General features: G+C 45.7%; 47 protein-coding genes (1 of these 47 only partly in view). 13 read left to right on the top strand and 34 right to left on the bottom strand.

Translation table 11 applies throughout. The features are described from left to right. Positions 1-118: 118 nt before the first annotated feature. Entirely contained in the window at positions 119-733 is a 615-nt protein-coding gene (locus EGI32_RS18475) for an L-threonylcarbamoyladenylate synthase (protein WP_255157009.1), read from the bottom strand. 201 nt (positions 734-934) lie between these two features. On the opposite strand from EGI32_RS18475, the gene EGI32_RS18470 reads away from it, so the two are divergent. From EGI32_RS18470 to EGI32_RS18450, 5 genes are all read left to right on the top strand, one after another. Then, positions 935-1,858 (top strand): PfkB family carbohydrate kinase, encoded by a 924-nt coding sequence (locus EGI32_RS18470; protein ID WP_255157007.1) that lies wholly within the window; start codon positions 935-937, stop codon positions 1,856-1,858. An 8-nt stretch (positions 1,859-1,866) separates the two neighbouring features. Next, entirely contained in the window at positions 1,867-2,136 is a 270-nt protein-coding gene (locus EGI32_RS18465) for a hypothetical protein (RefSeq protein ID WP_255157005.1), read from the top strand. A 142-nt stretch (positions 2,137-2,278) separates the two neighbouring features. Then, positions 2,279-4,684, top strand: coding sequence for a hypothetical protein (locus EGI32_RS18460; protein WP_255157003.1), 2,406 nt, complete (start codon positions 2,279-2,281; stop codon positions 4,682-4,684). Between the two features lie 117 nt (positions 4,685-4,801). Next, positions 4,802-6,376, top strand: coding sequence for a membrane dipeptidase (locus EGI32_RS18455; protein WP_255157001.1), 1,575 nt, complete (start codon positions 4,802-4,804; stop codon positions 6,374-6,376). 11 nt (positions 6,377-6,387) lie between these two features. Then, positions 6,388-7,878, top strand: coding sequence for a patatin-like phospholipase family protein (locus EGI32_RS18450; RefSeq protein ID WP_255156999.1), 1,491 nt, complete (start codon positions 6,388-6,390; stop codon positions 7,876-7,878). 144 nt (positions 7,879-8,022) lie between these two features. Here EGI32_RS18450 and EGI32_RS18445 read toward each other — a convergent pair whose 3' ends face one another. Beyond that, positions 8,023-9,594, bottom strand: a complete 1,572-nt coding sequence (locus EGI32_RS18445) for a M1 family metallopeptidase (protein ID WP_255156997.1) — start codon at positions 9,592-9,594, stop codon at positions 8,023-8,025. Between the two features lie 92 nt (positions 9,595-9,686). After that, positions 9,687-12,305, bottom strand: coding sequence for a lamin tail domain-containing protein (locus tag EGI32_RS18440; RefSeq protein ID WP_255156995.1), 2,619 nt, complete (start codon positions 12,303-12,305; stop codon positions 9,687-9,689). Positions 12,306-12,694: 389 nt separating this feature from the next. On the opposite strand from EGI32_RS18440, the gene EGI32_RS18435 reads away from it, so the two are divergent. Next, entirely contained in the window at positions 12,695-13,678 is a 984-nt protein-coding gene (locus tag EGI32_RS18435) for an aspartate-semialdehyde dehydrogenase (protein ID WP_255156993.1), read from the top strand. 132 nt (positions 13,679-13,810) lie between these two features. Here the strand turns inward: EGI32_RS18435 and EGI32_RS18430 are convergent, their stop codons facing one another. From EGI32_RS18430 to EGI32_RS18410, 5 genes are all read right to left on the bottom strand, one after another. Then, the gene (locus tag EGI32_RS18430; protein ID WP_255156983.1) at positions 13,811-14,845 is read right to left on the bottom strand and encodes a 2-oxoacid:ferredoxin oxidoreductase subunit beta; all 1,035 of its coding nucleotides are present in this window, start codon (positions 14,843-14,845) and stop codon (positions 13,811-13,813) included. A gap of 223 nt (positions 14,846-15,068) precedes the next feature. Continuing rightward, positions 15,069-15,416 carry a carboxymuconolactone decarboxylase family protein gene (locus EGI32_RS18425; RefSeq protein WP_255156981.1) on the bottom strand — a complete coding sequence of 116 codons (348 nt, stop codon included), beginning with the start codon at positions 15,414-15,416 and terminating at the stop codon, positions 15,069-15,071. 92 nt (positions 15,417-15,508) lie between these two features. Next, complete coding sequence (locus tag EGI32_RS18420) at positions 15,509-16,846, bottom strand: 7TM diverse intracellular signaling domain-containing protein (protein ID WP_255156979.1); 1,338 nt, start codon at positions 16,844-16,846, stop codon at positions 15,509-15,511. A gap of 85 nt (positions 16,847-16,931) precedes the next feature. After that, the gene (locus tag EGI32_RS18415; protein ID WP_255156977.1) at positions 16,932-17,561 is read right to left on the bottom strand and encodes a response regulator transcription factor; all 630 of its coding nucleotides are present in this window, start codon (positions 17,559-17,561) and stop codon (positions 16,932-16,934) included. Between the two features lie 208 nt (positions 17,562-17,769). Continuing rightward, the gene (locus tag EGI32_RS18410) at positions 17,770-19,509 is read right to left on the bottom strand and encodes an N-acetylmuramoyl-L-alanine amidase (protein WP_255156975.1); all 1,740 of its coding nucleotides are present in this window, start codon (positions 19,507-19,509) and stop codon (positions 17,770-17,772) included. Positions 19,510-19,656: 147 nt separating this feature from the next. Between EGI32_RS18410 and EGI32_RS18405 the strand changes: the two genes are divergently transcribed. Together EGI32_RS18405 and EGI32_RS18400 are read left to right on the top strand one after the other, a co-directional pair. Then, positions 19,657-19,971, top strand: coding sequence for a hypothetical protein (locus EGI32_RS18405; RefSeq protein WP_255156973.1), 315 nt, complete (start codon positions 19,657-19,659; stop codon positions 19,969-19,971). A gap of 155 nt (positions 19,972-20,126) precedes the next feature. Further along, entirely contained in the window at positions 20,127-22,352 is a 2,226-nt protein-coding gene (locus tag EGI32_RS18400) for a cation:proton antiporter (RefSeq protein ID WP_255156971.1), read from the top strand. A 39-nt stretch (positions 22,353-22,391) separates the two neighbouring features. Here the strand turns inward: EGI32_RS18400 and EGI32_RS18395 are convergent, their stop codons facing one another. The 16 genes from EGI32_RS18395 to EGI32_RS18320 all read right to left on the bottom strand — a co-directional run bounded on the left by EGI32_RS18395 (position 22,392) and on the right by EGI32_RS18320 (position 40,890). Then, entirely contained in the window at positions 22,392-23,063 is a 672-nt protein-coding gene (locus tag EGI32_RS18395; RefSeq protein ID WP_255156969.1) for a porin family protein, read from the bottom strand. 305 nt (positions 23,064-23,368) lie between these two features. After that, positions 23,369-23,815, bottom strand: coding sequence for a peptidylprolyl isomerase (locus tag EGI32_RS18390; protein WP_255156967.1), 447 nt, complete (start codon positions 23,813-23,815; stop codon positions 23,369-23,371). A 97-nt stretch (positions 23,816-23,912) separates the two neighbouring features. Next, positions 23,913-24,488 carry a hypothetical protein gene (locus tag EGI32_RS18385; protein ID WP_255156960.1) on the bottom strand — a complete coding sequence of 192 codons (576 nt, stop codon included), beginning with the start codon at positions 24,486-24,488 and terminating at the stop codon, positions 23,913-23,915. 251 nt (positions 24,489-24,739) lie between these two features. Then, on the bottom strand, positions 24,740-26,902 hold the full coding sequence (locus EGI32_RS18380) for an AAA family ATPase (RefSeq protein WP_255156958.1): 2,163 nt from the start codon (positions 26,900-26,902) through the stop codon (positions 24,740-24,742). Between the two features lie 6 nt (positions 26,903-26,908). Beyond that, the gene (locus EGI32_RS18375; RefSeq protein WP_255156957.1) at positions 26,909-28,684 is read right to left on the bottom strand and encodes an amidohydrolase family protein; all 1,776 of its coding nucleotides are present in this window, start codon (positions 28,682-28,684) and stop codon (positions 26,909-26,911) included. 35 nt (positions 28,685-28,719) lie between these two features. Continuing rightward, complete coding sequence (locus EGI32_RS18370) at positions 28,720-30,384, bottom strand: phospholipase D-like domain-containing protein (RefSeq protein ID WP_255156955.1); 1,665 nt, start codon at positions 30,382-30,384, stop codon at positions 28,720-28,722. A 94-nt stretch (positions 30,385-30,478) separates the two neighbouring features. Further along, positions 30,479-31,162, bottom strand: coding sequence for a sulfite exporter TauE/SafE family protein (locus EGI32_RS18365; RefSeq protein WP_255156953.1), 684 nt, complete (start codon positions 31,160-31,162; stop codon positions 30,479-30,481). Beyond that, positions 31,163-31,606 (bottom strand): FixH family protein, encoded by a 444-nt coding sequence (locus tag EGI32_RS18360; protein WP_255156952.1) that lies wholly within the window; start codon positions 31,604-31,606, stop codon positions 31,163-31,165. A gap of 2 nt (positions 31,607-31,608) precedes the next feature. Beyond that, on the bottom strand, positions 31,609-32,988 hold the full coding sequence (gene ccoG / locus EGI32_RS18355) for a cytochrome c oxidase accessory protein CcoG (RefSeq protein ID WP_255156950.1): 1,380 nt from the start codon (positions 32,986-32,988) through the stop codon (positions 31,609-31,611). A 1-nt stretch (position 32,989) separates the two neighbouring features. Further along, complete coding sequence (locus EGI32_RS18350; protein WP_255156948.1) at positions 32,990-34,078, bottom strand: cbb3-type cytochrome c oxidase N-terminal domain-containing protein; 1,089 nt, start codon at positions 34,076-34,078, stop codon at positions 32,990-32,992. A 59-nt stretch (positions 34,079-34,137) separates the two neighbouring features. Then, on the bottom strand, positions 34,138-34,296 hold the full coding sequence (locus tag EGI32_RS18345) for a CcoQ/FixQ family Cbb3-type cytochrome c oxidase assembly chaperone (RefSeq protein WP_255156947.1): 159 nt from the start codon (positions 34,294-34,296) through the stop codon (positions 34,138-34,140). After that, positions 34,283-36,415: a cytochrome-c oxidase, cbb3-type subunit I gene (ccoN, locus tag EGI32_RS18340; protein WP_255156945.1), complete on the bottom strand. Its 2,133-nt coding sequence runs from the start codon at positions 36,413-36,415 to the stop codon at positions 34,283-34,285. The genes EGI32_RS18345 and ccoN overlap by 14 nt, the downstream gene beginning before the upstream one ends. Positions 36,416-36,420: 5 nt before the next feature. Then, positions 36,421-36,576: a cbb3-type cytochrome oxidase assembly protein CcoS gene (gene ccoS / locus EGI32_RS18335; protein ID WP_255156943.1), complete on the bottom strand. Its 156-nt coding sequence runs from the start codon at positions 36,574-36,576 to the stop codon at positions 36,421-36,423. Between the two features lie 61 nt (positions 36,577-36,637). Further along, a complete protein-coding gene (locus tag EGI32_RS18330) occupies positions 36,638-39,046 on the bottom strand; it encodes a heavy metal translocating P-type ATPase metal-binding domain-containing protein (protein ID WP_255156942.1) in 2,409 nt (802 codons plus the stop codon). Then, complete coding sequence (locus EGI32_RS18325; RefSeq protein ID WP_255156940.1) at positions 39,043-39,555, bottom strand: hypothetical protein; 513 nt, start codon at positions 39,553-39,555, stop codon at positions 39,043-39,045. Before EGI32_RS18325 ends, EGI32_RS18330 begins: the two co-directional genes overlap by 4 nt. 621 nt (positions 39,556-40,176) lie before the next feature. Continuing rightward, positions 40,177-40,890 carry a Crp/Fnr family transcriptional regulator gene (locus EGI32_RS18320; protein WP_255156938.1) on the bottom strand — a complete coding sequence of 238 codons (714 nt, stop codon included), beginning with the start codon at positions 40,888-40,890 and terminating at the stop codon, positions 40,177-40,179. Positions 40,891-41,174: 284 nt separating this feature from the next. Between EGI32_RS18320 and EGI32_RS18315 the strand changes: the two genes are divergently transcribed. Continuing rightward, on the top strand, positions 41,175-41,900 hold the full coding sequence (locus tag EGI32_RS18315) for a DUF421 domain-containing protein (protein WP_255156936.1): 726 nt from the start codon (positions 41,175-41,177) through the stop codon (positions 41,898-41,900). 71 nt (positions 41,901-41,971) lie between these two features. Here EGI32_RS18315 and uvrA read toward each other — a convergent pair whose 3' ends face one another. After that, positions 41,972-44,488, bottom strand: a complete 2,517-nt coding sequence (uvrA, locus tag EGI32_RS18310; protein WP_255156934.1) for an excinuclease ABC subunit UvrA — start codon at positions 44,486-44,488, stop codon at positions 41,972-41,974. A gap of 632 nt (positions 44,489-45,120) precedes the next feature. Between uvrA and EGI32_RS18305 the strand changes: the two genes are divergently transcribed. From EGI32_RS18305 to EGI32_RS18295, 3 genes are all read left to right on the top strand, one after another. Beyond that, entirely contained in the window at positions 45,121-47,013 is a 1,893-nt protein-coding gene (locus EGI32_RS18305) for a gliding motility-associated C-terminal domain-containing protein (protein WP_255156932.1), read from the top strand. 275 nt (positions 47,014-47,288) lie between these two features. Then, entirely contained in the window at positions 47,289-48,908 is a 1,620-nt protein-coding gene (locus EGI32_RS18300) for a DUF1800 family protein (protein ID WP_255156930.1), read from the top strand. 114 nt (positions 48,909-49,022) lie between these two features. Then, positions 49,023-50,621, top strand: a complete 1,599-nt coding sequence (locus tag EGI32_RS18295) for a DUF1501 domain-containing protein (RefSeq protein ID WP_255156928.1) — start codon at positions 49,023-49,025, stop codon at positions 50,619-50,621. Between the two features lie 152 nt (positions 50,622-50,773). Here the strand turns inward: EGI32_RS18295 and EGI32_RS18290 are convergent, their stop codons facing one another. The 6 genes from EGI32_RS18290 to EGI32_RS18265 all read right to left on the bottom strand — a co-directional run bounded on the left by EGI32_RS18290 (position 50,774) and on the right by EGI32_RS18265 (position 55,025). Next, complete coding sequence (locus EGI32_RS18290) at positions 50,774-51,172, bottom strand: hypothetical protein (RefSeq protein WP_255156926.1); 399 nt, start codon at positions 51,170-51,172, stop codon at positions 50,774-50,776. 158 nt (positions 51,173-51,330) lie between these two features. Then, positions 51,331-52,176, bottom strand: a complete 846-nt coding sequence (locus EGI32_RS18285) for a hypothetical protein (protein WP_255156924.1) — start codon at positions 52,174-52,176, stop codon at positions 51,331-51,333. Between the two features lie 74 nt (positions 52,177-52,250). After that, the gene (locus tag EGI32_RS18280) at positions 52,251-52,769 is read right to left on the bottom strand and encodes a VanZ family protein (protein ID WP_255156923.1); all 519 of its coding nucleotides are present in this window, start codon (positions 52,767-52,769) and stop codon (positions 52,251-52,253) included. Positions 52,770-52,964: 195 nt separating this feature from the next. Continuing rightward, positions 52,965-53,612: a hypothetical protein gene (locus tag EGI32_RS18275; protein WP_255156921.1), complete on the bottom strand. Its 648-nt coding sequence runs from the start codon at positions 53,610-53,612 to the stop codon at positions 52,965-52,967. Positions 53,613-53,871: 259 nt separating this feature from the next. Then, a complete protein-coding gene (locus EGI32_RS18270; protein WP_255156919.1) occupies positions 53,872-54,291 on the bottom strand; it encodes a Fur family transcriptional regulator in 420 nt (139 codons plus the stop codon). Positions 54,292-54,308: 17 nt separating this feature from the next. Continuing rightward, positions 54,309-55,025: an SCO family protein gene (locus EGI32_RS18265; RefSeq protein WP_255156917.1), complete on the bottom strand. Its 717-nt coding sequence runs from the start codon at positions 55,023-55,025 to the stop codon at positions 54,309-54,311. A 114-nt stretch (positions 55,026-55,139) separates the two neighbouring features. Between EGI32_RS18265 and EGI32_RS18260 the strand changes: the two genes are divergently transcribed. Beyond that, the gene (locus EGI32_RS18260) at positions 55,140-55,529 is read left to right on the top strand and encodes a MerC domain-containing protein (protein ID WP_255156915.1); all 390 of its coding nucleotides are present in this window, start codon (positions 55,140-55,142) and stop codon (positions 55,527-55,529) included. A 70-nt stretch (positions 55,530-55,599) separates the two neighbouring features. Here EGI32_RS18260 and EGI32_RS18255 read toward each other — a convergent pair whose 3' ends face one another. The 3 genes from EGI32_RS18255 to EGI32_RS18245 all read right to left on the bottom strand — a co-directional run. Continuing rightward, a complete protein-coding gene (locus EGI32_RS18255; protein ID WP_255156913.1) occupies positions 55,600-55,818 on the bottom strand; it encodes a hypothetical protein in 219 nt (72 codons plus the stop codon). 27 nt (positions 55,819-55,845) lie between these two features. Next, positions 55,846-56,613, bottom strand: a complete 768-nt coding sequence (locus EGI32_RS18250; protein WP_255156911.1) for a glycoside hydrolase family 25 protein — start codon at positions 56,611-56,613, stop codon at positions 55,846-55,848. A gap of 448 nt (positions 56,614-57,061) precedes the next feature. Beyond that, positions 57,062-57,671, bottom strand: the final stretch of a protein-coding gene (locus EGI32_RS18245; RefSeq protein ID WP_255156909.1) for a M1 family aminopeptidase. The gene runs 1,343 nt beyond the window's last position; only the last 610 of its 1,953 coding nucleotides appear in the window; its start codon lies beyond the right edge, outside the window; its stop codon occupies positions 57,062-57,064.

The raw sequence follows: 57,671 nt of genomic DNA, 5'->3' as shown, positions 1-57,671 counted from the left end.
TGCAGTGTATAAATTCTGATAACTCTTACTGAGTTTGAAATTTATACACTGCATTTTATTTTTGCGGAGCAAAACAATCTGTGCAATCTTCCTCATCCCTTTGAAATCTGCGATCATCCTACTCCGTTTCTTCAAATTCACCCAATCCCTGCCTGATCACCGTCCACTGATCGGTGGTACAATCCACCACGGTAGAGGGCACCATCCCGCCGATACCCCCGTCCACCACAAAATCCACTTTGTCGCCAAATCTTTCGTACATCACTTCGGGGTCGGTATATTCCTCTACCATATCGCCGGGGAGCGAAGCGCTCAGCAACGGGTGTTCGAGCAATTCCAATATGTGACGGCAGATCTCGTTGTCCGGCACCCTCAACCCGATGGTAGATTTTTTACTCTGCAAAATTTTCGGCACCTGTTTGCTGGCAGGAAGGATGAACGTGTACGGGCCCGGAAGATGATTTTTGAGCATCCTGTAAAGCGGGGTATCGATGCTTTTGGTATAATCGCTGAGGTTGCTCAGGTCGCGGCAGATAAAGGAAAGTTGCGCTTTTTGAGGGTCTACATTCTTGATCTTAGCCACCCGTTCTATCGCTTTATGCTGAAAAATATCGCAGCCGATGCCATAAATAGTATCTGTCGGGTAAATGATCACTCCCCCGTCGAGCAGGCATTCTGCCAACTGTTTTATCAGCCGCGGCTGTGGATTTTCGGGATGTATCTGTAAAAGCATAGGAAATAAGGAATAAGAAATGAATAATACAAATAAGGAAGCCGGTTCTTTATTTCGGAGCTATATTCCAATAATTGAACCTAAAAGTATAAAAGAACCCCCACTTTCTCATCCCTTATTTCTTATTCCTCATTTCTTTCCTTATTTTACTTTACTTTTGCAGCGTTTTTTACATCATTTTACACCAAACCAAACAACATTATGTCTTTAATCAGTGTTGGTACAATGGCTTTCGACGCTATTGAAACACCTTTCGGCAAAGTAGACAAGATCATTGGTGGCTCGGCGACTTATGTAGCGTATGCGGCCAGCAATTTCATCAAACCTGTACAGCAGATCTCCATCGTGGGCAATGATTTTCCGCAGGAAGAAATGGATCAGCTCACCAGCCGTGGTGTGGAACTGGATGGTGTGGAAATCGTTCCTGACAAAAAATCTTTCTTCTGGAGTGGTAAATATCACATTGATATGAATACCCGCGATACATTGGTGACCGACCTGAACGTACTGGCGGATTTCAACCCGATCGTTCCTGAAAGCTACCAGGGCGCTGAGTTCCTGATGCTGGGCAACCTGATGCCAAGCCTGCAGCTGAGCGTTATTAAACAACTGAGAACAAGGCCCAAGCTCATCGTAATGGACACCATGAATTTCTGGATGGACCTCGCGATGGACGACCTGAAAGCCGTATTGAAAGAAGTAGATGTATTACTGGTAAATGATGGCGAAGCAAGGCAATTGAGCGAGGAAGTTTCACTGGTAAAAGCTGCCCGCAAAATACTGGCCATGGGGCCTAAGTTCCTCATCATCAAAAAAGGGGAGCACGGAGCTTTGTTATTCCACGAAAACCACGTGTTCTTTGCTCCTGCATTGCCACTGGAAGAAGTGTTTGACCCTACCGGTGCAGGCGATACTTTCGCCGGCGGGTTCATCGGCCACCTGGCAAAAACAAAGGATATCAGTTTTGAAAATATGAAAACGGCTATCATCGTAGGAAGCGCCATGGCAAGCTTCTGCGTAGAGAAATTTGGTCCGCAAAGGATGCAGGAAATTACCAAGGCAGATATCGACGAACGCATCGCCGAATTTGTGCAACTGGTGAATTTCGATATTGATTTAGTATAAGCGAAAGCATGATTGATCTGATCTTATTATTTTTTCTTGCCCGGCATATCGGCAGGATCGCTGTTGCAAAAGGATTGAAACGTGGCACGTGGATCATCTTTACTGTAGTAGCCTGGATGCTTGCAGAGTTTTTTGGAATGGCTTTCGCCATCAATATGTTTGGCACCAAAAACCTGATAGCGATCAACCTTTTCGCCGTATTCTGCGGACTGGGCGGTTACTTGCTGGTGCATGCAACCCTCCAGAAAACACCCGCCCGGACGGATGATGAATATTAAGCTCATTTAACAAGATACCCTGACCGAAGCCCTGGCTTCGGTTTTTTTATGCTTTATGGCGTAACTTGTAAGCGGATAAGTATTAGCATTCCTTTAGTATTTTTTAAGGCTAAATTTGAACCTCCAAAACCAACCTATATCAATGATACGCAGGATCTCCTCTTTTCTTTTAAGCATACTATTTCTTGTAACCGCACAAACCACCCGTGCCCAGAGGATCGATTCCATGTCGATTGCGGTAGACAGTAAATTTCCGCAGGAAAAATTATACCTGCAATACGACCGTCCCTATTACAACCCCGGCGAAACCATCTGGTTCAAAGCCTATCTCACTGCCTCCAACCAGCCTTCTCCACTCAGCAAAACCGTTTATGCCGAGCTGATCAATGACAAGGGCACGATATTGCAACGCAAAGTGATGCCTGTGATCGAATACGGGGCAGCCTCCTCGTTTGACCTGCCGGATACGTTGAAAGCCACACAACTTTATATAAAAGCTTATACCGCCTGGATGCTCAACTTCGATTCGGCCCTGATATACCTCAAGCCGATACGCATCATCAATACCGCCGCAAAACCTGTTGCTGCAAAGCCGGTGTATTCAGTCACATTTTTTCCTGAAGGCGGCGATCTTGTAGCAGGTGTTGCAACTAATGTAGCTTTTAAAGCCACCGACCAGGATGCCGTTCCATTTAATATTTCTGGCACGATAACCGACAGCAAAGGTGCAAAGCAAGCCAGCTTCAGCTCCACACATGATGGTATGGGTTATTTTTCTTTTACCCCTTCAGGAAATGAAACCTATAAAGCTGCCTGGAAAGATAAAAAAGGAGTAGCGCATGAAACGCCGCTTCCGAAGGTAAAAACCCAGGGTGCAGTTTTGAATGTGATCAACCAGAATAACCAGGTCAGGTTTACTGTGGAGCGCCCTGCCGAGGCAGGAGAGGAACTGCGCTTTTTTTACATCATCGCCGAAATGCAGCAGCAACTGGTGTACAGCGCCAAACTCAACCTGAGCAGTAAAAATAAAGTATCGGCCCCCATTCCGGCGGATAGCCTGGCCGATGGAATAATGAAGATCACTTTGTTCAATGCCGTTGAAGTTCCGGTGGCAGAAAGGATCGTATTCATCAACCATAATAATTATTCTTTCATTACCGATCTGCATACGCTGGAGCTCAACATGGACAAACGTAAGAAGAATAGCCTCCAGATAGATGTGGGCGGAGATATCACCAGCAATCTTTCCATTTCGGTTACAGATGAAAGCCTTACAACACCTCCGCTGAACAAAGAAAGCATCTTTTCGCATTTGTTGCTTTCCAGCGACCTGAAAGGGAATGTATATAATGCTGCGCAATATTTTTCTTCCGACGATGACTCCGTTAAGGCACAGCTCGATCTGGTAATGATGACCAACGGCTGGAGAAGGTTTAAATGGGAAGACATCCTTGCCGACAAATTGCCCCCGATCACTTACCTGCCGGAAAACAACCTTTCTATCAGCGGGACTGTTTTTGGTCCGGCAAAAAATGTATTGAAAGGCAAGCAGCTCAGCGCCATCATGCGCTCGAAAAATGGCGGTGCGGATATTTTCACCATTCCTGTTGAGCAGGATGGCCGGTTCAGGATTGAGCCGGTGATCTTTTTCGACACTGTCAAACTATATTATCAATTCAATAACGACAAGGATAAAAAACTCACCGATATTTCTTCCTTCACTTTCAATCCGAGTTATAGCAAATCCCCAAAACCTACTACAAATTTATTCGCATCGCTTTCGCCTGCAGCGGCCCCCGACAGCATTACCATAAAAAAGAATAAAACGATCAACAGGCTTGCGCTCGAACAATTCATAGAAGGCAATAAGGTAAAGGATCTTGCCGTGGTGACAGTGAAAGCGAAAGTGAAGACCCCGGAAGAAAAAATGAATGAAGAATATACATCCGGTTTCTTCACGGGTTCGGATGGTTATACATTCATTACAGAAAATGACCCGTTTGCAAAGAGCGCCATGACAATATTGGATTACCTCGTTTCCAAAGCGGCCGGGATGCAGGTCTCTACCTCCGGCGAAGGTTCCATTACCTGGCGTGGAAGTGCAACGGCGGTGTTTCTCAATGAGTCTCCTTCCGATGTGAGCATGATCAAATCGATCTCTATGAATGATGTGGCGATGATCAAAGTCTTTCGTCCACCCTTCTTTGGCGCGGGCGGAAGTGGCGCAGGTGGGGCCGTGGCGGTATACCTGAAAAAGGGAGGCGCTTCCAACGATAATGTAAAGGGTCTCGACTTTACCAGCATCGCGGGCTACTCGGCGATAAAAGAGTTTTACAGCCCCGATTACGACAAGCCGCTTGATTTCAACAACCCCGATGATTTCCGCATCACACTTTACTGGAACCCGTTCCTGATCTTTGATAAAAATACCCGCCGCATCAAAATCCCTTTTTTCAATACAGATAATTGTAAAAAAATAAGAGTGGTCATTGAAGGTATGAACAGGCTGGGGCAGTTGACGAGGGAAGAGAAAACCTTCGGAAATTAAGAATTACAAATTACGAATGCTGCGGATTACTGATTCTTTCGATATGGATTAGTAACTTCGGGTGGAAAGAATTCGTAATTCGTAATTCGTAATTCGTAATTTTTAATTCTTAGTCCCATGCCTTTCTTCGACTTCCACTGCCACCCCTCTCTCAAACAAATGTTATCCGCCCCCGGCGAAAACCTGACTCCCTGGCACGACCTGAAGGTTAAACTCAAGATCGGGAAACTTTTCGGCCGGGAAACTTCTATCGGCATCAACAGTCTTTTTAATGGCGTATTCAATTCGCAAAGTAATCTGAAGCAGATGCAAAGGGCCGGGGTGCAACTTGCCGGAGTCGTCATTTACAGTATTGAAAATAAAATCGCACAAGGCATCCTCGAAAGAAAGATCGCCAGTTCCGGAAAGATCAACCTGATGGACCCGGCTAAAATGCGGGAACTTCAGAGCGGCAATAACTACTACGAATGGACGAAGCGGACCATGGACGCATTGGTGAACAATCCATCTCCTCCTGCAGGCATTGCACCCAAATCGGCCAGGTTTAAATTCATCAATAAAATCGAAGAATTCGATCGCAACGACACCAATACCGTACACGGCATCCTGATACTGGAAGGACTTCATGATTTTTGCAACGATCCGTTCAGCGCTGATGCGGAAGCGGAGTTTGATGCCAACTTCGCCGATTTTCAGCAGCGGTACAATACCAGGATATTCGCGGTCAACATTCCGCATATGCAGGACTTTCCGGCAGCCAATCATGCATTCGGCATGCAGATCATCAAAGAAGAATTGTTTTATCCGAATGGCAGCGGACTAACGGAGTGGGGTAAACGCCTGGTGAAAAAATTGTACGACAATAAAATACTCATCGATTTCAAGCACATGAGTTTTTATACCCGTACTCAATTGATCGCCCAACGAAGCCTGCAGGGTTTCGAAGATATACCCTTGATCTGCACGCATGCGGGTTTGACCGGTTGCCATAGCGACAACCGTTATAAATATTTAAACACACGTCCTAAGTTGCAGAACGGTGTATGGCGTATCCGTCACCACAAACTGAAAGGCAGTGTGCAGGACAGCGCTTTTAATCTTAGCAGCATTAATCTTTATGATGATGAGATCATACGCATCATCCGCTCCAAAGGGCTTATTGGAATTTCACTGGATCAACGCATCCTAGGTTTTCCCACAGACAGTGTGGCTTACCAGCTCAATGATTATCCGTACGACCAGGAATTTGTAGCACATTCGGAAGATGAAATATTTTTTCGTGGATATGATGATCCTGCAGACATCCCGTTTTATATTCCCGGAGATGATGTGCTTACCGGCGACGAAGCGCTGGTGCATGGGGAAAATAGTTTTGAATACCACTATTATTATTTTCTCAACCAGGTATTTCACATTTTACAGGTGGCAAAAAAAGCCGGCATTCCTATCAGCGAAGCTGCCAGGTGTATTTGCATCGGTTCCGATTTTGATGGCCTTATCAACACACTCGATTGCTGCCGCACTGTAGAAGAGCTCGGTGGTTTCAAAACATACCTGCGGCAGATACTTACGCGACGCCCTTCTTTCTGGCAACCACTTTCTATCCGGCGTGAGCAGGTAGATGCAGATGATTTACTCGAAGGGATATTTTTCAACAATGCCCTTGATTTTCTCAAAGTGAATTTTAAGTAAAAAATTTATTCATGGCAAAAGAGAAAGAAATAAATGTAGAAGCGTTCATACAGTCCTCCGGCGCTGCAGACATTTTAAAGGGTTTACAGGAAAAGGTTGAAGCGAACAAAGCCGCCGGCAAACCATTCATCATTTCCGATGTATACGATTCCGCAGGCAACCAATATGTGGATCTTGTGCAGGAAGGAGGCGGGGTATGGGGCGTGGCTTTGCTGGGTTATACTTATATCCTTGAAAAGATGGGCATCCGTTTTTTCAGCCTTGCCGGAACCAGTGCCGGCGCTATCAACACTATGCTGATGGCCGCTATCCATAACAAAGAGGAAACAAAAGCGGAAAAAATAATCGATGTGCTGCTGAGGCTCGACATGTTCAGTTTTGTGGATGGCAAAAAAGGCAACTGGAATGCGACCAAATGGGTGAAACGAAATATCCAGAAATTCATTCTCAAAAAAAATTACCTGAAGCGGATCAAACTGACTTTTTTCATCCTGTCCGTTTCGCTGGTCGCATTATCCGTAGGTTCTTTCATCGCCTCCATAAGCATAACCGCCCCCTGGGTGAAATGGGTCGCGTTAGCGGCTTTGTCGGTTTGGGCAGCCGTCGGGATCATTTTCGCTTTTCTCTTTCATCGTATAAAAATAATTGCACGTTCGGGTTATGGATTAAATGAAGGCCGTGCTTTTTACAACTGGATGACCGGGGCGCTACATGATAACGGCATCATGGATCTTGCCGATCTCAAAACTCATTTTTGCAAAACACCGCCTGATCTATGGGTGCGCCGCGATGAAAAACGTGATGCCACCACCATCAATATTGAACCGCCAGCCAACCCCATGCTCATCATTGTTGCCAGCGATATCAGTACCGGCAGCAAGATCGAGTTCCCCCGCATGTGGAAAATGTACTGGAAAGATCTGCACGATATAAATCCTGCCGTATTTGTGAGGGCAAGCATGTCGATACCGGTCTTTTTTGAAACATATAAAATTCCGGTAAGCCCTGAAATATCCGATGCGGCAGAAACCTGGAAAGATCTTATCAACTGGAACGGGGATATCCCCAAAGTGGTGGAAATGGTGGATGGAGGCGTGTTATCCAACTTTCCGATCAATGTTTTTTACAATGCAAAATATATCATTCCCCGTATGCCTACTTTCGGCATCAGGCTGGGAGGAAGCGGCATCAGGGAAGCTTATGAGATCAACTCCGTAGGTTCTTATTTATCATCGCTGATCTCTACGTTGCGCACCAATACTGATAAGGATTTCATCAATAAAAATAAAGCATTCGAACTCGGCGTAAAAGAAGTGGACCTCTCCGGCTTTTCGTGGCTTAATTTTTTCATGAATGACGAAGACAAAAAAGCAATCTTTAAAAAAGGGGCACAAGCTGCCGCAGATTTTTTACTCGGCTTCAACTGGGAAGATTACAAACAGCAACGCTTCAACAACAGCGAAGTGTTGGAAATGCAACGGAAAAACCCCAATAACTGGTAAGCGGGCGAGCACAGACGACAGACCACAGACGACCGTACGGTCATTCTATTCGGCCTACGTTCGTTTCAGGAATTATATCCGGTCGGTATTGGGTGGTTCATTATCAATGGTCAGTGTACACTTGTCCGTCGTCTGTCGTCCTTATTAAAACTTCCCCACCTTATCCAACAGCTGAAAATATTTCCCCAGCGAAGCTCCCAACGATTTTTCAAATGATGCCTGCAGGTCTTCGGGCTGTGGATGTTTGCCATGCCATTCGTTGAAATAAGTTTGAAAAGCCTTGTTCATCTTCTCCTGGCCAACTTCTGCTTCCAGCAGGTACAACCACAACGCCGTTTTTACATACGATATCAATCCATAATCATCAGAAGACTTGAACTGGTCAGCGGGAGTTTCTATGGCCGTTTCCATAGGGATGCCGCTGAGTGCACCATACACGGCATCTAAAAATTTATCGGCCGGTAACGCTTTTACTTCTTTCGGTATCTGCGCTCCGAAGATAGAATTGGTGCGGTATTTTTCTGCTTCATACCTGAATTGAAAATAGGTATTGAGCCCTTCATCCTGCCAGGTGTGCATGCGCTCATTGCTGCCCAGCATACTCATGAACCAGTTGTGGCCCACTTCATGCGCTATCACCGCATCCAGCGACTCAGGTTTTGCATCCGGGCTCGTGATCAGCGTGATGGTAGGATATTCCATGCCGCCACTGGAATTATTCTTTGGCCCCTCCACCGCCTGTACTAACGGGTACTCATACTCGCCGATCCATCCGCTATATCTTTTTACCGCATCTTTTACATAATCGATGCTGTTGTTCCAAAGCGTTTCTTTTTTATCATGATAAAACGTGAACGCGTCTACCACTTTACCGGCCGGCAATTTCACCGTATCGTATTGTATCACAAAACCCTTGTCGGCAAACCAGGCAAAATCAGGAACGTTGTCTGCCACATACGTCAGCGTTTTTGCAGACGAAGTGCTTGCTGGTTTATACAACTGCGGTTTTTTGTTTCGTTTCGCCACATTTTCCGCACCTATCTTTTTGTATTGCTGTAATTCAGCGGCATTCTGTAATACACCTGTAGCGCCCACTACATAACCTGAAGGCAATGTGATGTTTACTCTGAAAGATGCATAATCACTGTAGTATTCTCCCATATCGAGGTAAGGAAATTCATGCCACCCGTCTTTATCATACACGGCAGGCTTGGGGTACCACTGGCATATCATGAATTCACCATCTTCGTAACCGGAACGGGAAAAATACGGCGGAAGCTTTACATCGAAGCCGGTGCTGATGCTTACAGAATCGCCACTTTTCAGCGGCTTTGGCAATTTCACTTTGATGATATCGATGTAGTTTGGATTGGAATGTGGCTCGGTAACAGCTGCCACACCATCTACTTTAAAATTCAATCCGCTGATGCTGCCGTATGCATTGGGCATCAGTTTTTTGGATGAATCCCTGCGCAAGTGCTGGTAAAGCGCTGTAGAATCATTCTTGTAAGCATTCGGCCAGATGTGGAACCAGATGAAATCCAGCGATTCCGGGGAATTGTTCCTGTACACGATCGTTTCCGAACCTTTCAGTGTTTTGTCCTTATCATTCAAAGCGACATCTATATTATAACTTACACTTTGCTGCCAGTAAGATTTTTGAGCGATAGCGCTTACAGCAGAAAAAAAACAAATAAATAAAAGGGGCTTTTTCATCGGTTTCATTTTTGGAAAGATAATCCATTTCTCAAAAAAATCCCCGCAGTGGAATGCGGGGACCTGTTATTTAAGAAATGATTCCGTTAAAATTAATGCCTTCTTGCCAACACGATCGTATTCTTGAAACGTTTCGTTTTCCCGTTCAGGTTAAATACTTCTGTGTAAATGACATAGATTCCGGCGTTTAGCCTTTGTTGTTTTTCACCCAACCCATCCCAGCGATAATACCCGTTTAACCCATTGAGCGCATTGCGCTGCAGGTAGCGCACAGGGCGACCCACCGCGTCGAAGATAGTGATGCTGGCCACATAACCCGGTTCGGGGAAGGTGTAATTGATAGTGGCGAAATCATCGATCCCATCGTTATCAGGGCTAACAATTTCCGGTGTAACCGTGATCGTACCCTGCACACCTGCGTCTATGCGGAACTGTGAGTTCTTATAAGTTGGTGTGCCGTAATTAACGCTTGATGCAGCTGAATGCCAGTTCTTTTGCTGAACAGCCTGCACCAACGATGTGTCATTATAATTGATCCTTTCGAGCGCAACGCCTTCATCATTGCTGATGAGTGAAAAATGCCAGTCATCCAGGTAAGCGATCTCGTCAATGATCGTTCCCTGCTCATTCAGTATGATCACATTTCCTTTATCATCATTATAAGATGGTGTGGAAATTTCGATAAACGCATTGGGGTTTTCGGTAATGAAATCCCTCTTGATGGCCGCAACATCACTGGTTGCTACCATGAAGTCTCCCGGGAAAAATGCATAATCTTCCGCACTCAGCTGGGTGATGCTTCCGATGGTGCCCGTAGTTCCACGATTGGCGAGGTATACATTTTTCAGATTAAGGATCTTGTTGCTGCGATTGTACAATTCCACATAATCCGCCGACGTAGGGGTAGGGTTGAATAATATTTCATTCACCACGATATCAAAACGATTCAGCTGTGCGGAAAGCCCCACCCTTGCTGTATTTGCGTTGGTGCTTAATATATTACCACTGCAATCCGTAACGGTTGTTGCAGTAACAGTATATACTTTATTGAGCTGAAGAGGCGATGAAAGCGTGAGGCTCACCCTGCTGTACAATGGCCCCACAGGAGCCGCATTTACCGCAACACCTATTCCATCGCTTATGGTGTAACCTGCTGCCACAGCAGCTTTGATGCTATCCAATGATTCATCAAAAATGAGTACAACGTTGGTTGGACTAGTTGCGTACGCACGTAATAAACGGGGGGCTGTCTGATCAGCGTTTACCGCATCCACGGAATTTTTCCTGCCCGGAGTTCCGCCTTTGGGATCTGTACTCGCTTTCCAGTTGCTGAGACCCGAGCATGGATTTTTTGTATCCACCATTTCCAATGACCAGCCGCCATCTTTTTTTAATTCATTCTGGTACCAGCTATCGCTGTAATTCACCGCATGAATGATAAGCCCGGTGGATGACCTGAGATAGATCACATCACCTGCATTATCCAGCGAAGGAAAGCTGGTGACCGATATCGCCGGGCCGTATGCCGACATGGCGGCCAAAGCACTGCTGGTGCAGATCACCACAAAACTATCTGCTTTGAGTACATAAGAAGCTATCGCACCCGATTGCCCGGTAGCATCACCGATCGTCCAGCCCTGCAGGTTGATATCAAATGCGGTGGTATTTCTCAATTCGATCCATTCATTGTTGGGCAACTGCACCTGCGGGGTAGGATCCGGCATCAGTTCATCAATCACCACATCATAAGGCACTGCGGTAAATAAGCTGAAATTAGCCGTGCCGTTTGTTTGTGTATTTCCCGCAAGGTCTTTTACATTGTTAACGGTAAGTGTTAGATTGGTACGGTTAGGAAAAGCGGTTCCGAATGTAAGGTGCACAAGTGATGCATTGGTACCATCCTGCAAAGCGGTCACGGGTGAGCCGATACCGTTATTCACCACATAATTAGCAGCAACCTGGCTGCTGGCAACTTCTAAAGGCTCGTTGAATAATACATCAAGAACAGTACTGGTAACCGGTGTTGCCGAAACCAGCACAGGTGCCGTAACATCCGGAGTATAATCCTGCACGATTATATCGTCGATAAAATGGCGTTGAAAAAAACTCGCCGTGCTTTGTTTTACATATACCCCAAAAAATGCAGAAGTAGTGATGGTCGCGTCTGTCACAGTTCCCTCATTAACGGAAGCCCCGCCATTCAGCACCCTGGAAAGGCTCCAGAGGTTGGCTGAATTTCTTACTACCGTAATTTTTAAGACATTATTGCTTGTATTCAAAACGCCGTTGGCCCCATCTATTATTTTGGTGACTGTACCGCTTGCATCTCTCCTGAAAAGACAGACTTCATCATCGGTTCCACCTATGCGCACAAAATAACCGGCGGTAGTAGTCAATGACAGGTCGCTTGCCGAAGCTGTGAGAAATACATCCACATAGTTGGCACTGGAAGGATTGAACGTGATCGTGCAGGAAAAATCCCATTGAGTTGTAGTTGCTTTTGTATTTACCGTGCTCAGGTAAAAGGCGGCATTGGCCACCAGGTTATTGCTTTGCAACTGGAAGCCCGGGTTTACGATCCAGTCGGCAGTGTTACCGATCCAAACAGGGTTGCTGGTAAAATCGCCGTCACTGAAATTTTCATTCACCTGTGCATCCGCATATACGAACGGGAATATCGCCAGCAGGCAAAAAAGTAATTTTTTTCTCATAATCAGCTTATTGCTTTTAAAGATACTAAAATACTTGGTTCAAGGTTCAAAGTGGAAGGTTCAAGGTTGAAGGTTGAAGGGTTACTTTCGGATGCAGGTATTTTCAATGTCGGGTGAATTCCTGATAGAACAGTTCCTTGCAATGACAGTTCTATTAAAATTTTCTCTGTGCTCCTCTGTGTACCCCGTGCCTCTGTGGTTCAAAATAAAAATACTATTTGGAAGATAATTGCTTTCTTATTAATTTCGGCCATCATGACAATGACGAAACATACCATTAAGATAAAGATCATCCCGTAGGGAAGGTGAATTCTTATAGTATGCCGCAACATATTCAGAAGCCTTCCGCAAAACGGGAGGCTATTTTTTTACGCTTTAAAAAACAAAAAATGAGAATTGCAGTAGTAGGCGCAACGGGCCTCGTTGGAACGAAAATGTTACAGGTATTGGAACAAAGAAATTTTCCTGTTACCGAACTGATCCCGGTAGCTTCTGAAAGATCTGTTGGTAAGCAGGTAGATTTTAAGGGCAAGAAGTATACGATCGTTGGGATGCAGACTGCAATTGACATGAAACCTGAGATCGCTATTTTTTCCGCCGGTGGCGGAACATCGCTCGAATGGTCGCCGAAGTTTGCCGAAGCCGGCATAACGGTGATCGACAACTCCAGCGCATGGCGCATGGATCCCGACAAAAAACTCGTTGTTCCGGAAGTGAATGCACATGTGCTGACTGCTGATGATAAGATCATCGCTAATCCAAATTGCAGCACCATCCAGATGGTGCTTGTTTTAAAACCGCTTCACGAAAAATATAAGATCAAACGTGTGGTAGTAAGCACCTACCAAAGTGTGACCGGCACCGGTGTGAAGGCTGTAGACCAGATGATGAACGAGCGCAAAGGCATCTCCGGCGAAATGGCTTATAAATATCCGATCGACCTGAACGTAATACCACAGATTGATGTGTTTACCGAAAACGGTTACACGAAGGAAGAAATGAAAATGGTGAATGAAACCAAAAAGATCATGGAAGATGATTCCATCAGGGTAACGGCCACGTGTGTACGCATTCCTACTGTAGGCGGGCACAGTGAAAGCGTGAACATAGAATTTGAAAATGATTTTGACCTGGATGAAGTGAAAGCCTTGCTGGCAAAATCGCCGGGGATAGTGGTGGAAGACGATATAGATAATTTCGTATACCCGATGCCGTTAAATGCACACGATAAGGATGAAACTTTTGTGGGCCGCATACGCCGCGATGAAACGCAGGCGAACACACTCAACTGCTGGATCGTGAGTGATAATTTACGTAAAGGTGCTGCAACAAATGCGGTGCAGATAGCAGAGTACCTGACGCAAAAAAAATAACCCCCTCCGCCCCCTAAAGGGGGAACTGATTATAGAGAAGCCCCGAATAGATTTCGGGGCTTCTCTATAAAATTTTTTTAATCCTTCACGAATCTTCGCTCCGTTCAGTTCCCCCTTTAGGGAGCGGAGGGGTTAGCTGATCGTCCAGGTTTCCCTTCCCTTCAATAATTTATCCAGGTCGCCCTTGCCTTTTTGAGCTATCGCTTCTTCCAGCTGCATGGTCATCACATCTTCGTAACAAGCCCTGTCTGTTTCGTAGAAAACGCCGAAAGGCCGTGGCAGATGCCCTATCAATGCAGGGTCATCAAACATGCGGATCAGTATCTGCGCTTTGTAAAAATCTCTTTCATCGTGTATCCAAAGATCGTCTGCCGAATATTTATCGCCCAGTTCCACCACTTCAGGTTTGAACCCGTTCAGGCGGATGCCTTTGTTTTGCGTAGCGCCAAAGATCAGTGGCTTTCCCTGTTCCAGGAACAATGCTTCTTCCGGCTTGCTGCTCTTTTCGGTGAATATTTCAAAAGCCCCGTCATTGAAGATATTGCAGTTCTGATAGATCTCCAGGAACGAAGCGCCTTTGTGTGCCTGGCTGCGCAACAACATGGCCTGAAGGTGTTTCGGATCCCGGTCCATGGTACGGGCTATGAAGCTGCCATCTGCCCCCATGGCAAGCGCCAGCGGGTTGAACGGGTGATCGATACTGCCCATCGGCGTGCTCTTCGTTATTTTCTTTTCTTCAGAAGTAGGTGAATACTGGCCTTTGGTAAGCCCGTATATCTGGTTGTTGAACAATAAAACATTCACATCAAAATTCCTGCGAAGCAGATGGATCGTATGATTTCCGCCGATACTCAATCCATCGCCATCGCCTGTTACTATCCATATGCTCAGCTCAGGGCGGGCGCCTTTCAATCCGCTGGCTATGGCTGTGGCACGGCCATGAATGCTATGCATACCATAAGTATTCATATAATAAGGAAAACGGCTGCTGCAACCGATACCCGATACGATCACGATATTTTCTCTCGGAATGCCCAATGTTGGCATGATCTTCTGCACCTGCGCCAGGATGGAATAATCCCCGCAGCCAGGGCACCAGCGTACTTCCTGGTCGGTGGCAAAATCCTTGGGCGTGAGGGCCGGTTTCTCTATCGTTTCTGTAGACATATCGCTAAAATTTGAGCGTAAAATTACACAGAAATCAGCAATAAGAGATACTAAATAAGGAATAACAAGGGTAGAAGTGGGTTGTGGGAATAATTTGCCGGGAAGACGGGAAGAAGAAGAAAGAAATATTTCCCCTGTTTTCTTTCCGTCTTTCCGGGCAGAAACGTTCATTACGGTGTTTTCTCCCGTTTGTACCCGACAAGAACTGAAGATTTTATATATATTAAACCGTTTCCTTCAGTTCTTCCCAATATTCCGCTGCACGCCTTGTATGGGGGATCACGATGGTACCGCCCACAATATTGGCTACCGCAAATACTTCGTACAACTCTTCCGTACTTACTTTCAGTTCATGCGCTTTGCCTACATGATATTTGATGCAGTCGTCGCAACGCAGCACCATGCTGGCTACCAGCCCAAGCAGTTCTTTTGTTTTTACATCCAGCGCACCGGCAGCGTAGGTATTGGTATCGAGGTTCCAAAGCCTTTTGATGACAAGGTTTTCCTTGCTCAAAATAACTTCGTTCATACGTTCCCGATAGTCGTTGAATTCTTTTACAAGATTGCCCATTTTTAGTTATGAATTATGAGTTATGAGTTACAAGGCGTAAGTTAGTAAACTCTTCGATGGTTCTCTCATCACTTAAAACTCATAACTTATCGCTAATTTATGCTCACTGCAATCTTGATAGAGGTTCCTGCGCCGGTATCGATGTGGATTTTTCCCCCGATCTCATCCATACGTTTCTGCATGTTTTTAAGGCCGTTGCCAAAACGAATGGCTGTAGGGTTTTCTTCATCGGTAATACCTTTTCCGTTATCGGAAATACTGATATGGAGCTCTTTTTTCTCAAGAGAGATATTTACACTTGCCTGGGTAGCGCCGGAATGTTTGATGATATTATGAAATGCTTCTTTAACGATGAGGAAAAGGTTTTTTCTTTTCACCCCGCTGATCTCTGTCTCCCCGCCGAGTGATGCAAGATTATTGGAACGAAAAAAAACAGGAGAGCTTTCAAAAAATGAAACGCCGTACTGGCGCACATATTCTGCGAAGTTGCTGACGGTATCATTCTCCGCGTTCAGGCTCCAGATGATGGTATGCATGCGCTGTGCGATGTCTTTGGCGGTAAGCGAAATTTTTTGCCCGAACGATACATACGCCGGATGATTTTCTTTTGCACTTTGTTGCGCCATCAGGTCACTCATCATGCGGATGCTGCTTAGGCCTCCACCCACATCGTCGTGCAGGTCGGCGATGATACGTTCTCTTTCCAGCAACACGGCCTGCTGACGCAGGTATGCAGAATTGATCAGCGACTTTTCATTGTCCGCGATCTTTCTTTGCAACGCAATGGTGAAGAGGAACATGTCCATCAGGATACTTACCTGGACCGGCCAGTAAGAAAGTGCATTGGCATCAGGATTATCAGGGTCGTATTTTAAAAGATAAATATAATACACCAGCGTAAGCGAACTGCCCACCAGCGTGATGATACTTCCCCAGATGATGTAGTTAGAATAAGGCACTTTATGCCTGAACAAAGCAATCACTACATACAACTGCAACGGAAACAACAGCAGGCTGAAAATATAATATGGGTTATTGTAATCGATACCAAAATAATTGAGGAAAAAACAGGTGATGGCCAGCAGGATGTACATCACTACCAGCGAATTAAAAAACCTATACAGGAAGCCATTCAGTTTTTCCAGCCCGAGATAGTAAACAATAAAAAGTGTATAAAATACGCCGCTCATGAATTGCAGGGGCCGTTTGAACAGATCGTATTTTGTTACCTCCGCCACATCTTTCATAGATATGCCAAAAAAGAAATCGGGAATCGCCACAAGGTAATAAGTAGAAAGGCATAAAAGATAAACCGCGTAAAAAAGGTATTCCTTTCTTTTGATGATCAGGTATTGCAATAAAAAAAACAGGAACATGAAAACGCTGACGCTTTCAAAAAAGAGAATGAAATATTTATCAAAGCGAATCATTTACAGGCTTAGAGATTAGAGATCAGGGTTTAGGTACAGGGATTCGGATTTAGTATACCCTAAACTCCAACCCTTACTCTCTAAACTACCTTTTCAGGTATAAATTTACTGCTTCTACACGGGTATTCACATGCAGTTTTTTGTAGATATTCTGTACATGCTTGCGTACGGTGCCGCCACTGATCTGCAGCGCATCGGCCACTTCTTTTCCTATCAGGCCCTTTGCCAGTTGCTCCAGCACCATTTTTTCGCGGTCGCTGAGGGTTTCTATCAATTGATTGTCCTTACCCATGCTGACGAAACTCGCTACCACTTTGCGGGCAATATTACTGCTCATCGGGCTGCCACCTTCCAGCATATCACCCAGTGCTTCCATGATGCGGGCGGGCCCTTCCGTTTTTAAAATATAACCGCTTGCCCCGGCCTTCAACGAATCAAATATCTTGTCGTTGTCTTCATAAGCCGTACACATCAAAAATAGCATTTGGGGAAACATCGCTTTCAGCGAAGTAACGCAGGCGATACCGCTGGCACCCGGCAGGTTGATGTCCATCAGTACGGCATCAGGCACTATACCAGGGATCTTTTCCATCGCCTCTTCGGCATTGGCGTAACTCCCCCCGAGTTCATACCCGTCGGTAAACTGAACCATCATGCTCATACCTTCCCGCAGGTCGGGCTTGTCTTCAACGATACAAATTATTTTATCAGCCATAACAAATAGTCTGCAAAATTAAACTTTATAGGAGGATTGTAAATACTCACTTATGCGTATGCAAGCGGAGCTTGCAATTACGAATTACGGATTACGAATTACGAATGGGTTCATTTAATTGATATATCTCAATTTCAGGAACTTTCCTTTAAACTGTCACTATCTTGCTTCCCCCAAAAAAAAATTCGTAATTCGTAATTCGTAATTTTTATTTCGTTGCCGCCAGAAAATCCTTCACCCCCAGCACTATCTTCTCGGCCATCCGTTGCTGAAAGCCTTCATCCAATATAAGTGCTTCTTCTTCGAGGTTGCTGATAAACAGCGTTTCCACGAGAGCGCTGGGATATTCGGTAGGACTGTTGAGCATAAAATTGAACGAGCCGATATTGCCATATTCTTTCAGTCCCAGTTCAAGCATTCGTTTGTTGATATAAAAACTTAATGGCCTGAAACCTACATAACGGTAAAGGCTACTCGTACCACCGGCATTGAATGGATCTACCGCCGAATTGAGATGGATGCTCACCAGAAGATCGGGCTGTGCATCTCTGAAAAGTAATATCCGGTCTTTATTATCTACAAATTTTTCTGTTGTTCTTGTCATCAGCACTTTTGCGCCTTCTGCCTCCAAGGCTTTTTGCAATTTGAGCGAAACTGCCAATGCAAGCGCTTTTTCCGATGAACCTGTTGCGCCGCCGGCACCGGTATTGGTACCTCCATGGCCCGCATCGATTGCAATGGTCAGGTTTTTCAACGAAAGATCTTTCGGCTGCTGTTTTATTTTTATTACCAGCAGGTTTCCCCGGTAATAGACCTGGTGACCCCAATGCTGCTGGTGCTTAAGTTGTATGGTGATCCGGAAAATATCATTTTGTACCTGCTCATAATCCACATTGGCAACCTCTTGTGTGTTCCCCAGTTGCGTGATCCAGTTTGTATTGTTAGTTGCTCCAAAAACATCGACCACAATTCGTGAAGGATTTACCTGTTGAACCGACTGGTAAGGCAACCTCGCCGAAAGCCCCACCGTTACATAATCGTAAGCGCTATCCCCATACACTCTCCAGTGGCCGGTAAGCGACGATGCCGCAAAAGTCCCCTTTGGCATCAGCGATACAAGATCGTCCGGAATGTAAGCGGTTTTATTATCTGCAAGTTTTATTTTATAATCAGCGCCCACTTTGCCAATCACTTTCAGCAAAACATTGCTATCTAAGTAGCCGATCTTTGCTCCGCCAAGCCGGTCATCACCCAATCCATATTCCAGATGGGCTAATCTTCCTTTAGTAATAGCGACATCTGACGAAAGCGGCGACATCACCGCGAAAGTGTTACCCGTTTCTTTTGTAGCTCTTTGGCCATCAGGCGCAACCAACGTAACCATCATTTTTGAGGCGCCAAAAACATCCGTCTGCCGGATCGTATATTCTCCCTGGTAAATGCCAGGCATGCCGCCCGACTGGCTTACAGGCATTTCGTAAAGCATAGTGTTGTTGAGCACGCTCACATTGCCGCCAGGAAGGGCTTTCACTTTAAAACGGATCACATCTCCTGGCAATAAAACAAGGTTCCCTTCGGGAAATGTTTGAATGCCGGCGATAGCGACAGTCTTCACCGTATCTGCCGGAGGTGGAATTTTGTAAGTGAAATTTATTTGTTTCGATACGGATTTTCCAGCTGATGATGTTGATACAATATTAAATGCCGTATCCCCTTGCCTGAGATCGAGCGCCAGCGCAAATGCCCCGGTAGAATAAACTTTCACCGGCTGATCATTAATGCTGATGCTGCAGGTTTTGCAGGTACTTCCGATGATGAATTGTTTGGAAGTAGAAACATTGTTGTCTGCTTTTAAAGGATTAACAAGTTTTATCACCGGGGCCTCCTGCGCTACGGCATTGATAACTGAGAACGACATCAGCAAAACAAACCATGTATTTTTTTTCATGCTATAAATTATGGTTTTTAAAATTATTGCAAATAATGCAGACGAAATGTGAAACATTGCAAATAACACGGCCATTGTGCCTAAACCTTTACAAATCCTTCACGCCTGGCATCACCCATCCGGGCTATTTTTCGTACCTTCGCCGCAATGCGTATATTTTATTTGTTGATATGTTTTTGCCTGTTTCAACTGCTGGCACCCATCGGGTCGGCAGCTAAAACTGCTATGCATACTACAAATGTATCCAGCTTCAAAAGCCAGTTATTTTCCGGCAATGCCAAAAGCGATCTGCAGATCGACAAAACGGTGGATATTTCGCAACGCATACAACACACTCTTTTACCTACGGCTTTTTTTTCTTACAAATATTCACCGGTGGCAATACCGTCGATAGCAGCCTGCATTTTTTCCGGCAGCCTGCCCGCCACACACTTCGTTTGTCCTAAGCATCATTTCTGGTAATAAGCAGTTGAAGGTTGAAAGTTGAAGGTTCAAGGTTGATTCACGATCAGTGAGTCCGCTATTATGTTGAACCAACTTCATGCATTGAGTTTTCCAACTTTCAACCTTCAACCTTCAACTTTCAACTTTTTCGAACTTTCAACTTTCAACCTATTATGACACATTTACCCAATCTCATATACGACCTCGCATTGATACTGGGTGCAGCAGGTTTTGTAACGATACTTTTTAAAAAACTGAAACTCCCTCTGGTGCTGGGTTACATCATGGCCGGTTTTTTTGTAGGCCCTTATTTTGATTTTCTGCCAACCGTAATGGAAAAGGAAAATATCCAGATATGGGCCGAGATCGGCGTGATCTTTTTATTGTTCAGCCTCGGTCTCGAATTCAGTTTCAAAAAACTCATTAAAGTAGGTGGCTCGGCATCCGTCACCGGGCTCATCGAAGTTTCGTTCATGTTGCTGGCCGGTTATGGTACAGGCCGATTGCTAGGCTGGTCAAACATTGATAGCCTCTTTCTCGGTGGTATACTTTCCATTTCTTCCACCACCATCATCATGCGTACTTTTGAAGAGTTGAATGTAAAAACACAACTCTTCGCAAACCTTGTTTTTGGAGTGCTGATCGTAGAAGATCTTGTAGCCATCCTTCTCATGGTATTACTTTCCACCATGGCTGTGAGCCAGCAGTTTGCCGGCGGCGATATGCTGTTCTCTGTGTTGAAACTCTTGTTTTTCCTCATAGTATGGTTCGTATTCGGGATATTTTTTGTTCCCACGCTTTTACGAAAAGCCAAAGACCTGATGAATGATGAAACACTGCTGGTGGTGTCGCTCTCCCTGTGTTTGCTGATGGTAGTGTTTGCGGTAAAAGTTGGGTTCTCCCCGGCATTAGGCGCTTTCATCATGGGATCCATACTCGCCGAAACTACCAAAGCTGAAAAGATCGAGCACCTCACCAAACCGGTGAAAGACCTGTTCGGCGCCATATTCTTCGTATCAGTCGGCATGATGATCGACCCCGGTATGATCGCACAATACGCCGGCCCCATCGTGCTGTTTTGCGTGATCGTGATCACCGGTAAATTCATCGGCGCTACTTCCGGTGCCTTGTTGTCCGGGCAATCATTGCAGACATCCGTACAAACCGGGATGAGCCTTACACAGATCGGCGAATTCTCTTTCATCATCGCCACACTTGGCGTGAGCCTCAAAGTAACCAGCCCATTCCTTTACCCGATTGCGGTAGCAGTTTCAGCTGTCACCACTTTTACCACGCCGTTCCTGGTAAAATACAGCACGCCTTTTTCAAAATGGATCGAGAAAAAATTACCGGCCCCATGGGTAGCTTCGCTGGCAAATTATCACAACTCGGGTAATAACAACAGCGCCGCCGATAGCAGCGACTGGCAGAAAGTATTACGCACCAAGATCATCAATATCGTCATTTTATCCATCATCCTCCTGAGCATCGCCACGCTTTCTTCAAGATATGCATGGCCATATATTTCTACACATGTAAGTGATGCATTATGGTTGAAAATAACCACCGCGGCAATCACGCTTGTATTGATGTCGCCGTTCCTCTGGGCAATGGCGCTACGCACACATTATTCCAAAGCGTTCAATGAAGTGGTGAAAATAAAAAAATACAGCCGCATCCTGTATTTCATCCGTTTCTTACGGTTATGCTTAGCTGCAGCATTCATCGGGTTCCTGATGTTCCGTTTCTTTTCGGTGTACGCAGGTGTAATTGTGGCGATCGTGCTGCTGATGCTGCTGTTTGTTTTTGCTCAAAGAATACAGGCTTTTTACGACCGGCTTGAGCATCGTTTTTTATCTAATTACAACCAGCGTGAAATTGCCGACGCGAAGAAAAACCGTGCGGAGCTTGCACCCTGGGATGCACATATTGTGCGGCTCACGATCCATCCGCAATCAGCCATATCGGGAAAATCTTTAGGGGAATTGCAGTGGCGTGATAATCCCGGCGTCAATATCGTAGCCATCCGCAGAGGCGATATCAACATCCAGTTGCCTACCCGTGACGAGCGGATCTTTCCTTCGGATGAATTGCATGTATTGGGCAGTGATGCGCAGATCAAAAGATTACTGGCCATCATTCGTCCGCCCAAAAAGAAAGTTGAATTACCGGCAAAGGCAGCGGGCGAGATCGTGTTGAAAAGAATTGTGCTGGATGAATCATCCCGTTTTACAGGAAAAATGATCCGCGAATCGGGCATCCGTGAAAACAATCACGGGCTGATCGTTGGAATTGAAAGAGGGGGCAAAAGGATCCTCAACCCTGATTCCACTTTTGTATTTGATGTGGATGACGTGGTGTTTATTGTGGGAGAAGAGAAAGAGATGAAAACATTATGAGAAAACCCCGGAGGTTTTAAAAACCTCCGGGGTTTCTAATCAAAATCCAACACCAATACCCACTTTGAAACCGCGGTTGTACGCGTTCACGTTTTTATTGGCATCTACTTTTTGCAAGCCATAATCATAGCTGGCAGAGATATTTATATTTTTTGAAACATTGAAACCAACACCACCGGTGATCCCTGCATCCCACCTGTTGAATTGATCGGTAGCATCAATTTTTCTATCCAGCAGGTTGAAACCCAATACACCCGCGGTCATACGCAGATCAGATTTCACCAGGTAAGAAAATTGGGGGCCGGCAAATATCTGGAAACCACCAAGATCAGCTTTCAGCAGTACCGGGATATCTATGTACTGCGACTGCAACTGAGCTTTCGCATTTGCGCCCAAAAAATCAAAGCCTTTTACATTGGGTTCACCAGCAAGGTTGTAGCCTTTTTGTGTATAATAAATTCCGGGTTCAAAGGAGAGCATGTTATCGAGCGGAATGTTTACATAACCACCTGCGAAAAAACCATTGCGATTGGTGGTTTTGACCATGCCATCTGTAAAATCAAGGAGGTCGGAGAGGTTGTTTACCGCGTCGCCCCGCATGCCTGTGTTGGAAAGGCCGGCTTTAACCCCGAATTTAACAGGGGTTTGCGCCTGTGCGAAACTGAAAGTGAAAACGCCAACAAATAATGTAAGTAAAATTTTATTTTTCATGTTAATGGTGGAAGCGGATTTTAAAGCCGTTCAAAACCTCAGAGGAAATTTTTTGCGGTAAGATTAAAGAAGGGTTTGTAAGTTTTTGTTAAAGGGAAAAGCGTTCAAAGGTTCAAGAGGTTCAAGGTTGTGAAGGATATAAAGCAGGTGCGTCTACACTAAAGTGGAGAAAATAAAAAAGCTATGCGTGAAGCATAGCTTTTAACTCAGCGATTATGAACGTTCAAAAAACAAAATGGTTTCAAACCGAAGGAACATTTTGAACCTTTGAACTTTTAAACTTTTAAACTTTTGAACCTTTGCCTTTAGTCGATGGTTACTTTCTCCATCTTATCACCCGCCTTTATCTCATCAAGAAATTCAATACCACCAGTCACTTTTCCAAAGCAGGTATGCACTCCATCGAGATGTTGTGTACCCTGGCGATTGTGGCAGATAAAAAATTGTGAGCCGCCGGTATCTTTTCCACGGTGTGCCATGGAGAACACCCCACGATCGTGATATTGTTTCTCTCCGGAAGTTTCGCACTTGATGGTCCAGCCTGGTCCTCCTGCACCGGTTCCTGTAGGGTCGCCGGTTTGCACCATAAAGTTTGGTATCACACGGTGAAAGGTTACGCCATCGTAATAACCTTCGCTGGCCAATTTTTTGAAATTGGCCACTGCTATCGGCGCCGCATCGTCGTATAATTCAAATGATAAGGTTCCTTTATTTGTCTGAATGGATCCTGTAGTGAGTTTTGTTTCGCTCATGATGTAAATTTTTGTTGAGCAAAATTAAGGTGTTATCAATTGACAGTAAATAATTAATTGCAGCTGCCATGACGAATGCTTAACAAGGCTTTAACCTTCAGGGTTTTTTTAGGTTATTTACCAACAAAAATTCTTTTATAAAATACCGGCTCATTCCCGCATAGGGCGCTTCTTTTTCGCCAAAAGTCAAAAGTTGATCAAATTCATCATCGAATATTTGCTGTTGCCCGGTTGTGTTCTCTTTATTTAGTCTCTCCAACTCCCTCAATACCCTGGACATTTGTGAAAAAAGCAGGATCAGTATTTTTTTTCTTTGCTGTACAAGAAGCGGGCGTTTCAAAGCATATACTTCGATTGATTTTTTTCCCATTTCCGTATCGGATAGAATCACTCCTTCCTTTTTTTCATACTTAAAATGCTTTTCAGGATCCTCTATACATGGATTTATCAAAAGCCGGTGTTTTTCCTCTTCCGTCAGTGGATGCGTGTGTGCATGCACCCGCATATTTTCATCGGATAATGGGAACTGATCCGCCTTACCGTAATTCTTCAGAACTGTTTCGTCATAAAGTTTATGTTGCCTGTTTTGGTTACAATGCTGACAAGACAATAACAAATTATCCCAGTCATTTGCAAGCCAATAATACCCTGGGTTTACGGGTTTCTTTTCCATTACTCTTCCTTTCGGGCGAAAATGCTCGATATCACCATCAGATACAGCCCCATAAATACTTTCGCAATATGCACATTTTGAAAAGACTTCTTTAAGCGCCTCCTTTAATTTTGTATCGCTGTAAGCATTGAATTCAAACGCTTTTACGGTGGCATTACCGTTATAATGTGCTATGGCTTTATTCGTCTCCTTTATCCATTTCCCTTCAAGTTCGTTGAGCCATGGTGGGGCAGCAGGTTTGTTTATATGTATCATAACCAATCGACTTTTTTATTCTGCACCATATTCTGTACAGTTTTTATCGTTTCTTCCTTGAGGTCAGCCTTTGTCTTGAAACCCTCATCACGTAGTTTTTGTGCATATTCCTGGTTAAAAAGTTTAAACATACCCTGCACTACCGGAGAAGTGCCCAACAATTCTTTTTCAGCAAGTGAAGCAGAAAAATCATCGATCATTATTTTATCTTCCTCCGTTTTATCTTCTTCTGTTTTACTGAGTAAAGCATAATATTCTTCGTACTTTTTTTCTGTTGCTTCATCCATCACATTTATCAATCCAAACAGATCTGATGTCAGCAGTTCTTCTATCCTCATCAGGCTATGGTCTGGCAACACCGACTTATTTAACACCCGAACCTGGTTTTGAGCATCCCGCATCAGCACATTCACTTCGCCATGGGCCAGGCCACGCAGGCACAATGGCTCATGTGTGGTAACAATAAACTGTAATTTGGGAAAGGCCTTTCTCAATGCATTTACAATTTTCAACCGCCACCTTGGGTGCAGATGTGTTCCAATCTCATCAATCAACACAATCCCATAGGAATTATGATAACTGGCAGAGTCTGCCGAAAGTGTTTTCATCATATCTGCAACCATTGCTACAACTGCTTTATAGCCATCACTGCTATTTTCAAGTTCGTGATCATCGCCATATTGTTTTATCTTGATATTTCCCTGATCAAGATATATCCTGTCTTCTCCTTTCAGCGCCAGCACATCATAAAAAGCCGGAATGACCCGCTCATTGAACTCCACAGGATCAACACCCGACATCCATTTGCCCGGGTCTGTCAACGCAATACTATAATCAAAAAGATTGTCGATGTTCAGATAAAGACCCTTCTGCTCTTGTTCCTTAATGTTGCCTTTGGGCAGCAACCGCGTAGACCCATAAGCCAGGATAAATGCAGGAGGTTCTGCAATTGAAGAGGTAAATCCATTTGCATCAAAGTATAAACCTATCTCGTTATCCTGATCACTTCTAACGATCACTTTACCCGAAGTTTCGCCTCTTTTGAGATAATCTTCTGCCTCAAGGTGCATTTCTTCCAGCTTCTTTGCTCCGGCCAGTGCCAACGTGATAGCTTGCAGGATTGAACTTTTACCGATACCATTGTCTCCCAGCAGCAACAACCACGACTCTTTTTCTCCTGAACTATCGTGTTCCATCACTTCCAGCGAGAGCTTTTCGATAGACTTAAAGTTTTCGATCTCTATCGATCTGATGGAAAATCGTTTGATTTCTTTCAGTTGTTCTGTGATTGTTGATATTTCGGGAAAATGTTTTAATGGATTTACGCTTTTTTTAAAATCAATATTACCTGAGTCAAATGTATCTGCTGAATGCACGCTCTTCCAGATGTCCCCATTAATTTCATGCCAGCTGTTAAATGTCACCCTCAATACAGCACTGTATTCCTGCGGTGGACTGTCTGAAAAAAGTTCATTTACATACCCGAGTAGCCGGGTTGGATCATTTACCATAAATCTGTATCCTGCCTCTTGCCTGAATGATTGCAACCTTTCTAAAAAATGCTTAGCTGCCTGCATCCTCTTTTCTACAAGATCACTTCGGTTAAGGCCAAGGATTTCAATGGTCACTTTTCCTTTTTTAGTAAGCTCCCGTACAAACCCGCTTTCCTCATCAAACTCCAGATGTTCTTCAGGGTTATCGAGGCAGGGGTCAATCAGTAAAGCCCCTTCATTGTTCAGGAGACTACCCGTAGCCCCTATCATACACCGGTCTTTCTCATCACTGAGTGGAAAATAATCTCTTTTGTATTTCTCGTTGCAGGTGGTGCAGCTCAATACCAGGTTCTCCCAACTGTATGCCAGCCACGAGTAATGCAATGGAGCATACTCTTCTTTTTTTAATCCTCTTGCGCCGCCCTTTGGGCGAAAGTGACTGATATCCCCATTGCCCGACATTTCCAGTTTTGATTCGCAGTAAGCACATTTGTAATTAAAGGTGTGAGCAAGGTCACGTTCGATACTTTGCAACAGGGTAACATCAAAAAAAAGCCGTTGCTGTCGTGCCTGGTTTTCCAGATGTTTTAAAATTTCACCCCTTGCTTTCATCACCCTTTCGCTAAAAAAGAATGACGGCGCTTCTTTCCTGTTTATCCTGATCATTATGCTTTATTTTAGCGTTGTGGTATGCGTTTTATTGATAAGGAAATTTCGCGGGTTTACTTTTGCTATCTGATCAAATTCCTGCCGTGGCAAATAATCCAGCACATCGGCCAGCATATGCTTTTCCGTTTTATGATTTCTAACAACATAAAAATCTGTTCCGAATAAAACTTTTTTAAGTAATTTTTTATTAGACAATGTATGCCTTAGCAGTGGTTCTATGGAAGGGTTGTGAATGATATAGCTCAGGTCTGCATACACATGATCATATTGCAGCATCATACTACAAATGGTGGAATACCAGTCTACATATTTCCATACTTGTTCCAGCTTGCCGGGCGCCGGGTTGCCCTTTTCATCTTTCATAAACGAAATGCCGGTTTCCGGATATTTTACCAGCTGGCTGCTATAGTTATCACGATCAGATTCAAAGAATTTATCCCATTCATCATCTCCTCCAAAGTGTCCAAAACATAATTTCAGGTGCGAAAGGTCTGCATCCATCCTGGTATCGGCGTCTTTGTATCCAAACATCTGCCGGATACGGTCATCTTTTGCAGCAGCTACCAGTTTCCTGAGCAATTGTTCTTCCAGCAAACACAGGTAATTGAGCGGATGTGTAAAATTATTGATGAAGTCACGGTTCCTGATCTCTGTAAGCGGCATCGGCACATAATTTCCCGCCGCCCAGGTAAATACCGGGTGTTTATCCCAGGCTTTATTCTTACGGCCGCGATAATAAATGGTTCCCCGGATGCAATGTGTCAAAACAGGCAAAGCATTGTCTGCTGCATATTTCCATAGAGGAAGCAATAATTCATCAAAAGGAAAATAACCCAGTGCAGGATATATTTTGAACCCGCTGAATTTTTCATCTTCGATAAATCGTTTGATGAAACAATCATTCAGCCTGATCTTTCCGTTGGTATCAATACTATAATCAAAATGCGCTTTACCTTCTTTTTGTATCCTGCGGGGATCAGCAAAAACGAATGGGAAAATAATATTGGAATTTTCTTTATTGTTTTTGATCGCTGCCAGCATACGCATCTGTTCGGCATATAAATGATCTTTATTTAATCTTCCCGCACCCATGAACTCCATATCCATCGGAAGAACAATGAACTTTGTTTTGGGAGGATACTGGCTTTTGATTCTTCCGAAAACCTTTCCCTGCTGACGGTAAAATGCATAGCGCCCTATATTAAGATAACGGCCTGCAAGTTTTTTGGTCTCGGAACCAGGCAACACCCCTAAAAAAGTCCAGATATTTTTTACCAGGAACCAGATGAGGTTTCGACCAGGTTTGAAAAACAACAGCAATAATACTATCATTAAAAGCTTCAGGCCGGTGGATTCTGGAACATAAATGTTCCAGTTGCTGCCAAGCCAGCGCCGCAACTCTTCAATAGAATTTTTTATTCCGCCCGCGGCGGGCATTACCGAAGAAAGCCAATCGAATAGGATAAAAAATACCTGTACGCTGATATAAGAGCCTATTAAAAAACTAAGGATGCTTAACAAACCGTTTCGTACGAAGAACATTCTAAAACTATAAAGTGCATTACTAAGTTTTCCATACCACGGCTTGAATTGCCAGGTATAAATATGGTTATACCATAACCTGAATATGCCGACAATCAGGTTGACAGGAAAAAGATAATAAAAAGGCCAGGGTATAAAAGTTTTAGCCAGAAAAGGGGGCACATGATCGCCGGTAAAAATATGCGTATGGCAATTAATGATCGGCAGTTCATCATCTTGAATATTCTGATCAGTCATATCGGGAAGATAAAAAATTAAAAAATCCGGAACTATCAGTTGGTTTCTTCTACCTGCATGTCGGAAAACATAAGCCGGCGCTTACATTTGAGCCCGTTGGGGTTAAAAAAGGAACGTGTCCACTTATTTGTTTTATCGAGATGGGCCGGGTTATAATTATTTGCTTCGTTTGCTTTCGTCAGCTTTTTGGTATCCTGCCTTGTAGAATAATGGTTGAATATTCTGGCAAATTCTGTAAAATAAAGATCCGCCACATGTTTATTTCCCTTTATGATCACCGTATTCTCGTCATTATTACTGATGGAGTTATTGGAAAAATTGGCTGAGCCGGTGATCACTATCGGTACTTCGCTAAGTGGGTCAATCAGTATCACTTTATTATGAATAAAATTCACCCCACTGTAAAATAGTTCGCCGCTATCTGTTTCGGCTGCCCATCCATACAGTTCATCTTCCAGCACTCCGGCGTACACGATCACATTATCATAATCATTGGATTCGAGCAGGGTGTTCTTTGTTTTTTTATCGATGATAATATATTTAAGATGCTCAGTTTCTGCCTTGATCGCTTCTTTCAGTCCTGCATAAAAAGAGAATGGGAACATCCCGCAAACAAGTTGAGATGAAGCGCCCACAAGCCCTGCATATAGTTTCAATGCCTTTGTTGTAGGTCTCGGGCTAAAGAATTGGGTCATCCCATTTTGTAATTCGGTAATATCCTCCTGTATGGCTACGGTTTCTTTTTTCATTATCGCAGCAACCGGATCTTTTTTCAATGCTTCCCAATAGCGCAGATAGTTTGCCGCCACATCTTTATTGCGTAAGATATGCCCTACATTACAATGCCCGTAGATCGCTTTTTCCGTAATGTTCGTAGAACCGAACCAGACACGGTTGTGTTGTGGTTGGTCGTTATTAATAAGTACCATGAACTTATTGTGTTGCAAAAAATCCGGATCGGCTTCCCTCCGGATAAGCAGCTTACGGGGAACCTTGTTCGCTTTTATAGCTTTGTCATTCTTGTCCTTTTCTGAGCGGGAGTCATAGATGATCTTTACATCCGCGCCATTTTCGGCTGCACGTTTAAGTGCTTGTAACACTTCCGGGAAAATAAATTCATAAAAACAACACCGCAGTTTCCAGCGTTCATCTTTTGCCGTAGCAATAAAATCCAGCATGGCTTCCTTCAATCCTTTCGAAAGCCACTTCAATGCTTTTTTTTGTTGTACTGCAGGCATTGCATCAGGGCGCTGGTTACCAAATTCCTTTGCATAGGCCTGGCTACCGGCAACGCCACGGTTGAAATGCACTTCATGTTCGCCTTTTTCCCGTGCAGGTATTTTTATGCTCAGGGTTGCAGGCTTGCCATATAGCAGCGAGGTAGGTTTACCAAATACTGGGGTAACGATATATTTATATTCTTTTTTATCCTCTATACTGAAGTCTTCCCAGAGAAAGGATTGCCAGGGATGAAATTTAGTGTTATACCGTGCATACTTTTCCGGCTCCGGTACCATTTCCTTGAAATATTTGATCGATGTTACATCATAAGCTTCTCCTGAAGAAATATTCTCCTTTCGGATATAGAAACCAAGTAATTCTTTGGTTGCTGCTTTTTCGATGTCAAAGGAGAGAAGTACGGCAGATGTGCCCACGACAGCATTAATGGTAATACCATTTTCGGTAGTTCTTGTTCGCATGGTGTAAGGATTAAGGTACTTAAAGATATATGGCGTTTTTTTAATATGCAAACAAAAGCCTTATATTATTTTTATTCCCTCAGGATTTTAACAGCTACCCTTTCGTGAAGGGGCTGCAATAAACCGGATGTTTTCCATCATGAGATACAGGAACAAATGTGCGCCAGCACAACAGCAGCGCCACCAGCAACATTGCTATCCGGGATAGGTGAGCGAAAATATATTTACGCTTTCCCATAATTATCTTTTTAAAAACGATGATACTCACCAGTACCGGCGAAGTAGCGATCCCAAACAGAAACATGAACACAAATCCATCCACAGGTGATGCGGGTACTGCAGCCACTGCCAAAGCACTGAGAACAGTACCACAAGGCAGCCATCCATTCAAAAACCCAAATAACGCAAACCAATGCAGGCGCGGGCTTTGCATCAGCTGGTTAAATACCTTGCCATAGATCGCACTCACCCATTTTGGTAATTTTAATTTATTGTGTACAATTGGCACTACCGCCATAAGCAGCAGGCAACAGGCCGCTACCAGGCTGAGTGTGGATTGCAGCGAAAGAATTGAAAATGTACGGCCAACATATCCCATAATAATACCCAGGCAACCGTACGCCAGTGATTTGAACAGGATATAAATTAGTACAGCGGTTGTTTTGCGGGATGCAAAATTAAAAGGCATGCTCATTACCAGCGGACCGCACATAGCAATACAATGGAGGCTGCCACCAAAACCGATGACCAATGCTGTTATGATAAATACAACGGACAATCAGGGAATGGTTACGGGTAACTCTTTATAATATTCTTTGCCACCGCTCTTCAGCGACAGGCGGAGCAGGTAAGGCCTTTTCTTTTGGGACCTTATGTCAAAATTGTAATCCGCTTGTCCCGGCGTCAACTGGAATTGTTTATCCTGCTCACTTTCGGAAGCACAATACAAGTATGCCGTACCACTGCTGAGACTTGCGGAAAGCGTCTGCGGAATGTTGATATGCAATGTATCCCTTTGTGCTACTGCGCTGAAATGATAAGATGATGCGTTGCCGGTAGCATTGATCGTTTGCTGGTATAACATTTCTTTTTCGTAATAATGATCGCTGATCATCGAGCTGGGATGCTGTGTACATTGGTAAACCAGGTAACTCATAAATATCACCATACAGCCAAAGCCTGCCAGCACTACATTTCCTGCGTGAAAAAATGATTTTGTCATGGTTAGTATTCGCCGATAAAGGCAATTTTTTTTGTTTGAATGATATCATCTCCCGACATGACCCTGAGCTCATAAAAATCTTTTCTTTTCCTGATCTTTTCTTTCGGAACAGTAATAAAAAAAACTTCCTCCATCTCTGTAACCGGTTTCAATGAGTCGAGTTGTTTACCCAGGAAAGTGATTTTCGCATCTTCGTTATTCAGCACCAGGTGGTACGGCCTGGCCAGGTAATTCTTATTTACAATCTTGATGCGGTACAGGTTGCTGATCGTGCCATCTTTATTTTCCTGCAGTGTTTGTCCGGGTACGCGTAGCACCGTGGCATCAAACAAGGGGCGGGTCACCAGCAACAGCGTAAGTATGCCTATCAGAAGAACGAGCACCGCCGAATACATTTTTACGCGGTAGGTGATGATCGATTTTTTTCGTTCGGTAATATTCTTTTCACTGGCATATTTCACCAGGTCTGGCGGGCGGTTTACGGCTGCCATCATAAGATTGCACGCATCGATGCAAGCTGTACAATTGATGCATTCCATCTGCGTTCCGTTGCGGATGTCGATCCCTGTGGGGCAAACCTGCACGCACAATCCGCAATCGATACAATCCCCTTTGGTAGTATCCGTATGCTTTTTACTTCGTGGTTCGCCACGCAAATGATCGTATGAAACCACGATCGATTGTTTGTCGAGCAAAACGCTTTGCAGCCTGCCGTACGGACAGATCACCGTGCACACTATTTCCCTCACAAAAGCATATACTGCATAAAACACGATCGTGAATATCAGCAACGCAATGAAGCCGCCGAGGTGTTCTGCCACCGGCTCGTGTATAATGGCAAATAATTCCTGCGTGCCGATAATGTATGCCAGGAAAGTATTGGCGATCAAAAAGGAGAGGGCGAAGAAAATAATATGTTTTACTATTTTCCTTACATATAATTCAGCAGGCCAGTTTTTTTTATCCGCCAGCTGTTGTTTGTTGGCATTACCCTCTATCCAGAATTCGATCCTTCGGAAAACCATTTCCAGGAAGATCGTCTGAGGGCAGGCCCAACCGCAAAACACTCTCCCGAAAACCAATGTAAACACAATAATGAACAGCAGGAACGTGAGCATCCCTATGCCCATCAGCATGAAATCCTGCGGTAAAAAGATCTTGCCGAAAAAGATGAACCGGGCTTCCACGATGTTAAAAAGAAAAAATGGCGAACCATTGATCCGGATAAAGGGTATCGTAAAAAAAAGTACCAGGTATCCTACACTCACCCAACTGCGGATGTTGTAAAACTTTCCTTTGGGTTGAAGTGCGTAGATCCATTTCCGCTTACCCTTCTTATCCACTGTAGTCACCCTGTCTCCAAAGCCCGGCTGATCATTCATTTTAGTTGTTTTTCGTTTTAATACTGCCACTCGAATCTGCCGCTGCAACGGCTGCCACATCTACATATAATTCTCCCTGTGCTTCTTTCCCGCCTTCTACATTGGTGTTGGCCACTGTTTTTATAAAACTGGCCAGCTGTGCTATCTGTTGTGGGGAGAAATCTTCTTTCCAGCTTTTCATCCCTTTTTCCTGCCATCCATACTTTATGGAATAAAAAATATCATGTATGCTCCCTTTGTGCAGCCAGTGATCATCTGTAAGATTGGGGCCAACACCTCCCTGGGCACGGTCGCCATGGCATGCCACGCAGTTTTTTGTAAATAATTCGCGGCCTGCCGCAATATCATCCACACCCAGCATCTTCACATTGTTTTCATCAATATTGTTGGCAGCCTCTTTCAGGTATTCAAGCTTTCGCAGATCGGCGGCTTCATTGGACATCGCCAGTTCCTGCAACTGGTTAGGCATTGTTTCGGAGCCATAAAGCCTGTACATATACACTATCGCGAACATGAATGTGGCAAAGAAGGCAACTTTCCACCAGCCGGGAATATTATTATCCAGCTCACGGATGCCATCGTAGTCGTGATTGAGATCGAGGCGGGCTTCTTCTTCCGCCGCCTGGGGTTTTATGATCTTTTGAAATACTGTCAGTTTCGCCGGAGCTTTCGCTACTACCTCTTTTTTGATCTTTGTAAATGTGTAGATGATGCGTACCAAAGCGAACACTACCAGCAGCTCTACGCCTATCGCAACAAAATAAAACCATATATCCTCCGGCAGAGAGAACGTAGACACCGCCGCTGCCGCTGATTTATCCTGTGCCATAGAAAGGGCCGGCAGCAACAAACCCAGCAACAGCAAGGGCAAAACAGGTTTGCCGGCATCTGACGTTTCCTGCTTTTTTTGTTTGTCAACAAATAGCCTGGCGGTAATGCCTGTTACATTGGCCAATCCGCCAATCACAAAAAGAAGCAGGATAGCTACGCAGATGAGGGCGTATCGTAAACTATCATAGCCGCTTACTCCCGCAGAAGGAACCTTCGCTTCCGTTTGTGCGGAACTTGCCAGGGACAGTAAACACAGCATCAGTAAAACTGAAAAATTTATCCGGAGTTTTTTCTTTTTTATCAACATACGAAACGGGTTTATTGAAGTGGAATGCCTGCCTGATCATCCATTTTTTTCTTATCGGCGCTGAATACATAAATGGCGACGATGGTAAAAATGGTGGTGAACAGGATGAGTGATATGAGCGGATAAATGCTCACGTTCTGTATCTGTTTTAAATAATTAGTGAACTTCATTGGAGGTGGTTTGGTTCTTTTTAATATCGGTTCCAAGTCTTTGCAGGTAAGCGATGATGGCAATGATCTCTTTATCGCGGCTTACTTTTATTTTGTCTTTTTGCAGACCGGCCACAATGGAATCGGCCTGACGGTGCAGATCATCGTTGGCTATCTTGTCGAATCCTTTGGGATACGGAACACCCAGTGTTTGCATCGCCCTTATTTTCGCCGGTGTCGATTTTATATTGATATCATTTTCAATCAGCCAGTTGTAAGTAGGCATCAGGCTACCGGGGCTCATTTCCTGTGGATCACGCATGTGGCGGAAATGCCAGCTGTCGGGGTATTTACCACCTTCGCGATGCAGATCGGGGCCGGTGCGTTTGCTGCCCCATTGAAACGGGTGATCGTACACGAACTCACCGGCTTTGGAATATTCGCCGTAGCGGGCTTCTTCGTCCCTGAACGGGCGTATCATCTGCGAGTGGCAGGTATAACAGCCTTCGCGAACGTAGATATCACGGCCCTGCAGTTCGAGCGGAGTGTAAGGTTTTACCGCCGCAATACTTGGAACATTACTTTCTATCATGAAGGTGGGCACCAGCTCAATCGCCCCGCCAATAGCCACGGCCACGAGGCTTAAGATGAGCATGCGTACCGGTTTGCGTTCGATCACACTATGCCAGTGCATTTTTACAGCAGGCATCGCCTGCAATTTGAACGGGATCGCTTCAGCAGCTTCATTGGCCACGAATGAACCTTTTTTCATTGTTTTGGCGAGGTTATAAACCGCCATCAAAGCCCCCACCAGGTAAACAGTACCCCCTATAGCCCTCAGGATATACATCGGTACAATGCTGGTGATCGTTTCAATAAACTGGTACTGCAGCTGGCCACTGTCTGTAAACTTTTTCCACATGAGGCTTTGCGTAAACCCTGCCCAATATAACGGTACCGCATACACTAGAATACCGATGGTGCCTATGATGAAATGCTGGTTGGCCATTTTTCTTGAAAACAGCGTGGTATTCCACATGCGTGGTACCAGCCAGTACAACATACCGAAGATCATGAACCCGTTGAAACCGAGCGCCCCCACATGCACGTGTGCGATGGTCCAGTCGGTGTAGTGACTGACCGCGTTCACACTTTTAAGTGATAACATCGGCCCTTCAAAAGTGGCCATTCCATACGCGGTAAGCGCTACCACAAACATTTTGAGAACAGGATCTTCTTTCACCTTATCCCAGGCGCCACGGATGGTAAACAATCCGTTGAGCATGCCTCCCCAGCTGGGCAATATGAGCATTACGCTGAAAACCGTGCCCAGCGCCTGCGCCCATTCCGGCAAAGCTGTATACAATAAATGATGCGGGCCGGCCCAGATGTAAATGAAGATGAGCGCCCAGAAGTGGATGATGCTCCAGCGGTAAGAATACACCGGCCTTTCTGCGGCTTTGGGAACAAAATAATACATGAGCCCAAGGAAAGGTGTTGTAAGAAAAAATGCCACGGCATTGTGGCCGTACCACCATTGCACCAGCGCATCCTGCACACCTGCATACAGGCTATAACTTTTGAAAATACTGAAAGGCAGCTCGAATGAATTTACGATATGCAGCATGGCCACCGCTACCCAGGTGCCGATAAAGAACCAGATGGCTACATACAGGTGCCGCTCCCGGCGTTTGAGGATAGTGCCAAACATGTTGATGCCGAATATCACCCATACGATGGTGATCATGATATCTACCGGCCACTCGAGCTCCGCGTATTCCTTACCGGTAGTATATCCCAGCAGGAGAGAAATAGCCCCTACAACAATGATGAGCTGCCACCCCCAGAGATGGATCTTACTGAGCGTATCGCTGAACATACGTGTTTTGAGCACCCGTTGAAAGATGTAGTAAGAACCTGCAAATACCGCATTGCCCACAAAGGCAAAAATGACGGCATTGGTATGCAATGGCCTCAACCGGCCGAATGTGGTGTAAGGGATACCGAAACTTAAAGCTGGATAAGCAAGCTGAAACGCGATCACCACTCCCACCAGCATCCCTACGATGCCCCAGACGATGGTGGCTATTCCAAACTGCTTAACGATCTTGTTGTCGTAATAAAACTTTTCTGGCTGCATAAGTGTTATTTGGGTTGTTGTTTTTTGTCGTCGAAAAAAATGCGGTAAGCGGGTGCCTGATCATCTTCAAACTGCCCGTTCTTCACGCTCCAGCGATAAGCCAGCAGGAAAAAGACACCCACGCTGAGGCTGACGGAAAGCAGTATTATCATAACGGTCATGTGTAGTTGATTTTGGCTGTTCAAAAGTATTCCAGGCTGGTTGCCTGTAAAATGTCGTGGATTAGGTAAGAAGATGATTTTTATCAGTTTTTGGAAGCCGCATCTGCCAGCCGATATACCTGGTACCGAGTGCAGAGAGTAATACTACGCTGATGGAAGATGCCGGCATGAGGATAGCCGCTATCATCGGTGCCATTTGTGCCGTAGCCGAATACCAGATGCCGGCTACATTATACAACAATGAAAAGATGAACAATGCACTAATGAGTGTACGTGCGGCTTTGGCAGCTTTCAGCACTACTGATAAATGCTGAAGCAGCGAAGCATTCATCACCGCATCACAGGCAGGGGTAAACGAAAAAACATCTTCTACCAGCGATATGCCAATGTCTGCCTGCTTCAACGCCCCTGCATCATTGAGCCCGTCGCCGATCATCAGTACATTGTTGCCCTGCTGTTGCAGGTGTTGAATATGATCCAGCTTTTGTTGCGGCGATTGATTGAATAACAGTAATGCCCCGGAAGGAAACACTTGCCCCATCTGGCTTAGAGAAGATCTGTTGTCGCCACTCAGCAACCCGGGATCGTACCCGCTGATGGAAGATAACATACTGCCCATTCCTTCCCGCAGTGAACTTACCACGGCATAACTTCCCCGGATAACCCCATCAACCGAAAGAAAGATGCGGCTTTTGTCATTTTCGCCGGAAGGCGCCTGAACGAATGCGGCACTTCCTGCTTTATATAATTTTCCATCCACCACTACCCGCATGCCTTTGCCTTGTATTTCGCGGCAATCTTTCAGGGCTACCGGTGAAAAATCTGTAGCGCGTACCACCGCCCGGCAAAGCGGATGTATGGATTGATGAAGCAGCGAAAGAAAAATATTCCGCTCCCATATAGATAATGGAACGCCTTCGTATTTCACCCTGGCCTCCGTTTCTGTGAGGGTTCCTGTTTTGTCGAATACGATCTTATTGACAGCCGCCAGTTTTTCTATTGCCGCAGTATTCTTGAAAAATATCCCTTTGCCGGCGAGCAACTGCATGATGAACCCGTAAGAAAAAGACGCGGACAACAATAACGTACAGGGGCAGGCTACGATCAGCACGGCTGTGGCGGCATTCCAGGCATTGGCCGGATCTTTTACCTGCCAATAAATAAACACCGTTGTTGCTATCAATAAAAGCAACAACGAAAAATAACGGCTGATGATGGTAACAAACGAAACCGGGTCTTCTTTTTCTTTGGCAAAAGCGCCATTTTCCCATAAGCGGGTAAAGCTGCTTTGTTCAAAAGGTTGTATGGCTATGGCTTCTATACTTCCGCCCGCTATTTTGCCGCCTGCATAAATGATATCGCCGACGCCCGCATTCACCGGGGCAGATTCTCCCGTAACAAAACTATTATCTATCACGCCTTCGCCTTTGCTGAGGATACAATCAACCGGCACTATTTCGAGATGGCGCAACAGCAGCACGTCGTTTTTTTCCAGGAGGTTGATTTTTTTTGTTTTCTCCTTATCGTTTTTCAGTACAGTAATATTTACAGAAAAATAAGAGCGGTAGCTTCGATTGAATTCAAGTTGCGAAAAAGTACGCTGCTGCAGCGTACGGCCAATGAGCATGAAAAAGATGATGCCGCTCATACTGTCGAGATAGCCACCGCTGGCCCCGGTGCATATTTCCCATACACTCCGGCAAAACGTAATGCTGATGGCAAGAGCGATGGGGGCATCGATATTTACCTGCCTTTGCCGAAATCCGTTGAAGGCATTTTCATAAAACTCACGCCCCCCGATCAGCAGTACGGGGATGGACAACAGCAGGTTGATGAACCGGAAAAAATTAGTGAGCAATGGATCGGATGCGTAATCCAGCCCAAGGTACTCGGGAAAACTGATGAGCATGATATTGGCAAAACAAAAACCCGTAAGCCCAAGCTTCCACCAGGTTTTTACCGAATTGTTTTTGTCTTCCTCTTTTTCATTTTGCAGGCTGATATGCGGCTCATAGCCCACAGAAGTCAATAATGATGCTACTTCCGAAAGGTTGATCACATGATGATTGAAATTTACAGTCACCATCTTACTCATAAAATTTACACGGCTGCTGTAAATGCCGGTATTTATTTTCTGCAGGTTTTCGAGCAGCCACACACAGGAGCTGCAATGGATCTGTGGCAGGTAAAAAGTAACGCGGGTGCTGGTATTGTCTTTAAAACTGATCAGTTTTGCGGCAGTTTCCGGTTCATTCAAAAAATCGAACTTACCGGCACGTGCAGGCTTGATGGTAACCCCGGGGGTTTCGTTGAGGCAATAATAATCCGACATGCCTTCGCGATTGAGCAGGCTGTATACGGCCTGGCAACCCGTGCAGCAAAATTGCACCCGCCGGTCTCCCGAAGGTTTGCAGGGTTCGCCACAATGTGCGCAGGCAGTGGATATCGCTGAAGTTGACGTAGCAATCATGCTGTATTGATTTTGCACCCCTGGCAGCTCTTGAAATGCGCAAACAGGTATTTGTCTTTTGTCACCTGCAGCATTATCAGCTGTTTTTCAAACGACCTGAGCAACTGTTTCACGTGGTTGATAGAAAGGGCATCGTTTCCTTCTTCTTCTTCCGTTGACAAGCTTGCTTTCAACTCAATCAGCAGGGCCAGCATGGAAGAATAATGCAGCTTTACATTCTTGAAAGGTTTGCAGGAATCGCTTTTTTGCTGACGCGAATGCAGGGTGCGTATAAAGGGAAACAACACCAGTTTTTCCTTGCTGTAGATAGCATCCATCTCCAGCCCGATCTTTTCGGAGAGCGCTACCTGGATGGCTTTGTTGCTGCTATCCAGTAATACTAATCCAGACTGGATGGTATACAATTGCTCAAACAGCATAGGATATACTTCCTTCACCAGGTCGTCCATAAACTTGAGTGCATGAGATTGCTGCAACTGTTGCAGGGAATACAGGCGTTCGGTTACCATAGTTTTTTTTAAGATGGTAAAATTGAAGGAATGCGGCGGGGGAATCTATGATGTTTGCGGGGGGAAAAGATGATTTTTGTCATCTTATAAGACTCCTTATTTACCTGCGGGTTCGTTTAAGCCGAAGGTTGTAATACTCCACGCCCGTAGGGGCGAGCGTTTGCGCCGCGGCTGCACCCGCTGGTTTTATCCCGGATAATGCTACGCATCCGGGATAAATTTCGACTTCGTCGAAACCCCACCGGCTGAGGCCACTCTGCAAACATTGATAGTTCTTACGAAGGGTAATAATAAATAAACATGCTTTTGAATTTCAAACTTAATAATAACAGAACAATTAAGCCACAGATACTTGATGTTATATCGCTCACTATTTAAAATAGCTCAACTCTTCCTTCTATTTTTACAAACTATCAATGTTTGCAGAGCGGCCTTAGCTGGAAAGGTTTTGCTTTAGACAAAATTTGATTTTGATGGCGCAGACATATCAATATCAAAACTGCCAGGTGCAGTCCCGCTCAGTGCTGTGGGCGGCGCAAACGCTCGCCCTTACGGGCGTGGAGTATTACAAACTGCAGCCCGAATGAAGTAATGAATCATTTAAATATCTTCCGAAAAAAGTTAATCTGTAATATTCGCCGAACTTACCAGCTTCGGCAGATCGAGGATGGTGATCTTTTTTCCGGTAAGCTGGATGATCTTATCCTTATTGAATTCCGACAGGAGGCGGATGGTCGTTTCTTTAGCGGTGCCTACAATGTTGGCGATATCTTCGCGGCTGAACGTTGCATTGATGGTTTGCCCGTCTTCTTCGTAACCGTAGGTTTCTTTGATAAAAAGGATGGCTTCTGCAACCCGCTCCCTCACGGGTTTTTGGGCAAGATGGGTCAATTGCATTTCCGCTTTCTTAAGATCATCGGAAAGCAGCTTCATCATTTCGAACGATAACTGGCTGTCTTTTTGAAGAATGCCGAGAAACAATTCTTTAGGAATGAAACACACCCCGCAGTTTTCAAGGGCTATCGCGGAGGCATTGTACTTATCGCCGCTGAGCATGGACCGGTACCCCAGAGGGTCGCCGGGTTTCACCAGGCGGAGGATATGCTCACGGCCATCGTCGCCGGATTTCACGAGTTTTATCTTGCCTACATTAACGCAGAAAACCCCATGTGGACGCGTGCCTTCTTTAAAAATGTACTCCCCTTTTTTATACGCAGTACAAACTTTTTCTTTGTTGATCTCAGCTACCGAATCGTATGCAGGATTGCAGAAAACGTTGGTGAAACGTTTGGAGCAATGTGTGCAGTCTGCATTCTTTATGTGTTCGAAGCCCATGGAGGAGGTTTGTGCAAAAGTACAAAATTTGCAGGCAAAACAGAAGAGGCTTCTGCGAAGCAGTTATTCTGTTGGCCGGAAAATGCCTTTCATAGCCGGAGGCAAATGTTTGCGGCTAAGAGAGCATAACCGCTCAATAATCCACGAAATATTTTTTTCAAAATCGTCAGCAGGTATTGTGGAGTAATTTTCCCGAAACACCCGCAGGTTTTATATAAATAAGGAAGAGGCTCAGCGCTTCAGGATGATTTTACAATTGGTATGTTTATGGACATGTAAAAATTATGGATGAACACTTCAAAGTATTCGATTTTCACAGGATCTTATTTGGCGATGCCCCGGCTATGTTCATGCTGGAGATCGTCTTTCGCACCATCATCATGTATGTGTATACCATTGCCTTGTTGCGGGTGTTGGGCAAACGCGGCATCGGCCAATTGTCTACCCTCGAGCTGGCCATCATCATTTGTTTTGGTTCGGCAGTAGGCGATCCCATGATGGGTGCCGAAGTGCCGATACTGCATGGCCTTACCGCCATCACTGCCGTGGCGTTGTTGCAGATAGGTATGGAACGGGTGATCAACCGTAATAAAAAAGTAGAAGCCATCATGGAAGGAACGCCGGAATGTGTAGTAGATAACGGCAGGATCATCCTTCAACATCTCGACAAGGATAACATCTCCCACGAAGACCTCTTCAGGGCGCTTCGAAGCAAAGATGTAGAACACCTCGGGCAGGTAAGAAAAGCTTTCTTTGAAACTTCCGGGCAGGTATCGGTGTTTTTTCAATCCCCCAGGAATATCAAACCCGGCCTTTCCGTTATGCCCGCGGAGAGCGGGTGCGAAAACCACGGACAATGCCTGGGGGCTTCAGGTACCGGGTTTTACAGCTGTGCCAACTGTGGCGATACCCGCCAATTTAAAGCAGGCGCCAGCTTTACTGACTGTACGGTATGCAACTGCCACGAATGGAAGGCTTCCACTCAAACCAACGATCTTCAAAAAGACTAGTATGTTTTTAATGCATACTCAACAAATAGCTGGTCTGTAGAATTAAATTCCGCCAACGCCTGTCGTACCCGTCATGTTTTTAAAAATGCTACTAAATAGGCGGCGGTAATGCTGCTGGTATTGCGGGCAAATGCTTCCGGCGTTTCATACGCCACCAGCTTACCCCCTTTATCTCCTGCACCCGGACCCATATCTATCACCCAGTCACTGGCGGCCACCACGCTCATATCATGCTCTACCAACAGTACGGTATTGCCCAGGTCAACCAAATGATTCAGCTGTATCATCAGCCTTTCTACATCCGCAGGATGCAGGCCGGTAGTAGGCTCATCTAAAATATAAATGGTGCTGCCGTTGCTTTTACGTTGCAGTTCCGTCGCCAGCTTGATACGCTGTGCTTCACCACCCGAAAGTTCGGTGGCTGGTTGTCCCAGGCGCAAATATCCGAGGCCTACCTGTTTCAATGTTTCCAGTGCCTGCCGTATCGCGGCTTCATCACTGAAAAAATCATGCGCCGTGTCTACGGTCATATGCAATACATCTGCGATGGTTTTTTCCTTATACTTTATCTCCAATGTTTTTTCATTGTACCGGCTTCCGTGGCAGGTGGGGCAAGGACTATACACACTCGGCAGAAACAATAATTCCACCGTCACAAAGCCTTCGCCATGGCAGGTTTCGCATCTTCCCTTTGCTACATTGAAAGAAAATCTTCCGGCATCGTATTTTCTGGCCCTGGCCTGTTTGGTAGCAGCAAAAATTTTTCGCACATGATCAAACAAGCCGGTGTATGTGGCCAGGTTAGAACGCGGGGTGCGGCCGATCGATTTCTGATCTACCAGTACCATCCGTTTTATTTGTTCCAGCCCTCCGGCAATTCTGCCACCTACGTTATCCATCGGTTCATCCTGTAAAATATCCCGCTCCTCTTCCACCTCCGGCAATTGCCCCAACGAATTACCCAGCAGTTCCACAAGTGCCTGGCTAACCAGGCTTGACTTGCCCGAACCGGAAACCCCGGTTACACAGGTCATTATCCCGAGCGGGATATCCACATCCAGCTGATGAAGGTTGTTCCTGCTGATACCCCTGAGTTGCAGGTAACCCTTAGCAGCTCTTTTCCTGGATTGGAGGCGATTATTGGTATGAAAAAGGTAGCTGGCCGTCACACTGTTTTTTGCATCCCGAAACGCAGTTTTCGTACCACTGAAGATGATCTCCCCGCCATTGGTTCCCGCCCCTGGCCCTACATCCACTATCCAGTCTGCAAAATGGATGATATCCGGTTCGTGCTCTACAATAAACAGGGAGTTACCCGCATCTTTCAATTTTGAGAGCGCACGCAATAAGGCTGCCGTGTCTGCTAGATGCAGCCCGGCTGAAGGCTCATCCATCACGTATACTACCCCAAACAAATTTGACTTTACCTGGGTGGCCAGCCGTAGCCGTTGCAGCTCGCCGGGCGAAAGCGTGGGGGTACTCCGTTCGCAGGAGAGATAGCCCAGGCCCAGGTCGTTCAGCACTTCCAGTGAAGCAAGGAGATCGTTGCCAATCGTGTTGATGACCATTGTTTTTTCAGGATGGCCTGCCACTTCTTTTTTGCCCTTATTATGGCCACCTGCCCGCGAGCCTATCAACTTCAATAGTTGGGCCAGTGATAAAGAAGACAGTTCCGCAATGTCGTACCCGGCAAATTTTACAGAGAGCGATGCTGCCTGCAGTTTTTTTCCGTGGCATACGGGGCAGGTATCGCCCAGCATAAACTGTGCAGCCCGTTTTTTCATGGCTGCGCTGTTGCTGCCGGCAAAGGTTTGCAGCACATATTTTTTTACACCGGTAAAAGTCCCCATATAACTGGGTTCTATCTTTTGCTTCAAAGCTTCCTTCACCTGCCTGCTGTTCCACCCGGTATATACCGGCACTACAGGCTGTTCTTCTGTAAACAGGATCCAGTCCCTATCCTTTTTTGGAAGGTCTTTCCACGGCACATCAATATCGTACCCAAGGGTGATGAGTATCTCGCGTAAATTCTGGCCGTGCCAGGCTGTGGGCCAGGCGGCAATGGCTTTTTCACGGATCGTCAGTGTATCATCGGGTACCATCGATCTTTCCGTTACCGTGTAAACCCTTCCCAGGCCATGGCATTCCGGGCAAGCGCCTTGCGGCGTGTTGGGCGAAAAAGATTCTGCATACAACAACTGCTGGCCTTTGGGATAATCGCCCGCCCTTGAATACAACATCCTCAGGAGGTTGGAAATAGTGGTAACGCTACCTACGGTAGACCTTGCTGTTGGCGTGCCCCGCTGTTGCTGAAGGGCAATGGCGGGTGGAAGCCCGGTAATATCGTCTACATCGGGGACCGCCATCTGGTTAAACAAACGCCGGGCATACGGCGATACCGACTCCAGGTATCGTCTTTGCGCTTCTGCGTACAGCGTGCTGAAAGCAAGCGACGATTTACCAGATCCTGACACACCGGTAAAAACTACCAACTGATCCCTCGGGATCCGCAGTGATACGTTTTTCAGGTTGTGTTCCCTGGCGCCCTTTACTTCAATAAATTTTTCATTTGATGATTTATCGGTCATAATAAGTCAACTTCAACAAACATGCCCTTTAATTTCGGTAAGGATTGTACCATCTCATTAGTAACCCTACTGGTTAAACCTTCCATAATATCCAAATAATCGCACATATCTGTATCGGTTCTTTTGCGCCTACCTGCCATGTTCAGCAGGCGCTCATTCGTAATCTGTCAGTTGGTTTATTATTTATGAATTTTAGAAGAAACGCTCCGGGGTTTTGCGCTAACCCCGGAGCGTTTGTGAAAAAAACCTCGTGGCATTTTGCAGGAAGGCCAGCGTGTTTTGCAGCATTACACCGCAATCGGATTGCCTGGTGATTTTGTGGAAGCTGTATTGCATGTTTAAAAAATATTTGAATGATAAAAAACGGCCGCATTCACTACTGCGGTACGGCCTTAAGAAACAGATCAACGATTATGAACCTCCTCCAACACCACCCTCCAACTTTTACTACAGCCCTTGTACAGTTTGTCCTGAAACCCTGTAGTACTGCGACTACACAGCGAAAAATAGTTGTTGGTTTTGCCCACATTTTAAAGTTTTAGCACAGAGTTTGCTAACTATCCGCCATCCATAATCAGGTGAAAAAACAACTTGTGAGAAACTACCTTTACCTACTTATTGTGTCCTCCTGTATGCTTAATTGCATACAGGCAGGAGCTCAGGCTCCGAAGCTGAATTGGGCGCTCAAATACGGCGGATCGTCCGTTGATATCCCTTTTTCCATAAAATTTACTGCCGATGGCGGCACCATTGTAGCCGGGTACACCGATAGCAAAGACGGGCAGGTAAACCCGCAGCCGAACCGCGAATACTGGGACCTGTGGGTGCTCAAACTCGATGCCTGCGGCAATGTGCAATGGGAAAGATCGCTGGGCGGCACCGGCTACGAAAGCGCCCGCGACATTGTACCCACCGCCGATGGCGGCTACCTGGTATTGGGAGAAACCAACTCCACCGATGGTGGCGTGGCAGCAGGATACGGCGGCACAAAAGATATATGGCTCATCAAATTATCGGCCACCGGCAATGTGCTGTGGCAAAAAAGATATGGCGGCAACGGCCTCGACATTGGCAACAAAATAAAACTGATGGCCGATGGCAATTACCTGATAGCCGCCACCACTTCATCTAACGACGGTGATATCAGCGGCAACCACAGCAGCAACAGCTACACCGATGGATTGCTGATGAAAGTAAGCCCTGCGGGGGCATTGCTGTGGAGCAAATGTTTTGGCGGCAGCAAGAATGATGAACTGCTGGATATGGAGATCGTAAACGGAAAAATATACGCCATCGGTTATGCCAACTCTGTGGATGGCGACATCCCCCCCAGCCAGAAAAACTACGATGTGTGGGTGCTGGCCCTCGATGCCGGTGGCAACAAAATGTACAGCAAAATATATGGCGGCTCACAAAATGATGTGGCCTATGCGGTGTCGTTGGGCGTCGATGGCTCGCTGTGCCTGGCGGGCTACACCACCAGCACTGATGGCGATGTGAGCGGCCCCAAAGGCAGCCAGGATTACTGGGTACTCAACATTACTCAAAGCGGTACGCTCAACTGGCAAAAGGTATTGGGCGGCACCGATGCCGATTATGCCAACACCATACTTACTGAAACGGATGGCTCGTACCTCGTAGGCGGGATATCTTACTCCGATGACGGCGACATAACGGACGCAAAAGGCGAAGGCGATTACTGGCTGGTAAAACTAAGCGCCACAGGCAACGTTATTTGGAAACAGAATTGGGGCGGCAATGGCAACGATAACCTACGCTGCCTGCTGCACAAGCAGGTGCCCGATGAATATTACCTGGCCGGCGATTCGGATTCGTACGGCGACTTTACCAACGGGTTCGGCGATGCCGACCTCGGCATCATCAAACTCAATATTCCTTTGGAGCAAACAAAAGATACTACCGTATGCAACATCAGCACTTATGTGCCTTTTAAAGACACCCTGCAGGATGTCTGCGGCAACGATTCCGTATTGGTAACGTATACCCCGGTACAGCTCAGCGGCCCGCTGGAAGGCCTCAAAAAGAGGGACACCGTCTTCATCGGCCAAAGCCTCACACTTCCTTCGTCGGGCAACGGCACCATCCATTGGGTGGCCGACCCTACACTCAGTTGCACTGCCTGCGCCAACCCTGTAGCCACACCACGCATCACCACCATTTACACCGCTACCAATACCCTGCCGCATGGCTGCGTGGTGGAAGATAAATTTACCCTGGTAGTGCTCCATGATGCAGTGGTATTTACGCCCACAGCTTTTACCCCCAACGGCGATGGAAAGAATGACTACTTCGGCCCGCTGGGCAAAGTGCCCGATGGGTTCAGCATACAGATCTTTAATAAATACGGCGAAACGGTTTTTAAAAGTTCGTCGATGCCTTTCCGTTGGGATGGAAGATACAAAGGGATCATTCAGCCTACGGGTGGGTTTGTATATATCATGCAGTACCAGGATATGCAAAAGAAAGTGCATCAGCAGAAGGGGAGTTTTATGTTGATCAGATAGCATGGATTACACGGATTAAATCGAATTACACGAATTACTTTTTTTCGGCAGCGGGCTTAATAAAAGTTGTGAAATTTTAAAATGTAAGAAAAGCCGAAAATGCGGTTTCCTGAAGTGATTGCTGATACGGTGATAGTGGATAATGGATAATGGATAATGGATAATGGATAATGGATAATGGATATCGTAGCGAAGAAATAAGCGAAGATCAATTAATATGAGTCCAGCATCCAGCAACCAGCATCCGCATCAGCCCAATAAAAAAAATGTTCATTATGGATAGAAAAAAATTCCTCATGGCTGCCCTTGGCAGAAATGTAGCTACTACGCAAAGTGCCGGTTTCAGCGGGCTGCAGCCCTATACCGGCGACTGGACGGTGAATGAAGTGACGCACCTGCTGAAGCGCACCATGTTTGGCGCAAAAAAAGCAGACATCGATCATTTTCTTTCCATGACGGTGAACGACGCGGTGGAAGAGCTCATCAACACGGTAAGCACACCATCGCCGCCCCTGCGTGATTATGGCCTCATAGAAGTGGAGGATACCATGTACGATGATGTGGGCGTACCGCTCGGGCAAACCTGGGTGAACGACCTCAACCTTACCAGTCCGCCGGAAGCGAGGCCGCAGATCAATGCACTCCGTATGGCGGGATTGCGCAAATGGTGGGCAGGCGTGATCCTGCACCAGCAGAGAAGCATCCAGGAAAAGATGCTGCTCTTCTGGCACCACCATTACTCGGTGCAGCAGGAAGAAGTAGGCAACTCACAAATGATGTACCGCCACCACAACCTGTTGCGCACGCATGTGCTGGGCAATGTAAAAACGCTTGCCCGTGAAGTGACCATCGACCCCGCGATGCTGCTGCACCTGAATGGATACCTCAACTCCAAACTGGCGCCCGATGAAAATTATGCCCGGGAGTTCCAGGAGCTGTTTACCATCGGCCTTGGCAACGATTCGCACTTTACCGAAAACGATGTGATTGCCGCGGCACGTGTACTAACGGGATGGCGTATACGCAATAACCCTTTGGAGTCTTATATCGATACCAGTGCTCATGATACCGGTTCCAAATCGTTTTCTTCTTTTTACAACAGCACTACCATTGGCGGTGGCGATGCGGCACAGGAGCTTACTTCGCTGGTGAATATGATTTTCGCTACCGATGAAGCGGCCCGGTTCATATGCCGCAAATTGTACAAATGGTTTGTTTACTACGAGATCGACGCGGCTACTGAAACGGATGTGATACAGCCGCTGGCTACGCTACTGAAAAATAATAATTACGAAATAAAACCGGTGCTGCTGGCATTGTTTAAAAGCCAGCATTTTTTCGACCCGCTCAACCAGGCCTGTTATATCAAGGGCCCGTATGATATCCTGGCAGGCACACTGCGTGAATTCAATGTCAATTTTCCTGCATACACAGATTATGCTGCGGGGTACCCGTTGTTTTTTTCGGTGTACAACAATGCCGCCATCATGCAGCAGGATCTGTTTCAGCCACCCGATGTATCCGGTTACGCGGCGTATACGCAGGGGCCGATGCATTATGAGCTTTGGGTAAACAGTAATTCCTTGCCCCGCCGGGCCGACTTTACCGATGCCCTGGTGAATGACGCGGTGATAGATGTAAGGGCTTTTGCCAATCTTTCCGCCACCCCCGCCGATCCTGATCTTTTTGTAGATGATATGGTGGGCCTGCTTTTGCGTTACCCGTTATCTACTGCTTCCAAAACTTATGTGAAGCGAACCTTTTTGTTGAATAACGGAACCGATAACAGTGTATGGACGAATGCCTGGAACAGCAACAATACGGCTGTAACGGATCCGGCATTGAAGAACCTTTTCAAATTCATCATGAACTTACCTGAATTTCATTTATGCTAACCCAACTAACCACTAAGACACTAAGGCACCAGGGATCACAAAGGCTTTTTCTTATGCTTAACATCTTTGTGATCCTTAGTGCCCTTTGTGACTTTGTGGTTAAAAAAACTGATTATGAACAGAAAGAAATTTTTAACCAGCACTGCACAGGCCGTTGCCCTGCCTGCCTTGCTCAACGGGTTTTCGTTTACCGCCATGGGCGCATCACACAGTAACCTGACCCGCCTGCTTCGCGGCACCGATACCGATCATGTGCTGGTGCTGGTACAGTTGATGGGTGGGAACGATGGCCTCAACATGGTGATACCGCTTGATATCTATTCAAATTATTACAATGCCCGCACCAATGTAGCCATACAGCAAAGCAAAGTATTGCGGCTGGATGGCACCGATAAATCGGGCCTTCATCCTTCCATGACGGCATTGCAAAATCTTTTCAATGATGGCAGGATGAACGTGGTGCAATCGGTGGGGTATGCCAATCCCAGCTTCTCTCATTTCCAGGCGAGGGATATCTGGATGAGCGGCGATAACACCACTTTGCGCAGCGCCCGCGTAAAAACGGGCTGGATGGGCCGTTACCTGCAGGAAGAATTTCCGGGCTACCCCGATGCCTACCCCGACAGTGAAATGCCCGACCCGCTGGCGATACAGATCAGCGATGTGCCCACACTCGATCTGCAGGGCAGCATTTATTCCATGGGCCTATCCATCACCAACCCTGAAAAAGTATACACATTCGCCAACCCTTTTTCGGATTACCCGATGGATGCGCCCCCGGCAAATAAGGAGCTGAGGTTTTTGCGGGTAGTGTCGGAGAAAACGAAGATCTATTCGGATATTATCCGCGATGCATACCAGCGTGCGTCGACGATGGCCACTTATCCTGAACGCAACAGCCTTGCGGATCAGCTGAAGATCGTTGCCCGGCTGATAAAAGGCGGATTGAAGACAAGGGTATACACCGTAACCATCGGCGGGTTTGATACACACAAGCGACAGGTAAATGCCAGCGATACTTCTACAGGCCTGCATGCCGAACTGATGAAAAATCTTTCTACCGGCATTGATGCTTTTCAAAAAGACCTGGAGCTGATGAACCTCGATGACCGGGTGATCGGTATGACGTTTTCTGAATTTGGGCGCCGCATCAAATCGAACGCGAGCCTGGGGACCGATCATGGCGCCGCGGCCCCGCTGATGATGTTTGGCAAACATGTAAAAAAAGGCATCCTGGGTAACAGCCCCGATATCCCTGCGGATATACAGGTGGTGAACAATATCCCGTTTCAATACGATTTCAGAAGCGTGTACGCGTCGGTGTTAGAGCAGTGGTTTTGTGTAAAGCAGCCGGCATTGCACGATATCCTTTTGCAAAACTACCAGGCATTGCCACTCATAGAAGGCGGCCCTTGTGGCTTGCCGGAAGACATTGACAACACCAATAATAATTCTGATAAACTGATATTAAAAATGTGGCCTAACCCTTACGCTGTTAGCGCCACCATACAATTTTCCACCACAGGTGGTAACACTATGATACAACAGCTCAATTCGCTGGGGCAGGTGGTGAAGGTCATCACCAACAAAGATTATGCGACGGGTACTTACAATATTGATATCTATAATGACAACCTGCCCGCAGGTGCGTACTTTTTAAGAATGCAGAATGGGGCGCTGCAGAAGGTGATCAGTGTGGTGAGATTGAAATGATCGATGATCTATGATGTATGATCTATGATCGATGATGTGTGATCGATGATGTATGATCTATGGTTTCTTCATGATTGAAGTACTCACTGGGTATGTGATGCGTTACAATTTGAGAGAATCAGATCATAGATCATACATCTCAGATCATAGATTTATTTGATTCCCAATTGCGCCTTATATCTCGCGATGGTATTATTAGCTTCAATCAGCTTCAGCTTGATCGCATGCAGTTCGGGTTGTGCGCTGGCCAGTTGCGCTTCGGTTTCTTCGTTGCTTTTTTGAAGCAGGAGAATATCGGCATCCATCATTTTGGTAAGTTGTACCGCTTCTTTGAGCTTGCGGTGCAGCTCCAGTTCGGTCGCCTGTTTGAGCTGGTGCACCTGTATATTTTCTTTCTGCAACGTCTCCTTCATCAGCCTTTCGCTTTCGAGAAAGCCCTGCATGCTCTTATGCTCTTTTTTTATTTTGGTGATCTTCACCAGCTGTATGATCCAGGCGAGGGCAAAACCGATCACCAGCGCCACGCCTGCGTATATATATGTCTGTGTCAAAAACGAATAATTTTAGTTGGGGCTGCAAAATATTTCATTTGCGCTGGAAAGTACTGTCAAAATGCAATTTTTATTCCACAGCAGTGAATTACTGAGCCCCTTTACTAAATTATCGGGATAGGCCAACAGGTTAATGGCCGAAAAGTAGTGTGTTTGCCTTATTGGTAATGATATTCAGTAGTGTCCTTTGAAATACTGTTGATTTCGAGGATAGTATTACCCAATTTATCTACGTTGGGCAGGTAGTTATTGATGAATCTGAAACCGAGCGAAGAATTTCCAAAATTTATTAAGTTGTTTTTATTGGTCATCGGGATAATATGCCTGAATGAACCGAAAGGACTTGCCAGCGAAACAGCAAAAAATGCAGGCCCTATATTCAAAGAATAATACGGATTGGTGCCGTTATCATAGTTATATGTCTGTACCTCCCCTACGCTACCTCCCGGGTCAAACAATGTCCACCTGACTATATTTCCATTTACGACTTCGGTAGTATCAACATACGGAATCGTTCCGGGAGGACAACTGCCGCAGTATTCTTCATGATACATTTTATTACCGGCATAATGAAACTGAATCGTATCCCAGTTTTCGAGATGAGCCACGCTCGGATCGCTGTACCAGATATGCACTTTATCCTCCTGTACGCGTTTTTCCGCATCATAGGTAAGGCTGTGGTCAATGTATTGCAGAACATCATAGCCATAGGTGTAGAGCACTTTTGCAGGCAAAGTATTGTTTCCCTGGTAAGTAAATTTGAAACTGAAGGAAGAGCGTGTATGCGGAAGTCCGGGTTCGTATGCAGTGGGTTTCGCAACCATCGAATCCACCCGGTTTTGCTGATCATAATAAATGAGCATCTTATCCTGGTTAGCCTCAAATTTAAATGTTACGGCAGTTAATCTTCCAGAATTGGGATCGGGTTCCGATGTGCTATCCTTACTACAGGAAAAAAAGAAGATGGAAACAAAAATGAAGGAAAGGGTAAAAAAGTGTTTCATGGGCACGTTTAGGTTTGCCGGGTAAAAATAATAAAAGTCGGGTAATTTTATGGTGAGAAAATTTTCCAGGGCTTCTAGCGGGCTACATCTTGTAAGTTAAAGTCCTTCCTCCGCTGGTGGCGAATGATGCTTCTGACTATCCAGTAAATGATATAACCGATCAATCCGCCAAGGGTGTTGAGGATGAGATCATCGACATCAAATACCCCGAGGGCAAATAATAACTGCGCCAGCTCAAAGCTGAGGCTGATGAGAAACACACCGAAAACCGCCTGCCAGCCCCGTTTCCAGTTGAAAAGCAGGGGGAGTAACAATCCCAGCGGGATAAAGCCTACCACGTTGCCTACCAGGTTGCCCATCTTGTATTCGGTGCCCAGCGAGCGGCTGCTGTAAAAGAGGCGGATGGTGGCAAAAGGTTTGAGGTTGGCTTTATCGAAACGTTTTTTGATGCTTTTGGAAGTGAATGCTTTTTTGAGATCGGCAGGTTGGTAGCTGTGTTTGCCTTTGAAGAGAATATTTTTTGCGAGTATGATCATGCAGGCCACCAATAATAACCACAGAAAAACTTTTACCGGTGCCGAAATTTTTTGCATCTGTGAATATAAAATAAAATGCCGTCAAAACCTCCGGGGTTTTCTTCTAACCCCGGAGCGTTTGCCCCCGGGCGGAAACTCCCGGAGGTTCAAAAGAAACCTCCGGGGTTTTTTCGTTAACCCCGGAGCGTTTGCCCCCGGCGGAAACTCCCGGAGGTTGGAAAAAAAACCTCCGGGGTTTGCTTTCTCCCCGGATCATTTCTGCATAAATCCTTTGATGAGGTCCATCAGTCCACCACCGCCATTTTTGGCCTGTTGCGCTTGTGCACCACCTGCCAGCTGCGATACGATGTCCATCAATCCGCCGCCGCCGCTTTGCTGGGTATTGCCGCCCCCGGTAAATTGTCCGATGAGGTCGGAGATGTTGAAGCCGCTGTTACCGTTTTGCTGTTCCTGCTGTACCACCTGGTTGCTGGCGCCGCCGGTAATGGAATTGAGCAGGCTTTCGATGGAGAAGTTGCTGTTGTTGGGGTCGTTGGTTTTGTTGACCAGGTTGGAAATAACCGATGGGATCAGGTTGTTTGCCACATTATTGGCCTGCGCGCCACCAAGGTTGAATTTGCTCATGAGCTTGCCGGCAAAATGCCCCACCATCATGTTTACGATAGGGTTGCTCAGGAGGCTTGAAGAGCCCTGCTGTTGCTGGTTTCCGGAAGTGTTGTTGCCAAACAGCGAAAGAATGTTCTGCAGGCCGCCACCCGCTACCATATTGCGCAGTCCCGAAGCCACGGTATTGGTAGCTTCCGCAACGATCTCGTCATTCTGATCATTGGGAACATCCGGGTTATTTACTACAGTTTCCTGTGCCGAGCCTTTTACGAGGTTGAATAATTCTTCTAACATAAAATTTCAATTAAGAGTTAAGAGTGCACAAAGTGCAGTAAATAGACGAGAAATCAAAGCGGGCGGTACACACAATTAATAATTAATAATTGTTTCCCGGGCGGGGTTAAAGGTTTTGCATAACTGCTTTTGTGTTGCAGCGAATTATGGAGAAGATCGTAGCGAAGAGATTGCTTCGCAGGCTTGCAATGACCATATTATCAGCTATGCTTCACAGACCCCAAGCAGCCCGGACTTCCGCATTATTAATTATTAATTATTAATTGACTTTGCATTCTTTACAAATCCCGCTTACGATCATTGCCGCATGCAGGGGTTCAAAATCTTTGGGAAGTTTTACTGCCGGAACGGTCACATCGTCGAGGCAGATGGTCTTGTCGCATTCATCGCAGATGAAATGCACGTGGTTATCGTGGTGGTGGCCCTGGGCACAATTGTGTTTGCAAAGGGCATATAGCACGGAGTTGTCGGTAGTAGGTATCTGGTGGATGATCCCTTTGTCCACAAAGGTTTGCAGGGTGCGGTATACGGTCACACGGTCGAATGCGGCATCAGTATTTTTTTCAATATCGGCATGGGCCAATGCGCCTTCGGTAGCCAGGAAAAGATCGAGGATCTTTTTCCTGCCTTCGGTTACACTAAGGCCGTTGCGTTTCAATATGTCGAGTTGTGTTTCCATGGTAGTTGTTTTTCCACTTATGTGGGGGAATTACCAAATCCTGTCATGAACCGGGTATGGTCTACTTTTTCTTTCAGTAGTTCGCCAATGTCTTTTATGAGCTTTTGCACTTCGTCTTCTTTCAATCCGTCGTATATGCCCCGTACCCTGCGGTAGCGGTCGACCAATGCAAAAAACTGTGTATGAATGAACTGGTCGGCAATCTGTTGTGTGCTGTCTGGTTTCCCGTTATCGATCATGTACCCGTTTCTTGCCATGCGGTAGAGCTGGGCTTTATCGCCGGTAAGAAAATGCCAGTTGGTATTGCCTGCAGCGCCTTTTGCTTCATTTATAATGAAAGAACCATCTTCTTTTTTTACCAGGTTGCCATTCAGCATCTTCTGTTCGTACTCCTTGAGCAGCGGAACGCTGTCGGTTTCGGGCATGCAGGTGTGCGAAAGGATGAGGAAGTCACGCTCTGTTTTGTACGTGTCAAAAACGCGGCGCATGTTGGCGTTCATTTTCGGGCAGATCCCTTTGCAGGTAGTAAAAAAATATTCTGCCACATATACCTTATCATCTGTCTGCCGCTGGGAGATGGTCTTTCCATCCTGGTCGGTAAAGCTGAAGGCCGGCACAGCCGGATTGATCACCGCCAATGTGCTTTTGGAAAAATCGTAATCCCTGAACACTAAAGCATAAAATGTCAATAACAATACTATAAAGAACCCCCCGTAAAACAACCATTTTTTCATCTTCCACCCGTTTAATGCACAAATTTACACTACAAATGGCAGCCTGTAAAATATACCTCGTTAAAGGAAGGCAAAACTTGCAACAATATTGCAAATATGCTTATCTTTGTACTCATGAATTTAAAAACGAACTGGGATGGACTGGGTATAATCACGTCGCTGGCCTGTGCCATTCACTGTGCCCTACTGCCAATGATAGCCACCAGCCTGCCTTTGTTCGGCATCAATATTATTCACAACAATATCTTCGAGTGGAGCATGATCGCCATCGCTTTTGGGGTGGGGTCTTACGCACTTCTTCATGGGCATATCAGGCATCACCGGTCTTTTGCGCCGATACTGATGTTTTCCGCAGGCTTCGTTTTTTTGATCGCCAAGCAGCTATTTCACCAGTACGAGCTCTATTTTCTGATACCGGCGGTGTTGCTGATAGTGTCGGCACATTATTATAATTACCGGTTGTGTACAAGGGTAAAATGTACTTCTCCGCATCACAAGCACTGAGACACGAATTTTTACGAATTACACCAATTACGTTTATTCTGGTAGAAATGCAGACGGAGGTTCCAGCTCTTTAAAGTTGCCATTTTTTCTTAAGCCTGCGGATGATGAAGATGAGTGCGGTTAACGAAAGCACATAATACACGATGTTCCATACGCCGGGGTGGCCTTTGAAAAAGGCAAGATCAAAATAGATGCCCACCAATACATTCGCGATCATCCATATCAGTACAAGTGCAATGGTGTTCGCTATCAGTACCAGGAAGCCCCTGGTTTCATCTTCCATTCCCATCGGTAAATTTTTACAGCTAAAGTAATCCTATTTTATCTTAAGTTGTTCGAAGTCGAATCCGTCGCCATTGAATACGTTGAAATCCACAAAAGCGTTGATACCATTCACATGGCCGCTTTCGCTGTGTTGCCAGAATGTCCAGTCGCGTTTGATACGTGGTTTATCTTTCACCAGGTAATGTGCCACCCAAAGCGGATAGTCATCAAAACGGCCGGCGAGGTAATGCGTGTAAAAATCGGCATTGGTATAAATGATGGGCCGAACGCCGTATTCCTTTTCCACCATCTCTAACCAATCGGCAACCCGTTGCTGGAGGTCTTTTAAGGGTACACCAAAAGTAAGTTCCACATCGAGCACCGGGGGCAGGTCGCCTTTCCGAAGGTCTACTATGCGGATGAAATTCGAGGCCTGCGTTTTTCCGCTTTTGCTGGCAATGAAAAAATGATATGCCCCTCTTGCCAGCTGCTGTTCACCGGCATTACGCCAGTTGCGCCTGAACTGCACATCCACATTATCCACGCCTTCGGTAGCTTTCATAAAAGCGAACGAAAGGCTCACATCCTTCACTTTCATCTGTTGCACATCTTCCCAGGAAATGATGCTCTGGTGTTTGCTTACGTCGATTCCATGTACGCTGTAATTGGCAGGAAGATCGATGCCGTATTCTGTATAATGAACAAAGAACGGCCGGGTATAATGACGATAGATGAAGATACCGGCGGTAGCCATCGCGATAAAAATAAGGGAAGTAAGGAGGAGGGGTTTGATACGCCGTTTCTTTCTGCGTTTGGCCATTGCGGAGTGCTATGAAATTTGGTGCGAATGTAGGAGGAAAATAAATATACTGTTCTCAAAAAAATAAGAACCTATTATTATTATGAAAATTTTGGTGATTGGAGTGATGGTTTTTTAAAATACCCGATGGTTTGTATGAGATGAAATTTCTAATACTCCACGGCCGTTGGGTTCCCGCACTTGCGGGATTTGCGCTCCCCAATAAAGACGTTTTAAATGTGGAAATAACTTCGCCCATTACTTCCCTTCGCACAAACTATCAATGTTTGCAGAGCGGCCTCAGCCGGTGGGGTTTCGCCGAAGGGCGAAATTTGTCTTTAACCGCGAAGCGCTGTTAAAGACAAAACCAGCGGGTGCAGCCGCAACGCAAACAATCGCCCCAACGGGCGTGAAGTATTACAAGATTTAAACCTAATTGATCATCGAAGAATTTAATATAGCTCGGTAATTATTTCACCAACTGCTGTGTAAACACCTCTTTGCCCGTTATTACTTTCACCACATACACCCCCTTCGCCCAGGTAGCCGTACCGATGTTTACCAGTTCGCTGCCATTGTTGAGCATTATATTTTTTTGGTAAACCAGCTGGCCGTTGGAAGCGTAGATATGAATGGTGGAAGAGGCTGCATTAAAATCGTGGAGGTATATCTTGAATGGGTTGACGATGGGATTGGGATATATTTCCACCACACCTTTGCCGGTATTGGAAGGAACCACTTTTTGCGTGCTGTTGTTTTTGCTGATGAGCCAGTATTCCGGGTCTACAAGCACGGTATCTGCCACAAAGCCGATATCCTCCACAAACACCTGCCCGTTGTTTACATTGTTGACCACGATCGTTTTTTCGCGGGTTGCATTTTTAAATTTCAGCGGAACAGGCATTTCAAAAAAACTGACCGACGAATGCGAAGTCGTTTGCCCCAGTTTTACCTGCACAGCAGTGCTGCCTACCTGGCTCCATTGCACATGGTACGATGGATAACCTTGTCCGCTGTACCATTGGTCGAAAAACTTTGTGAGGTTTTGTCCGCTTGCTTCTTCCAGGTTCCTTTTCAGG

Origin of the sequence: Ferruginibacter sp. HRS2-29, from assembly GCF_024343615.1 — a bacterium.
In the GTDB taxonomy this organism is placed as follows: Bacteria; Bacteroidota; Bacteroidia; order Chitinophagales; family Chitinophagaceae; genus Ferruginibacter.
The sequence above is the reverse complement of the archived record's forward strand: the minus strand, read 5'-3'. Positions and strand labels throughout refer to the sequence as shown.

Bases quoted from the DNA above. Each gene is read 5' to 3' on its own strand.
- EGI32_RS18475 (WP_255157009.1), bottom strand. From the start codon at position 733: ATGCTTTTACAGATACATCCCGAAAATCCACAGCCGCGGCTGATAAAA.
- EGI32_RS18470 (WP_255157007.1), top strand. From the start codon at position 935: ATGTCTTTAATCAGTGTTGGTACAATGGCTTTCGACGCTATTGAAACA.
- EGI32_RS18465 (WP_255157005.1), top strand. From the start codon at position 1,867: ATGATTGATCTGATCTTATTATTTTTTCTTGCCCGGCATATCGGCAGG.
- EGI32_RS18460 (WP_255157003.1), top strand. From the start codon at position 2,279: ATGATACGCAGGATCTCCTCTTTTCTTTTAAGCATACTATTTCTTGTA.
- EGI32_RS18455 (WP_255157001.1), top strand. From the start codon at position 4,802: ATGCCTTTCTTCGACTTCCACTGCCACCCCTCTCTCAAACAAATGTTA.
- EGI32_RS18450 (WP_255156999.1), top strand. From the start codon at position 6,388: ATGGCAAAAGAGAAAGAAATAAATGTAGAAGCGTTCATACAGTCCTCC.
- EGI32_RS18445 (WP_255156997.1), bottom strand. From the start codon at position 9,594: ATGAAAAAGCCCCTTTTATTTATTTGTTTTTTTTCTGCTGTAAGCGCT.
- EGI32_RS18440 (WP_255156995.1), bottom strand. From the start codon at position 12,305: ATGAGAAAAAAATTACTTTTTTGCCTGCTGGCGATATTCCCGTTCGTA.
- EGI32_RS18435 (WP_255156993.1), top strand. From the start codon at position 12,695: ATGAGAATTGCAGTAGTAGGCGCAACGGGCCTCGTTGGAACGAAAATG.
- EGI32_RS18430 (WP_255156983.1), bottom strand. From the start codon at position 14,845: ATGTCTACAGAAACGATAGAGAAACCGGCCCTCACGCCCAAGGATTTT.
- EGI32_RS18425 (WP_255156981.1), bottom strand. From the start codon at position 15,416: ATGGGCAATCTTGTAAAAGAATTCAACGACTATCGGGAACGTATGAAC.
- EGI32_RS18420 (WP_255156979.1), bottom strand. From the start codon at position 16,846: ATGATTCGCTTTGATAAATATTTCATTCTCTTTTTTGAAAGCGTCAGC.
- EGI32_RS18415 (WP_255156977.1), bottom strand. From the start codon at position 17,561: ATGGCTGATAAAATAATTTGTATCGTTGAAGACAAGCCCGACCTGCGG.
- EGI32_RS18410 (WP_255156975.1), bottom strand. From the start codon at position 19,509: ATGAAAAAAAATACATGGTTTGTTTTGCTGATGTCGTTCTCAGTTATC.
- EGI32_RS18405 (WP_255156973.1), top strand. From the start codon at position 19,657: ATGCGTATATTTTATTTGTTGATATGTTTTTGCCTGTTTCAACTGCTG.
- EGI32_RS18400 (WP_255156971.1), top strand. From the start codon at position 20,127: ATGACACATTTACCCAATCTCATATACGACCTCGCATTGATACTGGGT.
- EGI32_RS18395 (WP_255156969.1), bottom strand. From the start codon at position 23,063: ATGAAAAATAAAATTTTACTTACATTATTTGTTGGCGTTTTCACTTTC.
- EGI32_RS18390 (WP_255156967.1), bottom strand. From the start codon at position 23,815: ATGAGCGAAACAAAACTCACTACAGGATCCATTCAGACAAATAAAGGA.
- EGI32_RS18385 (WP_255156960.1), bottom strand. From the start codon at position 24,488: ATGGAAAAGAAACCCGTAAACCCAGGGTATTATTGGCTTGCAAATGAC.
- EGI32_RS18380 (WP_255156958.1), bottom strand. From the start codon at position 26,902: ATGATCAGGATAAACAGGAAAGAAGCGCCGTCATTCTTTTTTAGCGAA.
- EGI32_RS18375 (WP_255156957.1), bottom strand. From the start codon at position 28,684: ATGACTGATCAGAATATTCAAGATGATGAACTGCCGATCATTAATTGC.
- EGI32_RS18370 (WP_255156955.1), bottom strand. From the start codon at position 30,384: ATGCGAACAAGAACTACCGAAAATGGTATTACCATTAATGCTGTCGTG.
- EGI32_RS18360 (WP_255156952.1), bottom strand. From the start codon at position 31,606: ATGACAAAATCATTTTTTCACGCAGGAAATGTAGTGCTGGCAGGCTTT.
- ccoG (WP_255156950.1), bottom strand. From the start codon at position 32,988: ATGAATGATCAGCCGGGCTTTGGAGACAGGGTGACTACAGTGGATAAG.
- EGI32_RS18350 (WP_255156948.1), bottom strand. From the start codon at position 34,078: ATGCTGTGTTTACTGTCCCTGGCAAGTTCCGCACAAACGGAAGCGAAG.
- EGI32_RS18345 (WP_255156947.1), bottom strand. From the start codon at position 34,296: ATGAAGTTCACTAATTATTTAAAACAGATACAGAACGTGAGCATTTAT.
- ccoN (WP_255156945.1), bottom strand. From the start codon at position 36,415: ATGCAGCCAGAAAAGTTTTATTACGACAACAAGATCGTTAAGCAGTTT.
- ccoS (WP_255156943.1), bottom strand. From the start codon at position 36,576: ATGACCGTTATGATAATACTGCTTTCCGTCAGCCTCAGCGTGGGTGTC.
- EGI32_RS18330 (WP_255156942.1), bottom strand. From the start codon at position 39,046: ATGATTGCTACGTCAACTTCAGCGATATCCACTGCCTGCGCACATTGT.
- EGI32_RS18325 (WP_255156940.1), bottom strand. From the start codon at position 39,555: ATGGTAACCGAACGCCTGTATTCCCTGCAACAGTTGCAGCAATCTCAT.
- EGI32_RS18320 (WP_255156938.1), bottom strand. From the start codon at position 40,890: ATGGGCTTCGAACACATAAAGAATGCAGACTGCACACATTGCTCCAAA.
- EGI32_RS18315 (WP_255156936.1), top strand. From the start codon at position 41,175: ATGGATGAACACTTCAAAGTATTCGATTTTCACAGGATCTTATTTGGC.
- uvrA (WP_255156934.1), bottom strand. From the start codon at position 44,488: ATGACCGATAAATCATCAAATGAAAAATTTATTGAAGTAAAGGGCGCC.
- EGI32_RS18305 (WP_255156932.1), top strand. From the start codon at position 45,121: ATGCTTAATTGCATACAGGCAGGAGCTCAGGCTCCGAAGCTGAATTGG.
- EGI32_RS18300 (WP_255156930.1), top strand. From the start codon at position 47,289: ATGGATAGAAAAAAATTCCTCATGGCTGCCCTTGGCAGAAATGTAGCT.
- EGI32_RS18295 (WP_255156928.1), top strand. From the start codon at position 49,023: ATGAACAGAAAGAAATTTTTAACCAGCACTGCACAGGCCGTTGCCCTG.
- EGI32_RS18285 (WP_255156924.1), bottom strand. From the start codon at position 52,176: ATGAAACACTTTTTTACCCTTTCCTTCATTTTTGTTTCCATCTTCTTT.
- EGI32_RS18280 (WP_255156923.1), bottom strand. From the start codon at position 52,769: ATGCAAAAAATTTCGGCACCGGTAAAAGTTTTTCTGTGGTTATTATTG.
- EGI32_RS18275 (WP_255156921.1), bottom strand. From the start codon at position 53,612: ATGTTAGAAGAATTATTCAACCTCGTAAAAGGCTCGGCACAGGAAACT.
- EGI32_RS18270 (WP_255156919.1), bottom strand. From the start codon at position 54,291: ATGGAAACACAACTCGACATATTGAAACGCAACGGCCTTAGTGTAACC.
- EGI32_RS18265 (WP_255156917.1), bottom strand. From the start codon at position 55,025: ATGAAAAAATGGTTGTTTTACGGGGGGTTCTTTATAGTATTGTTATTG.
- EGI32_RS18260 (WP_255156915.1), top strand. From the start codon at position 55,140: ATGAATTTAAAAACGAACTGGGATGGACTGGGTATAATCACGTCGCTG.
- EGI32_RS18255 (WP_255156913.1), bottom strand. From the start codon at position 55,818: ATGGGAATGGAAGATGAAACCAGGGGCTTCCTGGTACTGATAGCGAAC.
- EGI32_RS18250 (WP_255156911.1), bottom strand. From the start codon at position 56,613: ATGGCCAAACGCAGAAAGAAACGGCGTATCAAACCCCTCCTCCTTACT.